Here is a 56,128-nt window from a genome sequence, read left to right on the forward strand (position 1 = left end):
CAAGAATTAGTGCTGCAAGTAAGAAATTTAATGCATCCGAACCCTTACCTCCAGTTTTTTGAGATACAGAACTAACTAACTTGTCAAAACTATTAGCAAGGCGTAATAAATGATTCCCCTTCCCACTTTCGCAAGATATTTTATATGTGTTATTACGTATAACTATTTCTACTACTTGCATATGGTGCTAAAAATTTCTATCGTACAGTATAAACTCAAACCCCTACTTTCATCTTATTTATGGTATAAATTTTTATTCATTTATCAAATCAGATAATTTTTTACTGCTACGAAAATATGTTTTAAAGTATTGATTCTTTGTAAACTTCTGTAACATTAAATGGCTTGTTTCTTTCAAGTTATAACTTCTAACTGAAAAAGAACCAAACCCCCTAATTTCAACTCTATTATGATGTTTTAATGTGCTTGAAAGTATCCCAAAAAATCTATCAACTATAGCTGCTATAACAATCTTATCTAAAAAAGGATGTCTTTTTGCTACCCTCGCTATTATATCAGACTTTGTTGCCATTTACATGAAGCCAAAATAAGTAAACCTTATCACTTAGCAGATAATGCTATGTTATATTCTTCAACACCCAATACTTCAACTTCTATTTTTTCTGATATAGAGAATTTTTTATTCTCTGGTAAATGCTCTTGATCTATTAGAAGGGCTACATCGTTCTCAACTTCAACGACTAGTCCATTATCTTCTCTCTTACCTACAATAACCTGTATTTTATCACCTACCTTAACTTTCTTTATCAGTTCTTCAAGAGGATCATACTCTGTTTGTTTTATTCCAAGATAAATTCTTGCCCGATTCACGTTAGCCCTTATTACTTTTGCTTCTATTTTATCACCTACATTATACTTCTTTATCTCATCTGAACCATTTTTATACCAACTAAAATCTTTCACATATATTGTCCCTTCTACGTTCTCATCTATTTCAGAATCACCGAAAGCAACAGATACATATGAGCCGGTATTATTCTTCACTTCACCAGAAACAATAGAACCAGGAGGATATTTATTGATAAATACTTGCCAAGGGTTGTCTACACACCTTTTCATGCTTAAACTCATCCTACTCTTAGCAATGTCAATACTGAGAATTTTTACATATACTTCTTGTCCCCTTGTTACGAGACTACTAACTGGTAAATTACCCTTAACCCAAGTTATTTCTGACGAGTGCACTAAACCTTCAATTCCAGGTCTAAGCTCAACAAATAATCCATAATCTTCTATGCTTGTTACATAACCCTTATGCACACTATCAACTGGATATTTTGACTCTGCATCTTGCCAAGGGCTATCTTCTAGCTGCTTCACACCCAAGGAAATTTTAGCATTTTCCTTATCTATTTTTATAATTTTAACTTTTATAGTCTGACCACAAGTAAAAACTGCAGACGGATGACTTACCCTACTCCAAGAGATATCTGTAATATGTAACAATCCATCTATAACTCCCACTACATCTGATTCATGAATACCGACAAATACACCGTAATGAGTGATACTTTTTATTTTCCCTTCTATTATATCGCCTTCATTTAAAGATTCTAAAAATTTAATTTTTTCACCAGCGTGCAATTTTTCTAACACCAGCTTTCTTGATACTACAATATTGCCCTGCTTCTTATCCATTTTAAGCACGATGAACTTTTGTTCAGTTTCAATAAGGTGCTTCGCATCTTTTACTTGCTTCAAATCCACATGACTCAGCGGTAAAAAAGCGTTTATTCCGTCACCAAGATCAACAATAAAGCCACATTTAATTGAGCGTTTAATAACTCCGCTTACTTCAGCCCTTGTAACTGTATCTTCTTCCAACTTATTCCATTTTTCGTCTCTAATTGCTTTTTCACGACTAAGAACAACATTACCATGATAATCTTCAATTCTTTCCACATAAACTCTGATTTTCGAGCCAATAATGACCTCATCATTACAACCGAGTTCCTTGATCAGAATTCTCCCGTCAGATTTTAAACCAATATCAACCACAACGTCGTTAGGGTTTATTCTTGTAATTACACCTTCTACCACATCTCCTTCTTTAATTTTGTTAACAAAAGAATCTTCAAACAAGGTATTATCTTGATCCTCAAATTGGCCTTGACATATCTCTTCTATAAATTTGTTTGATGATAGCTTTCTGATAGTAACCGGTAGATTTACGACTGGATTATTATTCATACCTTTAACTTAAACTTTATTAGAACTCATATATTATATAATATTAACAATTATTGACAAGTAATTTTTCATTAACTCATTTCGAGAATTGTTTAAGCTATATAAAATATAGTGAGAAAATTATATATGTATCAAGAATATGCTATTTAAGAATAGCAAGTGGATTAGATCGTTCTCCAGAAGGTCCAGGCTAAAACCTGATGTTGATGAAATATTGGAAAAATATTCTATTCAAAACAGCAAGGAATCTATAGAGAAAATTGTAAATTCACAAAAGAGAATATGGGTAGAAATAGGCTTTGGCAACGGTGAAAATATGCTTTACCAGGTGCTCAATGAACCTGATCTATTATTTATAGGATGTGAGCCCTACTTAAAGGGGGTTTCTCGCTTGCTAACAAACATAGAAATACAGAACATAAAAAATATTTTAATGCGGACAGAAGATGCAAGAGAATTGATTGCAAATTTTCCTGATAACAGTGTTGAAAGATTCTTTATTCTCTTTCCAGATCCATGGCCAAAAAGAAGTCACAATAAAAGACGATTAATTAATACGGAATTTTTAAATTTATTAGCAAAAAAAATACTTATAACAGGGGAAATATTCATTGCAACCGATCATCAGGACTATGCAGAGTGGATAGCATCACATATAAAGCAGTGTAACTCTTTAATCTATAGGGAAGACGATTTCACAAGTTATACTCTTACAAAATACCACAGAAGAGCGCTCAAAGATCAGCGTAAAGTGAGGTTCTTTAAAGTAAGTGTTATTAATAATTTGCAGACTATGGATCAATAGAGTTTTTGCATATCTCTTTTACGTTAACTATAGATTAAAAATAATAAAAAAAGAGGGAGAAATAGAGTAAATTCCTTTAACTACTTCTCCTTATGAAGGAATAGACTTCTTGCATAACCCAAACTAAGTAGAAAAAAGGTATCATCCAAGTAGCCCCTTTCTCGTCATGCCGCTGCGAATCGTCATACCGCCGCGGCGCTAACAAGTAGCGGGATGATGAGGCTTATCGTCATGCCACCGCGAACCGTCATACTGTCACGGTATCTCTTAGCCGCTAACAAGTAGCGGGATGACGGTTGTCAGGTTAGCTGTTATCCCAGTTTTTGACACTGGGATAACAACGAAGGGCTACTTGGATGACAGGGAAGGATGCTGGAATGAAGGTTTTTCAAATTGTCGATAAACCTAAATCTATAGCCTTTCTTATAATAGTCCGAATGCGATAAGATATGTGTTTATGGCTATAGCAGGCCAGTAGCATATTACGGTCTGTTCGGATTATTGTAAAAAGAGCTATATAATAACTATTTGCCTTTTTTCTAGGTTATGCAAGAAGTCTACTGAATAACAGTAAGATTTTTCAATCCTGTTCCACAGCAAATTTTAGTGCCATGTGAGTAGTTATGGTGCTGTTAACAATCAAAATAACAAAAACTAAGATGGTGATTAGTAGTGTATAAATATTCAAGGATAAATTTTCAAATTGAGTTAGCATTTTAAAATACACAAAGGTTGGCATTATCATTGGCAAAACAAGAATTTGCGATACTCCTGATGCTAAGTTGTTTCGACCAATCATCAATGCATTTCCAGTAGCTGAAATATTAATGATTATCAGCGTATTAAATAATAAAGACACTCCAACTGCTATTGAGTGTTCAATACTATTGCCTAGAATTGCAAAGCTGAATATGGAAGAAATTACTGAAATCGGTAACCCAAATAATAACCAGTGAGCGAAAATTTTATAAGCAACTATAAGCCTAGAAGAGAGTGGCTGTACAAAGATTTGCTCTAATATTCCATCATGATAATCAGATGTAAACAAATTATTTGTAGAAATCTGCAAAACAAATGTAGCACATATCCATGTTAATGTTAACATAACTTCTTGTTTATTGTTGTTTTTAAGTGTAAATGAAGATAAACTTAACATTATGATAAAAATACATACTATATAGGTAAAGTTCTTATCATCTGTTACTATTTTTTTTACTGAGTCGATCATACTAGGCTTTTAAATGTTTATTATAAATTATAGTGTTTACTTTGAGGTAGTATAATTTTTTGTTCATAAATTATATAGGTTTTATTATTTTTTTGATAATGCAATTATGGAAAAGTTACCAAAAATAAAGTCACCAGAAGATTACACTCCTTCAGAAGATGAAGAATATATGAGCGTAAAACAACTGGAATACTTCAGCTTAAAGTTACAATCAATACTCGCTGAGTTAGAGAAACAAGAACTAGAAGATAATAGTATTGATACATACTATTCTGATGAAGATAGTGGAAACGAGGAATTAATCAAGCGTCGAAAAGATAGAAAAGAAAAAATTAAGGAGGCGTTAGAAAAAATAAAATTAGGCACTTATGGTTACTGTGATGGAACAGGAGAAGAAATAGGAGTCGAAAGACTTAAAGCTAATCCGCTTGCTATATATTGTATTGAAGAGCAAGAGAGAGTAGAAAAAGAAAAGAACGTGTACAACATTAACGATTAATTTACACATAAGTGTTGAGCCCATTGGACTTCAAGAGGAGCAAGAGGCGCTGAAGTATGTTATGCTATAAAGAAAGTGGAAAATTGGACATTCTCAACTTGACTCCTGCAGATTAAAAATTAAGTTGTATCCGTTCAGGCAATGGCGTCAACTTAAGGAAAAATATCAGCGATAGTGTATAAAATTTCTCTCTAAATTTTTTATCATTAAATTATCCAAAGAGTGCAAGGGACAGCACTTTTGTTTCTATTTTATTGCAACAAAAAAGTTTAAAATGTGTCTTTTTTAGGTGAGGCATGCAAAAAGGAAAAGATCTTATCTTACAAATTAAAAATGCAATATACTCGAAAACTTTTCAGAAAATCCATTGTGTTGAGTTTTACACGAACAAGCTTTTTCGACAGTATTTTCTATGATTTTAAGTTAGTTAAAAAAAGTTTGGGAATAGAATGTGAACTTATGGAGCCATTGACATGTACCCTCAAAGCAAGCTTTTTCTAAAGCAAGGTATAAGATTTGCCATACAGGCTTTCAAGAATTTAAGCATCCAAACAGCCTATCAGGATGAACCTGAGTTGGAGAGGCTATAGACTTATTGCAGCAGATGGTTCTGGTATGAGATTACCCAGCTCTGGGGAAATTGTATCCGAGTTTGAACCAAATGGAACAACAGGCACCATTGGCAATTTGTTTGTTGATTTGTGTACTTCGCTGATTTGTAGTGCTCGTCTTGCAGCTTGGAATATAGGTGAACAAACGTTGGCGGCAGAGCAATTACCCGAAGTTATAGCCTTTCTTATAATAGTCCGAATGCGATAAGATATGTGTTTATGGCTATAGCAGGCCAGTAGCATATTACGGTCTGTTCGGATTATTGTAAAAAGAGCTATATCACTCAAATGCGTTTATTAAATCAAGAGAAATTATTATTTATCTATGATTGTCTTCAGTAAAATTCATTCAGCAGCATTATGATTTGGAAGTAGATTTTATTTTTTGCTTGCAAAAAAGAAATTATAGTAAGCTATGGGAACGCTGGCGAATTAGAATTAGATTTTGATTTTATATTAGAAAATGAAAAGCTAAAAAATAAAATGAAAGGACAGAAAGTAAGAGTTATAGTGCTGACATTAGCCAACTGAGAAACAGAGTTTTTGACCGAGACTTTGGAGCAAAGCTTATGTGTTAAGGTGGCACATAGAGGAAACGACTCAAAGTAGGAGCAGAGTTAGAGAATTTTTCTGGAGAGCCTGTATTACAAGAATTTTGGGCAAACTTGGTCATGTGCAATATATTATCGCTTCATATATGTGATGCACAAGGGCCTTGGAACCCAGATCAAATTACTGAGTATCGTTTAAATTTTTCAGTTTTATTTAGTGTAATGAGACAGAAACTCTATCAGGTACTTATTGCGCCAAAAAACTTTCAAGCCCTTTTTAAGTATACGCGCTAAAGTTATAGCTCTTTTTACAATAATCCGAACAGACCGTAATATGCTACTGGCCTGCTATAGCCATAAACACATATCTTATCGCATTCGGACTATTATAAGAAAGGCTATAAAATCCGACCGGGACAGCCGCAATAAAGTAGATAAGCCTAAACGCCATCATGTCTTTAGGAGAGTTTGCTAATGAAAGTTCTTAAGTTGACGCCATTGGCTGTTCCGATTCGTTATATGACATAAGAGCATCATATATTTCATGCAATGTATTTGAGATGTTTTTTTCCATATGTTGATTAATATGCCCATATATTGTCGTCTCTTCCGAATACTCTGTATCTTTATGTATGTGATTTTGTTGCTTTAATTCTTCTCTATCTACACTCTCTATTTGCTCTGACACTAGCATAACTACCCCGTATTTTACATAACGAAATAAAAAATTCTAACTGTAGTATTCTTATATAATCTACGAAGTCAATAGTTAAATTGAAAAGTTTCGGTTATAATTTACTTCATATAGAACATGCCCTTGAATTATGCTAAAAATCGCCATAGTAGGCCTACCAAATGCTGGAAAATCGACCCTATTCAACAGATTAGTAGGAAGAAAAGCAGCAGTAGTGAGTAACATTCCAGGAGTGACAAGGGATAGGCGAGAGGGAATGGGGAGAATTAGCGATTTGGAGTTTAAAGTTATAGATACAGGAGGATGGAACGACCAAACTAATTTTTCACTACAAGTTATTGAACAAATCGAATTTTCTTTATCCAATTCAAACATAATTTTCTTTCTTGTTGATGCAAAAGTGCAAAATGAGCGAAATGAAGAGTTTGCAAAGTGGCTGAAGAGAAAAATAAATAAACCTGTAATACTAGTAGCAAATAAATGCGAGAGTCATAAATCCGAAAATGTTGATTATTTGCAGTTTTTTGATTTTCTTGGCCCGGTGTATATCTCTGCCGAGCATAATCTTGGCATGGTTGATCTTTATGATGCATTAGCTGGTGTTATTGAAAATTTTAACGAGAACACTGAGTTACCTAACAATGAACTGAGTAGGCTGAGGATCGCGATCATCGGCCGTCCGAATGTTGGAAAATCAACTTTTTTAAATGGTTTACTTGCAGAAAACAGACTAATAACAAGTTCAGAGCCAGGTACCACACGTGATTCTGTGGATATTACATATGATCATGATGGAGAGTTAATTACTCTAATTGACACTGCCGGAATCCGCAGAAAGGCGAATGTTGTAGATGGCTTAGAATCAAGATTTGTTGAGAAAAGCATGGAATCAATCAAGCGCTCTCATGTGGTAGTTTTAATGCTAGACTCCCTAGTTGGTATTGAGCAGCAGGATTTATCAATTGGTGAAGCTGCAATTAAGGGAGGGAAAGGGATTATTGTTGTTTTAAATAAGTGGGATTTAATAGGTAAGGATGACAGAAGCAGGTTAATAAAATTTGTCAAACAACAGGAAGTAACCAGGTTATTCTTGGAAGTGCCAACTATAACAATTTCTGCGTTAAAAGGCATGCGCTGCGGTGATGTGATAGATAAGTGTCTTGAAGTGAGTGAATCCTTGAACAAGAAGATCAGCACTGCAAAACTGAATAAGTGGCTCATAGATGCTGTAGGAAAACATTCTCACCCTCTTGTAAAAGGCAAAGCAGTTAAAATGAAGTATATCGCTCAAATTGGCACTAAACCTCCAGCTTTTTCTTTGATATGTAACATACCTGAAAGTGTTGATGAAAGTTACAAACGCTATTTAATTAACGATCTCAGAAAAAATTTCTTTGCAGACGGTGTGCCAGTTAGATTGCTTTTGAAAAAAAATAAAAATCCCTATGTAAAATGAATACTCTGCTTTATACTTTCAGGGATAATTTACTTAAAGTTATGTGTAATAATTCCAGAATTCCTGCAATCTTTCTGCTGTCGAGTGCCGCTGCTCTAATTTTTGCATATGTGCTAGAATATTTTTTCAACATGCTGCCATGCAAGTTATGTACATACGAGCGAATAGTTTACTATATCGCTGGATTACTTGCAGTGGCGTGCATGCTTAAAGACAACAAAATTCTAATCTATGCAATGTTTTGCAGCTACCTCATAGGTGCAGTAATATCTTTTTATCATATAGGTCTTGAACTCCACTTATTTCATGATGTTTTAGGTTGTACAGAGCAAGCAAGTGGTAACGTTAGTATAGAAGAGCTCAGAAATAATCTACTAAATCCTAATTACTCTCCATCTTGTGACAGATCTCATTACGTTCTAGGTGTTTCCTTAGCAACATGGAATCTAATTTATCTCATAGTAGCTCTGTTCGTATCAGGTAAGGTGTATTGTGGAGAAAGAAAGAAATCTAAATAATTTAAGGTACAGCAACAATCAGTTCTTGCAACAGGCAATTAGAGTAGATCACGCTGGAGAATATGGAGCTATTTGCATTTATTCTGGTCAAAAATTTATTCTTAAGAAATCTTCTATAATCAATGAAATAATTGAAATGGAAGAGCAGGAAAAAAAGCATTTTCACTATTTTAATGAGAAAATCAAAGAGCAAAAAGTTCGTCCTACTGTTTTGTTGCCTGTTTGGCGTGTTTTAGGAGTGTCGCTTGGCGTTGTAACTGCCATTATGGGCAAAAAAGCTGCTATGGCTTGCACTGCTGCAGTTGAAGAAGTTATCGGGGAGCACTACAAAGAGCAAGTTTCACATTTAGAAGATGGGGAATTAAGAGAAACGATAAGTAAATTTCGCGACGAGGAGTTAGAGCACAAAGATATTGCAATTCAGCACAATGCTGAAAGCGCATTTGGCTACAACATTTTATCATCATTCATAAAAACAGGCTGCAAAACTGCTATTTACTTGTCTAAGTTAATTTAACTAAGCAGCTTTCTTAAAGTGTTTTAAATGTTCTGATAACAACAGAAACCAGGAAGGAATTCAAGTGTAACAATTATTTTATAACTATATTTACATATCACCATTATTAATAAATAATTAGTATTTGTAAATTAAATACATCTATAGCTCTTTTTACAATAATCCGAACAGACCGTAATATGCTACTGGCCTGCTATAGCCATAAACACATATCTTATCGCATTCGGACTATTATAAGAAAGGCTATAATTTAGAAGAGGGAAATGCTCTTATGTAATACCTGCCACAGGTTCACAACTGTACGAACATTCATTTTTGAAGGTAAATTGCACAGCAAATGGTGTCATTCCAGTCTGGAATCGAGAAATTTTGCTTATAACTGAGCTGATAAGCTAAAGGTAATTGTCTTACACTAAAACAAACGTTTTTAATTAAGTTGCATAGAACCAGTGTCTGGGCACTGGGATGACACTCCACTGGTGGTCCAAACTACAACGTTCGTACAGTTGTGGATTCCAGACTGGGATGACACCCTACTGATGGGCCCAAATCACAATGTTCGTACAGTTGTGGGTCAGGCTATAGGATGACAGAAGTTGACTTTATTAGCTATAGGTGGTATGACACTTAGTCAATTTAAGTAAGCAGATGATCTTAGCTACAAAAGTATTTTTTACCTCATTTGTTTTTGGGTTTATTCTTTTTCCCTATTTTATAAAGCTTCTAAAAAAAATAAGCAAAGATGGGCAACCAATTAGATCATGTGGACCAGAAAGTCATTTAATAACAAAAAAGAATGTACCACCTATGGGCGGAATAATAATACTGATTTCTTCTTTATTACCAATTTTACTCTGGGCTCAGTTAACACCAGAAATTTTGCTGCTGATATTGATAACTCTATTTTTTGCTCTACTTGGATTTATTGATGATTATTTAAAATTGAAGACAAATCACTATCGAGGTTTAAGTGCAAAAACCAAAATATTTATTCAGTTTATTGTTGCTCTGGTTGGTGTGTTTATACTTAAGCTATACTCTGCTGAATGTTTTACAAAAACGTCCCTATTTAAAGGAGTAATAATAGATTTTGGCTATCTATATGTTCCGTTTGCTGCGTTTGTAATTGTCGGCTCTTCTAATGCTGTGAATCTCACAGATGGTTTGGATGGCCTTGCTGCAACTCAAGTTATCACTTCCTTTGCTTTTTTGGGGCTAATTGCATATATAACTCAGGCAGATATGAATATTACTTTATTCTGCATTGCATTTATAGGAGCTATTCTAAGTTTCTTGTGGTTTAACACACATCCAGCAAAAATATTTATGGGTGATGTTGGTAGCTTGTCGGTAGGTGCGGCTTTAGGGTTAACTAGTGTCCTAATTAAAAGAGAAATGCTTTTTGCCATTATTGAAATAATCTTTGTAATAGAGACTCTATCTGTTATTATTCAGATATCATATTTTAAATATACAAAGTTTAAATATGGAGAAGGAAAAAGAGTTTTTCTTATGGCACCAATACATCATCACTTTGAGAAGAAGGGATGGTCAGAAAATGCAATCGTTATGAAATTTTGGATAATTTCTATTATCTGTTCAGTTTTTACTATAACTTTCTTATTATAAAAACCTATGAAATACCCAGACTTTACATTAGAAAATAAATTATCAGGAGTGATAGCAGGAGTGGATGAAGTTGGAAGAGGTCCGCTAGCTGGTCCAGTAATATCCGCAGCCGTAGTGTTTATTGATAGAAATACAATTATTGATGGAATCAACGACTCGAAAAAGTTGACTCCTCAATGTAGGCAAGTCCTATATGAAAAAATAATATCCGTTGCAAAATTTGGTATAGGAATGGCAAGCGTAGAAGAAATAAATTCATACAATATCTTGCAAGCAACAAAACTTTCAATGAAACGTGCGTTGATAGACTTGGACCTAGAATTAGATTATGTGCTAGTTGATGGTAATCAACCACCTGAAGTGAAATGGCAAGTGAAATCCATAGTAAATGGTGATAATTTGAGTACATCAATTGCAGCAGCTTCAATCGTTGCAAAAGTTACGAGAGATCGGCTTATGCAAGAATTGCACAATAAGCATCCTGAATATAATTGGTATAAAAATAAAGGATATGGGACAAAAGAGCACCTTAACGCTATTGGCCTTTATGGAATTACAGAACATCATAGAAAAATTTTTGCACCCATATCTCGGGCATTATAGCCTTTACCCTTTTTTGAAAGGTATGGTTTCATTAAATAGGCAAACTGTACTCGATCCATTCCTTAAGGTAAACACTGAACTTACCCTTTCGATTATCAGGTAGTTATCAACTGTACGGAAATTTACTAAAGACTCATATCCTGCAGAATCAACCATAAAAACTGCCGGAAAATCAGAGTTTATTTTATTGAATTGTAGATATGTAAATTTTCCGTCATCAAAAACCTTAATTGGTATTATTGACTGACTACCTTTGACGTGCGAGATGGAATAATTAAAATTTAATCCCTTCTTTACAACTTCAATATCATTGATATCAGGAATAATGGTATGACTAGCTTGTTCGAAGATATCACCGTTATTTGTTGTGTAAATCTCATCACTGCTAAATAGTGGATAAAGAAACCTTACTTCATATGCTAATCTTGGATCATCTAGTCCAGTTGCTTCTTCAGCATGAAGTTCAAAGTAATAAACTCTTTTATTGGTAATTATAGTTGCATTAGTATCGGCAATATCATCTATAGGCTTAATAAACAATCTATTACCTTGAGGAAGGAGTTGCCAACCAGTTGAATCACCCATTGAAAGGTTTTGTATTACCTCCCCTGGTTCAAACAATATACTGGACTGATAACCATAAAAACCCGTATACTTATGTATAGCTTGTGGGTTATAATTTATCACCTTTATGTGATTATCTCCAGCTATTGAACGTGGCTCCTGTTTTGCAAGTGCATCACTACCACAGAAGAACAACAGTACGGCAAACAGTAAACCAATCATAATATCAAAATAAATTAATTTTCATTTTATCATTGATAGACATGCACTGCAACTATTAAGGCACTTTCTATACTATAAACCCCAAAGCAAGCGGTAGAAAAGGCAAGAAATAAGGCAAAATCCTTAAATACTTTAGAACTACAGGAGGCTTTACCTGAACGGATATACTTGGAATCCTGCCATTTTCACTTTGTAAACATACCAAGAATTCTGTCCATTATTCCACCCATATTTGCTTCAGCTTGAGTATACTCTATTTTACCACCATGCAAGATTAGTTTAATATCTGATCCAGGTGATATATTAACAAATTTACTACCAACAACTCCACTGCTAGTGATCAGAGCTGAACTATCAATGGGCAATTTTATGTCTTTGCTTATACACATATCGATTCGTGCTACGTAGGTAGCTTTGTCAAGTGATACACCAGTTATGCTTCCAACATCTACACCAGAGATCTTGACACTATCACCAACTACTATACCGTTAGCGTTAGCAAAAAGACCATATATTTTATAGCAATCCTTATAGTTTTTCTTTATGTAAGATAGCTTATCAATAGCAAAGAAAATCAGAAAAATAGTAAAAATTAATACAAATAATCCAGCGGTTATTTCAAGTATATTTGACCTTCGCATCTTTAGTTATCAGGACTCCAGCTTTTATAGTAATTTTTCACTTTTTGGTTTGGATAGTATGCATCTTTTGTACCCGTTAAATTAGGAGTATGTTTTACTTTTCTTTTTTTATTATTAACTGGTACTACATTATCAGTATAGTGAAGCCATATATGCCATTCCGGAGGCACTGTTGTAGGATCAGAAACACTGCTATACATAACCCACCTTTTTCCTTTACTTGATTCATAGTAAGAATTTCCATTTTCATCTCTTCCTACAAATTTATCTTCTCTTCGTAATAGGCGTTTTATTGCATTACAAATTTTAGATAACATAAGGGTATTAAAACAAAAAGTATTATATATACTAATACTTTAACGATATATTAACAACAATTTAATGCAATTACCAATCTTACAAGTTATTATCCCAATAATTGCATCAATGTTTTGCTTTCTTGCCAAGAAACACAAGGTATCTTGGTTTATTTCTTTTATTGCAACAACAATCACTCTTATCATTTCATCAATACTACTCATTAAAACATATAAAGGTGAAATTATAACTTATCACCTTGGAAATTGGGCTCCTCCGTATGGAATAGAGTTAAGAATCGACGTGTTAAATTCCTTAATTCTAACCCTAGTGAATTTTATAGCGCTGATTAGTGTGCTTTATAGCTTTTATATTAACGAAAAAGAGATTAGCAAAAACAAAATCACTGGTTTTTACTCTCTATTTCTACTGTGCTTAAGCGGACTGCTCGGGATTCTAGCAACAAACGACATATTTAACCTTTACGTTTTCTTGGAAATTTCATCTCTTTCTTGTTATGTATTAGTTTCAATGGGAAGGGATAAAAAAGCCTTGGTTGCAGCATTTGAATATCTAATTAGTGGAACAATAGGCGCAACATTTTATTTATTTGGCATCGGGCTCTTGTATTCAATGACTGGAACACTCAATATGTCTGACATGGCTGAAAGAATAGTTCCATTATACGATAACAACATCATAAAACTTGGCACATTGTTCATTTTTGTTGGTCTCTCAATTAAAATGGCACTGTTTCCATTAAGCAGGTGGCTGATTAATGCATATAGTGAGGCGCCAAGTTTCATTAGCATATTCTTTTCAGGCACAGTGACAAAAGTGATGATATATGTTTTCATTAGGATCTTCTATACTGTTTTCCATCAGAATTTCTTCTTATTTAAACCATCACTAAGCAACGTGATAATTATCCTCGCACTTTGCGCTGTTATATTTGGGTCAATATCTGCAATAACTGCAAAAGATATAAGAAGACTGCTTGCTAATTCTAGTGTCAGCCAAATTGGTTATATAATTTTAGCACTGAGTTTTAACTCAAAAACAGGTGTATTTGCAGCAATTCTTCACATAGTAAACCACAGCATAATAAAAACATCTTTATTCATGGCTGCAGGATGTATTTCTTACAAATTTGATACAACAAAAATAGAGAATTTATCGGGACTCAAGAAATCAATGCCTTATACAGCACTTGCGTTCACTCTATTCAGTTTAGCATTAATCGGTGTGCCTTTAACAAATGGCTTTGTAAGCAAGTGGTATATAATGAAAGCAATTATCGAATCTCATGCGTGGATTTCCCTTGTAATATTTGCTGCTGGCTCTTTCCTTGCATTGATATATATGTGGAAGATGGTAGAGAAAATGTATTTTGAAGATGATGCAACGTCACGCACTGGAATGACACCGGACAAAATTAATGATGTGCCATTTCCTATGCTTTTCTGTCTATTGTTTATGGCAGCTTTAACAATAGTGACTGGAATATATAGCACTCCAATTCGGTTAGTAGTTGAGAAGTTGGTTTTTTGATTTTTATCTTTGTTTCATATTTTACTATACTTTAAGGTTATAAGGTCTTTATTGTGGATAGGCTGAAGAATATTCATTGGTTGTTAGTCATTAACGTGATAGCGCTGTTTTGCGTTGGCATTGTTGTTCAATACTCTTCTGCTGGAGGAAACTGGGTGCCATTTGCGATTCACCAACTGGTCATATTTTCCTTCTTTTTCCTAATCGCTATAGCTATGTCATTCATAGAGCTAGATTTTTATTTGAAGCACGCCTACTTTTTTTATGTAGCAGCAGCGATTTCGCTATTAGCAGTAAATTTTTTTGGCTCACACATAATGGGTGCAACAAGGTGGATAAGAATTGGATCAATTAGTTTGCAACCATCAGAATTTGCAAAAGTAGGCTTAATACTTGCGCTTGCTCGCTATTTTGATAAGCAGAGTGTGTATAAAATGATGGAATTTAAAAGATTGCTTAAGGCACTTATAATTATTTTCTTACCCGTGTTCTTGGTGTTAAAGCAACCTAATTTAGGCACAGCTGTAATAATGTTACTTATAGTGATGTCAATTATATTCACAGCAATAATAAAAAGATCTCATTCGGTAATATGTGGAACTCTTGGCATTTTTGCAGTACCGGCTATCTGGACTTTTTTACGTCCTTATCACAAGCGAAGGATATTGTCGTTTTTGGATTCATCAGTGGATCCACTTGGAATAGGTTATAATGCGCAGCAATCTCAAATAGCTATTGGTTCAGGAGGTTTGCTTGGTAAGGGCTTTGTTAACGGAAGTCAAACTCAACTTGGATTTTTGCCGGAAAAGCGTACAGATTTTGCTTTTGCAGTGCTGAGTGAGGAATGGGGCTTTTTAGGTAGCATGGCTTTAATTTTGCTTTATACCTCATTACTTGGCATAATTTTCTCTATCGCTTATAGGTCGAAAAATTATTTTTCTAAGTCGGTATCTATCGGCATTTTCGCCTTTTTTAGCGCTCATTTTTTTGTAAACATTGGAATGTCAGTAGGCCTCTTACCTGTGATAGGCGACCCATTGCCATTTCTTTCCTATGGAGGAAGTACAACTGCTGCAAGCTTGATATGCATAGGATTATTGCTGGCAATAAAAGCAGATGAACAACAAAATGCTTGTATTTTACCTATGCTAAAGTAAAATTAAACTTTACTTAATAGTTTTTATGCTAGATGAAATGCGTGAGGAGTGTGGGGTATTTGGCATAAGTTGCAACCAAAGTGCTGCTTTTAACTCTATACTTGCTCTCCACGCTTTGCAGCATAGAGGTCAAGAGTCTTTTGGCGTAGTAACCAGTAACAACGATAAGCTGCACTCTTATCACTTTCAAGGTCAAGTGAGCAGCGTATTTGATGATATAGATGAAATAAAGAAATCCTTACCTGGAGATTGTGCAATAGGTCATGTTCGATACTCAACAAGTGGTAGTAAATTTGGAGTGCAGCCCATGTTTGGCAAAAGTGGCAAATTTGGGGATTTTGCCATAGCACATAATGGTAATTTAATTAATATTTCTCCGATACGCGAACAATTAATTAAACAAGAGTGTGTTTTTCAGTCAGATATTGACACAGAAGTAGTAGTACATCTGACAGCAAGCGGTGAAAAAGATAGCTTCTTAGAGAGTTTTATATATGCATTAAAGCAAATACAAGGTGCTTATTCTTTTGTGGCAATCAATCAAGAAGTAGTTATTGGAGTACGTGATCCATCTGGAATCAGGCCTCTTGTTTTAGGAAAGTTAAACGGTTCTTACGTTCTTGCATCTGAAACTTGTGCTCTTGATATAGTAAATGCAGAATTTGTTAGAGAAATAGAACCAGGCGAATTAGTTACCATCAGTTCGGATAGTAAGCTAGCCTCAATGTTTCCTTTCCCACAGCAAAAATCAAGTTTTTGTATTTTTGAATACGTTTATTTTTCAAGACCAGACAGCATAATGGAGAATAGGTCCATATATGATATAAGAAAAGAAATAGGAAGAATACTTGCAGAAGAGAGCCCACCAAAAAACAATATGGATATGGTTGTACCAATACCTGATTCTGGAATACCTGCAGCTATTGGATATGCAAAGCATTCAGGGTTACCTATGGAACTGGGAATAATTCGTAATCATTACATAGGAAGAACTTTTATACAACCAACCGCTGAAGTACGTAAAGTTAGAATAAAATTAAAATTCAATGCTAATAAGCACATTTTGAAAGGTAAAAACATAATTTTAATAGATGATAGTATAGTGCGTGGTAGTACGTTAACAAATATAATAGTTATGTTAAAGGATGCAGGAGTAAAAGAGATTCACCTCAAAATTTCAAGCCCACCAATTAAGCATTCTTGTTTTTATGGAATAGATACGCCAGAGTGCAAAGATTTAATTGCTGCAAATAAATCTGTAGAGGAAATTAAGGAAGTTATAGGAGTAGATAGCCTAGCCTTCTTGAGTATTGATGGACTATATCAGGCTGTTAAAGCAGAAAAGCGTAACAATGCTACACCACAATATTGTGATGCTTGTTTCACTGGTGATTATCCGATTGGCAAATAGTCTACGCAAGGTCTTAAGTTTAGAAAATCTTAAACCGCCAAAATTTCTCTTGGCCTTTACTAATTCCGATTCTCGGGGTGCAAATATAATCTGGTTTGAGGTAAGATTCATAAACACAAAATTCGTGGCTTATAGTAAGGTCCTGTTTGTTATGTTGTTTTGTAATATTTAATCTTTTACACAATATTCCTGGCCCACCTAAATTTGCCTCAAGCGGTTCAATGAGCTTTAATCCCCGTATTATAGCCTTTCTTATAATAGTCCGAATGCGATAAGATATGTGTTTATGGCTATAGCAGGCCAGTAGCATATTACGGTCTGTTCGGATTATTGTAAAAAGAGCTATACTTGCAGATGCAAGCAACTTATACTGAATTTTCACTACTTTACCTATTTTGAAGCAGCAGGAGCTTGATGCTTTTGTGATGCGCCGCTCAAGTCTTCTACATTTGTTGAATGCTGCTCCAAAAATTTTACTTCTTCAGAGCTTTGTTGTAATTGTGTTTGTGGCAATTGTGATGCTAACACTTCATGTAAAGGCTTTGCTTTATATTGCCTTCCTACTTTTACTTCTTTATGTGCAGCCAATTGCTCCATAGTAACACCATTACCCTCAATAAGTTCTACGGAGCCATTATCATGAATATTAATTTTAATATTACATTCTTTTCCTTGAGCATTCCACTTTAAAGTCATTTGATATGACCCATTAGCTACTTCATAAATTCTTGTTCCATGTTCATCAACCCGGCAACGTAGCCCCTTGCTTTACTTTGAGGTAGCAATAATGTAATTGCTTTCACGCCATATTGTTTACACAAATCGTTATTTAGAATGTCACTCATGCTTATTTCTTTTGTATTACTACCTATCGCAATTCTTACGGCAGGCTCAATAATATTATCTTCATTTTTGCTTTCTTTAAGTTTTATAAATTCTATATCATTATTTTCTATATTTTTAGATATCTCTTCTTTAATTTGTTCAGCAATTTTGCCTATAATGTTCTTACCACCATATTTATTCTCATCCCGAGCAGTATATGTACATATACCATTACTATCCTTATGAATATAAGGTTTTGGTTTCTTTTTATTAGTGGTATTAGTAGAAGTGTTGTTCTGCATTATAAAGAACTCATTCCATTCTTCTGCATTATTAAGAGTGACGTATTTAGGTACGTTCTCATCTAGTGTTGATTTAGATACATTTTTAGTATCCGAAATCGAATTATAGCTCTTTTTACAATAATCCGAACAGACCGTAATATGCTACTGGCCTGCTATAGCCATAAACACATATCTTATCGCATTCGGACTATTATAAGAAAGGCTATATTATCAGAAGGACTGATATTTAGATTAGAAGAAGTTTCAATTAAAGATACAGTTTCAGTGCTATTAGTTAACATATATGCCTCCATTATTTTTAATATATAAATGTTAGCATATAGATACCATGCCAATTAGTCAATATAAATTATGATGTTTAATGTTGAAAGCTCAAATACTCCTTTGCTTGATCGGTTAGAACGCGCCCTCTTGGTGTGCGCTTTACAAAACTAATTTTGATTAAATAAGGTTCTACTGTTTCTTCAATATTGCCAACATCTTCTGATAGCGCAATAGATATGGTGTCAATTCCAACAGGGCCTGAAGTGTTGAATAAAAATCTTAGATAATTCATATCAAGTTTATTGAGTCCCATTTTATCTACACCCAATTTTAGTAATACAGAATCAGCGACTTCATAAGTAATTTTTTTATCATCTTTCACTTCAACAAAATCCCTTATTCTTCTGAGTAACCTCAAAGCAATTCTTGGAGTGCCGCGCGCACGGCAGGCAATTTCCCGCGCAGCACCCTCTTCAATTTCAGCAGAAAGAACTCTTGCGCCTCTTTTTATAATATCGACTAGCTCCTCAAAAGAATAAAACTCAAGGTGCAAAGGAATGCCAAAACGATCTCTCAGTGGCGCAGAAAGTAATCCAAGCCGTGTTGTTGCTCCAATTAGCGTAAATGGTGGTAGATCTATCCTTAAAGTGCGAGTAGATGGACCTTCACCTACTAATATGTCCAGGCAAAAATCTTCCATAGCAGTATATAAAACTTCTTCGATGCTGCGATTTAATCTATGAATTTCGTCGATAAATAGAACATCTTTTGCATTTAAAGTGGTAAGCACTGCGGCCAAATCTCCAGCTTTACTAAGTAAAGGACCAGAAGTTGCGCGAAAGCTAACTCTTAATTCTTTAGAAACAATTTGTGCTAAAGTTGTTTTGCCAAGCCCTGGAGGACCATACAATAAAACGTGATCTAAAGCTTCAGTTCTCGTCTGTGCAGCGTTTATAAACACTTTTAAATTTTGTATTAAGTCTTTTTGCCCGACAAAATCATCAAGTTGCTCAGGCCTGATGTTAATATTGCGCACATCTTCAGTATATTCTTTACCGCACGATATTGATTTCATAATGTTAAGAGCTCCTTAAGCGCTATGCGAATAATATCCTTAGTGTCCAGATTTGACGATTCGTCTTGTATTTTCTTTATCGTATCATAAGCTTTCATTTTTTCATATCCAAGATTGATCAATGCTGAAAGGGCATCTTCATTAATTGGATTAAAGTTATTGTTATTTATTTCTAGTTTACTCACTTTGCCACTCAATTCAGTGATGATTCGATTTATGAGTTTCAGGCCAAGTCCGCTCATCTTGAGTGCTACTTTATCTTCATTCATAATTGCCAAAAATAGCTGTTCTGGAGTTAATTTGCCCAAAATTGACATTGCAGTTTTATAGCTAACGCCGCTTACTTTAACTAGCAACCTCAAGCACTGCTGTTCTTCTTTGCTTATAAAACCATATAGCTGAGTAGTGTTTTCTCTGTTATTTGCATAGGTTTCGATAAGTAATTTGATTCTACTTCCAATTGCACAAGCACTTAAAGTTTTGGCTGAAAGATACACCATATAGCCAACATCATTCACGTTCAGGATTATGTGATCACTGCGCACTTCATCAACTATTCCGCTTAGATTTCCTATCATTTTTAGCACTGTATAGGGTTCAGTTTAAATACTCCTGGATCTTAGGTCAAGCAAACGAACATTATAACAGGGAAACGTGGCTAAAAAACCACTTGACAAACTCCGCCAGCCCCCTTACCGTAAACACTGAAGCTATTTATTTATCTTCTCTGTACAGATTAAATGACAAAAAAACTCACGTATCTGGCGTATCATGTTTAATTTTTTGCACTATGTGCACCTTATGTCTTGTAAAATTTCTACCTACATAAGCTGAAACGCGCTTATAAAGCGTTTAAAACATAAAAAAACGCCAACTTAAAAAATGGATAGTGAATAACTAGCTACCCTAGGGTTTCTTTTGCCTTTTTTTCTGTTTAGTAAATTTCTTAACGTTTATAATTTAGATTAGTTGCGGTTTAAAAGTAGCTGAATCGCGGTTATTAAACGTTTAGAATAAAAAAACGCCATACTTGCAAGTATAGCCTTTCTTATAATAGTCCGAATGCGATAAGATATGTGTTTATGGCTATAGCAGGCCAGTAGCATATTACGGTCTGTTCGGATTATTGTAAAAAGAGCTATATAATGTAAGTAATTAGCCAATCATGGGGCTTTTTTTGCCTTTTTTTTCGTTTGGTAAATTCCTTAATATTTATAGCTAAGAGAGCCCAAGAGAGGTGTCATTCCAGCGCGTGACGCTGGAATCCCAAAAAAAGGATGATGTCATCCCAGTGTCAAGCACTGGGATGACAAGAAGAGGGTACTTGGATAAGAGGCATTGCCCTCCTGGTAGGCCCAAATTGCAATGTCCGTACAGTTATGGATTCATTCGCGGTATAGATTCCGCTAATGAGTAGCGGAATGACGAATTTGTTGTTTTTCAAATTGTAGGTAAACCTAAGCCACTTTAGCTATATATAATAGAATTTCGCTTTCTACTATCTTTCCAGTTGTAGACCTGCTGCGAATCAAGCGATAAAAAAAAGGAAAGGAGGATGACTAAAATCAAGATTAACTAAAAGGCGTGCTTAAGATTTACAATACCAGAAATAATATTAAATCTCAAGTTGTATTTCTTCTGAAAATTGCGGTAAACATGCGACATAATCTTAAATATCTTTATCTCACGGATCTTATTTGCTACTCTCATTCTGAACGATGCTAGTCTTCTATTATATTCCTTCTGTTCCAGGGTTAATGGCTTCTTACGATACTTCTTGTGTGGAATTACAACATTGCTTTGCAATTTTTGCCAACCTTGATATCCAGAATCGGCATATTTTATGCTGTTCATTGGTAAATATTTTTCTTGTTTCCTTATACGAAAATCATGAATTTTACCGCGATGTGACCTTGACACTGACAAAATTTTTCCATGCTCCTCAACAATAATTTCAGTTTTCATAGTGTTGGTTCTTTTTTTTCCTGAATATGATTTCTTCCGTTTTTTACTATCTTCTGGTCTCTGTATTTGCTGTTCTGTAACATCAGCCAGAATCTTTAGTATTTTTTCTGGTGTCATACTTCTATCTTTTGTTATAGTAACTTTTTTGGCAAGTAATGGCTCTATTTTCTTCAGTAACCTACATACATTTGCGTTGTGCACATTGAACAGGCACCCTAAAAATCTATGTGTTATGTAAGTGCGATAGTACAAAATTACGCAAAATAACTTATCTTCCAGAGTTGGTAGTTGTGATCTTCTGCCATGGCACTTCTTCTGTTTTTCAAGTTTTTCCCACTCAGACCTCACTTTTTCCACCACCTTTTCGAACTCCTCTATAGTTAAACCTGTTATATTACGAAAGTTTCTTGGGTGTTTCTTTATGTTATAGTAATTAAAGCTCATTTTTTTACCTTACTCAATCTGCTTATTCTTCTTTTACCTCTCTCACATCATTTTGTCATCACCTTTTGCAGCGGGTCTTGTTTTATACATAATTCTCGAATTTTGAAAATTTGCTCCATATCTAATTTCTCACTTGTATAAAATTTGTTTTCTTACTTCGAGACCTAATCTACCACAACTTTAATATGGCGCTTCTTTCCTGCAGATAATTTTATAAATGACTGACCTTTGAAGCTCTCGGAATTTATTATATAATTAACGTTGTTTATAATATTATCATTAACTTTGCATCCATTGCCCTGTATTAAACGCTTTGCAGCGCCTTTTGAAGGTTCAAAATCGGTGTCATGTAGTAGGTCTACTAAGGATATGCCGCTTGCAACTTGTTCTTTTTTTATGATGTAATCAGGAAGTAGTGAGCTATCTTCATTCTCAAAAGCAGAAATTGCAGCAAATTGTGCAAGTTCCGCTTCTTTGTCACCATGACATATTTTTGTCACTTCTGTTGCCAAGACCTTTTTTGCTTCATTTATTTCTTGATCCTTTAAAGACTCTAATTTTCTAATCTCATCAATTGGCACATCAGTGAGCAATCTTAAAAAACGTCCAACATCTTGATCATCAACGTTGCGAAAATATTGCCAGTAGTCGTAAGGCTTTAGCATATTATCATCAAGCGACACTGCTCCACTTTCAGTTTTGCCCATTTTTTTTCCTTGTGCATTTAATAAAAGAGGCATGGTAAGGCCAAATAGCTCAGGTAAATTCAACTTTTTTCCAAGTTCAATTCCGTTTACTATATTTCCCCACTGGTCTGACCCTCCAATCTGCAGACGACAATCATATTTTTTGTTTAATTCAATAAAGTCGTAAGCTTGCAATAGCATGTAATTAAATTCCAGAAAGCTTAAGGTTTGCTCTCTATCCAGCCTGGTTTTCACACTATCAAAACTTAGCATACGATTTACAGAAAAATAAGCTCCTATATCACGCAAAAAATCTATGTATTTTATGTTATCCAACCAATCTGCGTTATTTACTATCATTGCACCAGTCTTGCTGTCATTAAAAGACACCATTTTCTCTAATATTCTCCTTATACTGGATGTATTTTGATTGATGTTCTCTACAGGCAAGATGCTTCTTGCTTTATCTTTGAAGGATGGGTCACCAATTTTTGTTGTGCCACCTCCAAGTAAGACTATCGGCTTATAACCAAATTTTTGTAGGTGACAGAGCATCATAATCTGAATTAGGTGACCAGCATGAAGACTTGGTGCTGTGCAATCAAACCCAATGTATGCAACTATATAATTGCTCTGCAATAATAATTGATCTAGTCCTTCAATGTTTGTGCATTGGTATAGGTACCCTCTTTCTTGGATGAAATTTAAAAATTCAGATGCGTGTTTCATTTTATAAACCCCAGTCTATCCTGTCATTAATGCCGAAGGTAACCCTAATAGAGAAGCCAGCGCCCAGACACTGGAACTTAATTATAAACAAGCACACTATACAACGTTTTCGATGAAATTGCATGAAAAACTGGATTCCAGTGTCAGCTACTTTCATGACACCACTACCTGTGCAGGAGTTGCCTTCAAAATTACAACGTTTGTGCAGTTGTGCACCAGCTATCCAGGCAATCAGTTCCATAACTCTTCTATTTTATAATACTCCCTTACTTCCGGCCTGAATATGTGAACCATTATGCCTTGAAAATTCAAAACTACCCAATTGCCTTCATCCATACCTTCTACATCTATTTTATCATGTGGCTTGAGGCTTTTTATTACGTGCTCAGCTAAAGCTTTAACGTGACGGCTTGAATCACCAGATGCAATAATCATATATTTTGCAATAACGGTTTTATTCTGCACATCAAAAGTTACTATATCATGACCTTTATTTTGATCTATTATCTCTTCAATTGTACTTCTTATCGATTCCATATCGCTAAGCATTGTTTACAGGTTATATGATTCATTTATAATTATATACTCAAAATTTCTAAATATGAACTATTTTCAACGCAACTACTTGTTAAAGGTATTACCTGCATCTATTTTATCATCATGTTTTTAGCATGTACAATGTATATACTTTTTATATAATTGAAAATAGCTTTTTACTAGTATTCATTATGGGCAAGACTCTCATCTACTTAATCGGCTTTCCAGGCAGTGGTAAGTTTACTACTGCAAAGGAACTGTGTAAAATCATTGGTGCAGTAATAGTAAGCAATAATCTATTCAATAATATTATATTTGATATTGTTAAATTACAAAACGCTGAAGTTCCAGATGACCTATGGGGAAAAATTTTTGCAGTTAGGGAAAATGTATTAGCAATACTGGAAAAACACTACGTAAAATCAAAACATTATATATTTACAAATGAATTGATAGAGGGTGATCCCTATGACCAAAGATTATATAACTCAGTGGTAAATTTAAGTAAAAAAATGGACATGGAAATTTTTTCTGTAGTATTACATTGTAATAATGAAAAACTAGTAAGACGTGTCCAATCAGAAGAGAGATATCAGGAAAATAAAATTACTGATCCGGATTTTGCTATAAAGAAAATTGAAGGGAAAAGGCTATTTATACCTGAGGGTTCGCTTGAAATTGATAACTCGAACTTGACTGCAAAGGAAGTTGCAAAGAAAATTGTTGAAGAGATGAAGAAAGAAAAAAATGGAAAATTAATTAAAACTTCTGTAACAAATCATTTAAAAACAGAGCGTACTCGTGGTTGAGCAGAAAGATAAGTACCGTCCTTGTGTTGGCATAATGCTATTTAACAGACAAGGACATGCCTTTATTGGAAAACGCTTTGATAGCGATTCTTACTGGCAGATGCCACAAGGAGGTGTTGATGATGGTGAGGAACTGGAACAAGCAGCGTTACGTGAGTTGCTAGAGGAGGTTGGTACTAATAAAGTAAAGGTTATAACTAAAAGCAAGGATTGGATATACTACAACTTGCCTGAAGAAGTTATACCAATATGCTGGAATGGAAAATATTCTGGTCAAAAGCAAAGGTGGTTCTTAATGAAGTTTTGCGGAGAGGATGAGGACATTGATATTAATTATACTGGTCATCCAGAGTTCAAAGAGTGGCGTTGGCAAGGTATAGATAGTTTAGTAGCAAGTGCTATATCATTTAAAAAAGAAGTTTATAAAACAGTGATAGAAGAGTTTTCTTCTATAATAAAAGCCTCAACAATAAGCTCATGATAGTAGATTCTCATTGCCACTTGATTTATTTTTCTGACGATGAAATACCAAAAGTAATTTCAAGGGCAGAGCAAAATGGTGTAAAGGTTTTGCATAACATATGCGTAAGCATTGACGATGTTCCTAAGTTATTAAAAATTTCTTCATCCTATGATCAGGTCTACTCCTCTGTTGGTATACATCCGCTTGATGCTGCTATAGAAAACGGTGAGTGTATACACGTTGATGAATTAGTTGAATTTACCAAGAACCAAAAGGTAATTAGTATCGGTGAAACCGGGTTAGATTTTTATAAATCTGACAACAAAGACAATCAGAAAAAAAGTTTTGCATTACATATAGAAGCGTCAAGAATAACTGGACTACCTTTAGTTATTCACACAAGAAGCGCTGATAATGAGATGATCGATATGTTAAGGTCAGAAATGAAAGCCGGTGCTTTTAGTGGAGTAATGCACTGCTTTGCTTCCTCTAAAGAACTTGCTTATCAATCTATAGATTTGGGGTTATATATTTCATTTTCTGGAATTATTACTTTTAAAAATGCGAGCTTACTCAGAGAAATTGCACAAAATGTACCACGCGAGCGTGTTTTAGTCGAAACTGATGCACCATATCTATCACCTGAGCCTTATAGGGGAAAAAAGAATGAACCAGCAATGGTGAAATACGTTGTTGATTGTTTGGCAGAGTTGTGGAATGAGTCACCAGAACAAGTAGCGAAGGTAACCACAAGCAACTTTTTTAGGCTGTTTGAGCTATAAAGAAGCTCTATAAAACCATTAATTTGCTTATGAACCTAAAGATTTCACCAGCTCTCTCACCGAGTTTACAGACTTATTAAACATTTCTTGTTCACTATCATTCATTTTAACTTCTAGGATCTTTTCAATTCCGTTTTTTCCAATAATTACAGGAACACCAATAAACAACTCTTCTACACCATATTCACCATTAAGGTAAGCAGCACATGGTAATATGCGCCTCTTATCTTTTAAATATGATTCTAACATGCATATAGCTGAAGATGCAGGAGCGTAGTATGCAGATCCAGACTTAAGCAGATCAACTATTTCTTTACCGCCATTGCGAGTGCGTTCAACTATTTCATCGACTTTTTTCTGTGTGATAAGACCCATATCGATAATTTGAGTAAGTGGAACTCCAGCAACTGAAGCACAATTGATTAGTGGTACCATAGTGTCGCCATGTCCTCCAAGCACAAAAGCAGATATATCTTCAACTGAGATATTTAACTCACTTGCAAGAAAGTAACGAAAACGGGAAGAATCAAGCACTCCTGCCATGCCAACAATCATATTAGTTGGAAGGTTTGAAAATTTATGCACCACTGAAACCATGGCATCCAAAGGGTTGGTAACCACTATTACAAACGCGTTTGGAGAATATTTTTTAATATTTTCGCCAACCTCCTTCATTACTTTAGCATTGGTTTGCAGGAGGTCATCCCTGCTCATTCCAGGTTTTCTAGCGATGCCAGCGGTTAGTATAATTGCATCGGAGTTTTTTATATCTTCATACCTATTTGTGCCAGTAATATTGACATTAAATCCATCAATAGGGGATGATTCTGCTATGTCGAGTGTTTTACCTTGTGGTATTCCATCACTAATATCAAGTAAAACAACATCACCGAGTTCCCTTAGTGCAATCATATGGGTGAGAGTTCCACCGATATTTCCTGCACCGATCAAAGATATTTTTTTTCTTTGTACTGTCATTTTCTACTCCTTTGTATTTACTTTTATGGTTTTACCTTCCCAAGGCGATAAGCTATCAAACATACGAAAATCTTGCGGTAAATCTATAGGATTATACACAACCTTTTTTGTCTCTATATCATATTTTACTTCCTCATAACCAGTGAGAGGGAAATCTTTTAACATTGGATGACCTTTGAATCCATAGTCTGTTAGAATCCTACGCAAATCAGGGTGATCAGAAAACTCTATTCCATACATATCAAACACTTCACGCTCAAACCACAAAGCCGTACTAAATATCCTCGCTACACTTGGAGGCATGTCGCTTTCACATAACTGAAGCTTTATGTGTACTCTAATATTATGCACAATGCTGAGCAGATTGTATATTAGCTCGAAACGCTTCTCTCTATTTGGATAGTCAACCCCAAAAATATCAACTAATAGTTCAAACCTACACTTTTCATCATCACGTAGAAAGAATAGGTGCTTTTCAATTTCATCTAAAGTTGAATATATTATAATAATGCCATCATCTTTTTGAATGCACTCGCATTTGGTCTTTTTTTGTATATACTTTGCAGTTTTATCCATTCCGAGTCCGTTTTATTTTGTTTTGTAGGCATAGCATTCCATATAGCAACGCCTCAGCGGTTGGTGGGCATCCAGGGACATACACGTCAACTGGCACAATTCTATCACAGCCTCGGACTACTGAATAAGAGTAATGGTAATAACCACCACCATTTGCACAACTTCCCATGGAAATAACATACTTCGGGTCTGCCATTTGATCATAAACCTTGCGCAATGCTGCTGCCATTTTATTAGTTAGTGTGCCAGCAACAATCATCACATCTGATTGACGTGGGCTTGCACGAAACATTATACCATATCTATCAAGATCATAACGGCTGGATGCAGTATGCATCATCTCAACTGCGCAACATGCAAGACCAAATGTCATTGGCCACAATGAACCAGACCTTGCCCAATTCATTACATAATCTGTTAAATCACCAAATTTAGTGACAAGAAACCCTTCTTTTTTATAACGACCCCAGTCATCATTAGATAGAATTTGATTTGTCATAAACTACTCCCACTCTAATGCACCTTTACACCATTCATAGATAAAACCTATAGTGAGTATTGCAAGAAATACCATCATAGACCAAAATCCACCATAGCTTATCTTAGATAAAGAAACAGCCCAAGGAAAAAGAAAAGCAATTTCTAAGTCAAATATTATAAATAATATTGAAACTAGATAAAATTTAATGTCAAAATTTTTTCTTGCACTGGATAGTGGATTGAAGCCACACTCATATGTGGAAAGCTTTTCACCATCTGGCTTACTCACTGCAAGAAACATAGGCAATATACCTAAAGCAAAAGATACTACAATTGATACGCAGATAAAGATTACTATGGTTAAATATTCGCTCATTTAACAAAACATATAACACTATGAGTTTACATGCTTTCCTAATTTTTTACCACCTAAAATATGCACGTGAAAGTGTGGTACAACCTGCTCTCCATTTTCACCGTAGTTAGTGACTAATCTATATCCTGTTTTTTCTAGATTATATTTGTGTGCTATCTCTCTTACAGTTTTGAAGAAATCCGCTATTTCCTCTTCAGGAGCTTTTAGAATGAAATCATCATATGAAATATATTGATTTTTTGGTATAACTAAAATATGAACTGGTGCGTCGGGGTACTTATCATGAAAAGCTATTACATTTTCATTTTCATGCACCTTCTCACAAGGTAACTCATCCCTTAATATTTGAGCAAAGATGTTATTGCTATCATAAACTTCATTGCTCATATTTTAAGAGCGACCTTTCCCTCTTCCTTCGTTTTTTTCTACATTAGGTGTAGATAGTGGTTTTATCGTTTCACCAGAAGCATCTTCAAGATTTAAAGAGCTTACAAGTTCCCTTACTTGTTCTTTTACCATGTCCTGCTGTTCTTTCAAAGAGGTTTCTATTCCACTTACCCTTTTTCCAGTAATAACTCCTGGTTGTAAGTGATACATATCCCCAGGAACAGTTAGACTATGATGTCTTTCCTCTATTTTTTTAGCTTCACTCATAACACTCCCCTATAACTTATTTTTGCATTCCACAACTTTGCGACTTACCTGCTTTTATAGCTTCTTGCGCCCATTTTTTCTCACCTGAAGCTATAGTTTCTGAAGGCTGACCAACATCAGACTTCACAACTTTGTCTGATGACTGCTTTTGATCATCATATTCCTTATACAATTTTTCTGCAATACCATACAGCAATTTTAAGTCTGTGTGAACTTTAAATTCTCCGCCAGTAATTTTTGCTAGCTTTTTAAGGTTGCCACCAACTCCTTCAGCTCCTTCAGCAATTTTTTCAAGAGCAAGCTCTTTTATTCTTTTCTCATCAATTCCTGGATTGTTCTTTTTGATGTCTTCAATTATTTTTTTAACATCAACTTCAATTACAACTTTGTTTTCTTCTTTAAAGATAGTTACATTTGGCAGGTTTTGCTTTATTTTACCTAATCGTTCTGGCGTCAAATAGGGTATATCCCCTGTCAGAGTCCTTGATGCTAAAAAAGTTACCTTTCCTGTTCCTTTCTTTTGCTCCATTATTTGGACACCAAGATCCTCACTAGCTTGTGTGGCTTCTATAGGTGGATCATATTCTTCAAGTGGGTTGCCAATAATAGAACGTCCGCCATTTTTTATGTCGTGCCGCATTTCATCCCAGGACTTAAACCAATTCTTTGGCCATATAGGGTACACTGCACCCTTGACTAGAACTTTTACACCTCTACCCAGAAAACTTCCTACTCCCGAAGCTGCATTACCAACTTTAGCTAGTATAGAAGTAGATTTTTCATTTTTTCCTGTGAACATACACACCTCCAAGGTACTTTCTACAACTAAATACACTTTAATTATAGACGAAAAAATTTAAACTTCTATATCCATTATGAGATAGAATTATAGGGATTGCAACCATTATTTGCACATTGTCTAAAACATGTAGTATTTTCGCTACTTTTATTGTTCAATTTATTATAAAGAATACTCTAAATTATGTTTAAATGGAACACAAATAATATCATTGATGCAACTGGCGGAAGAGACGTAAATGGTTGTAATTGGATACATAGCTCAAATATTTCAACGGACACAAGAAGCATAAAAAAAGGTGATTTATTTATTGCCCTCAAGGGAAAGAATTTTGATGGCCATAATTTTTTGCATGAAGCGTTTTTAAAAGGGGCTGTCGCTGCAATAGTGAGTGAGGGTAAATATAAAAGTTTCCCTCTCATGATTGTACAAGATACCCTGAAAGCTTTGCACGATATGGCATCATATTACATTAGAAATGTTCTTATTGATGCTAAAGTTATTGCAGTTACAGGCAGTGTCGGGAAAACCACTACAAAGGATATGCTGCATACTGTTTTATCGCAATATGGAGTGTCCCATGCAAACGAAGGTAACTTAAATAATAATATAGGATTGCCTTTGACAATTCTGAAAGCTCCAAAAAACTGCCAGTACTTAATTCTTGAAATGGGAATGAATAAAGCTGGTGAAATAAAAGAATTATCAAAAATTAGTAATCCGAATATTGCAGTTATTACCAACATCGAACCTGCACATACTGAAAATTTTTCATCACTATTTGACGTTGCACAAGCGAAGTTAGAAATTCTGTATGGTATGAAAAATAACGGTACTTTGGTTTTAAGCAGAGATAATAAATATTATGATTATCTCTCATCACACGCCAATAGAAATATAATAAGCTTCGGTAAAGATAAAAATGCTGAAGTTTGTTTACTAAACTTAATAAGAAACGATGAATCTTCTGTCATTTCAGCACTATCTTCTGTCATCCCAGTGCTTGACTACTTGGATCCAGGAAGTTCAATTGCAAATGAGCATATCAGACGGTTGTATAATAAAGACTGGATTCCAGCGTCACGCGCTGGAATGACATCAAACCGAGTTGCTAATAGATTAAGTTTAAAAATCAGGCTGAGTGATAATCAAATTATAAACTGTAATTTACGTGTACAAGGTGAGCATTTTGCTTATTCCCTACTTGCTGTTGCAGCAGTTGTGCAAAGCCTCGGACTTGATTTATCAAAATTACCACTTGCACTTAAGAATTTTAGTGTAGCGAAAGGTAGAGGCAATATTCATAAGGTCAAATGCAATAAAAAATATATACATTTAATTGATGACTCCTATAACGCCAGCCCTGCTTCGATGAAAACTGCAATAAAAACTTTGAGTACATATTCTAATCAGAGAAAAGTAGCTTTGCTTGGTGATATGTTGGAACTTGGTGATGAAAGCATAGAGTTTCATACAGATTTGGTTAAGATTATCACAGAAAATAATATAGATAAAGTTTATACAGTTGGTAAATTTATGTTAGAATTGCATGAGCTTTTGCCAGATAATATAAGAGGCACGCATTTTAATGATTCTAATCAATTGAAAAGTGATTTAGCTAACATTATTCAGAATAATGACGCAATTCTAGTTAAAGGCTCACGAGGAATGAAAATGGATCTTATTGTACGGGAATTCGTAATAAAATATTAAGCGAAATCATTGTATTAATTTACAGTAACAAATTATTAGGAACTTTAATTGTGACAAAACGTGTAATTATTTTTGGTGGAACGGGGTTTATAGGGAAACACATCGTAAGACGCTTGGCAGCAGAAGGATATTTAATAAAGATATTCACTCGTAATCAGGAAAAAGCTGCTTGTTTAAAATTGTGTGGCAATTTAGGACAAATATCAATATTTAAAGGCGATTTTTTTGATGAAAAATCAGTTCTGGATGGTATGGAAGAATGTGATGTAGCTATAAACTTAGTGGGAATATTATATGAAGCAAAAAAGCACGATTTTTACGCTGTTCACGTTAAAATAGCTGAAAGGATAGCAAAAGCTGCAAAAATGAAAAATGTACCTATGATGATACATTTTTCTGCTATGGGAATAGAAAATAGCAAGTTGTCAAAATATGCCAAAAGTAAATTGGAAGGTGAAAAAGCTGTAACTTCAGCATTTCAAAAAGCAATAATAATTAGGCCAAGCCTTGTATTTGGTAAAGAAGACAACTTCTTTAATAAATTTGCAAGACTAGCAACTATTCTTCCTTTTTTACCACTAATTGGCAATGGAACGACTAAATTTCAGCCCATATGTGTAACAGACTTAGCTGAAGTGGTATATCGTATTATCAGTTTTAATAAGCAAGACAAGAAAATTTATAACATGGGTGGACCAAAGGTTTACTCCTTCAAAAGCTTATTGAAGTTTATTCTGAATGTTACTAACAGAAAGTGTTTGTTGATCAATGTATCTTTTCCAATGGCAAAGTTAATAGCTTTCTTTTTAGAAAATAAAATTATTTCTATGCTGCTAAAACCAATAACCGGAGATACGAACCCTATGCTTACTCAAGATCAGGTGAAAGTTATGATGAATAGTTCAATCGAAAAGTCAGTTGACCTTGAAACAATGAAGGTTCGACCATTAGCAATTGAAAATGTGGTGCCAGAGTACTTGAAGATTTATAGAAAGTATTGATAAAAGAGTGTGCCCGGTGGGATTCGAACCTACGACCCACAGCTTAGAAGGCTGTTGCTCTATCCAGCTGAGCTACGGGCACACAACATATATAAAATGCTTCTTAGTACAAGTGAAGTCAAGTACTTCGTGTGAATATGATGTTTATCTTACAAAACCTTGTCATTGCAGTTGTGTGTCGCGCGCTACCGAAATTGGATGCGAGAAGTCTATTTATTTTAGAAAATATTATATAGAAACTTACTTGACACCCTTCGCCAGCGCCCTTACCATGAAACTGAAGCTATTGTATTTGCTTTCGCCAATCTGCAGATTAAAAGGTAAGGATTACTTAATGTATCGGCGTCTTATGTTCAATTTTTTGCAGTATATAGATACTGTATGTCTTTACAAAACTTCATCTACATCTAGATTTTTATCTAAATAAGCTGAACGCGCTTATAAAGCGTTACAAGACATCAAAAAATGCCAATACTCGACAGAGATAGTAAAAGACTAGCTAACTCGGGGATTCTTTGTCTTTTTTTCTGCTTAGTAAATTTCTTAAACGTTTGCAGCGTAAGTTAGTTGCAATTAAAAGCAGCTGAATTTCGCTTGTCAAGCGTTTATAGCTCTTTTTACAATAATCCGAACAGACCGTAATATGCTACTGGCCTGCTATAGCCATAAACACATATCTTATCGCATTCGGACTATTATAAGAAAGGCTATATTTATTCAATCAAAAAGCCAATACCTCCCGTTCCTATCATCCGAGTAGCTCAGCACTGTGCGACCAGGCGATTATATAATAAACCAGCGTCACCTGTAAGGATATTATATTCAAGAGAAGAAGGTCAGTTGTTATATCCCCTCGATGGAGGAAAAGAAGAAGTTGAGATAATAAAAGCTGAACTTGGGAGTTACGCTTTTGCTGCTCAATATCAACAAAACCCTCTGCCGCTTTCAAGTGGTATAATTAAACCAGGGTGGTTGAAACGCTATAAAAAATTTCCTGATAATCTCTCGCATATAACACAAAGTTGGGATACTGCGGTTTCAACAAGTAACATGAGCAACTTTAGTGTCTGCATCACCTGGGCAAAAATAGATAATAAATTCTATTTACTCGACGTATATCGCGCAAAGCTTGAGTATCCAAAGCTTAAAGAACAGGTTTTGTCACTAGCTGCAAGATGAACACCACACGCAATTTTAATCGAAGCAAAAACAAGTGGTCAACAATTGGTGCAAGAGCTAAAGACAAACAGTGATTTACCGATTATTGAAATAGTGCCACATGATGACAAGCTCACTCGATTTCATCAAATTGTTCCGATTATAGAGTCTGGCAAGGTTTTTCTGCCGCACCAAGCAGTATGGCTGAACGATTTTGAGTATGAGATTTTAATGTTCCCAGAAACGCGCCACGACGACCAAGTGGATAGTACCGTGCAATATTTGCAGTGGGTGAGAAACAGTACCTCCAGGGTTGCAGCTATACGAGCATTGTGATTTGAGAGCAATTTCCACAAGGGAGGATGTCATCCCAGCGCTCCTTTTTTTGTCATGCAAGTAGCTGACACTGGAATCTAGCTTCTCGTTGCTGCTGCGATCATATACTATTGTAATGAGCCTTCAAAGTCACTTAAAAATAGCAACGTCCAAGGGTTTTCTGAAAAGGTCCCACAACCAGGTTCGTAAAATTCACAAGAACCATTAAAATATTTTTTTACTTTTCATTGTATATTTCTCAACATATTATCTTTAAGTACTAAAATAATTAACAATATGGCATTATTAATAGTTGAATCACCTGCGAAAGCAAAGACAATAGGTAAATATTTGAGTAAAGAGTTCAAAGTAGCTGCATCCTTTGGACATGTGAGAGATCTTCCAGCAAAAAACGGTTCTGTCGATCCGGATAATGATTTTGCTATAAAGTATGAAACCATTGAAAAAGCAGAAAAGTATATAAAAGAGTTAGTAAAAGCCGCAAGCAAAACATCAGATATATATCTTGCAACAGACCCAGACAGAGAAGGGGAAGCAATGGCTTGGCATGTGATAGAGACATTAAAAGAAAAGAAAGCAATCAGTAATGAAAACAACATTTATAGAGTAGTCTTTAATGAGATAACAAAGAGAGCAGTTCAAGAAGCAATAAAAAATCCACGTGAAATTAATATGGATTTAGTGCGTGCACAACAAGCACGTAGAGCTTTGGATTATCTAGTTGGATTTAGTTTGTCACCACTGCTGTGGACAAAATTGTCGGGAAGCAAGTCTGCAGGGCGAGTGCAGTCTGTTGCATTAAAGATTATATGCGAACGAGAAGATGAAATTAGTAAATTTATAACACAGGAGTATTGGAGTATAAAGGCAGAAATGCAAAATAGCAAAGATGAGGCTTTTTTTGCTATGCTAAGCCACTATGACAATAAAAAGCTAGAAAAATTTGATATTAAGAATGAAGAAGAAGCAAAGAACTTAGTCAGGGAGATTGAATCAAGGCAATATGCTGTAAGCACAGTAGAACGCAAGCAAGTTAAGAGAAACCCGCTTCCTCCGTTTATTACTTCAAGTCTTCAGCAAGATGCAGTGAATAAACTGTATTTTAATGTGAAAAGTGTTATGCGCACAGCGCAAAATTTATATGAAGGTATCGATATTGGTGGTGAAACTGTAGGGTTGATAACTTACATGCGTACAGATGGGTTTCATATTGCAGATGAGGCTATAAACTCAATTAGAGGGTCAATTAAGTCATTATATGGTGATAAATATTTACCGCAGTCTCCTCGTAAATATGTAAAAAAGGTCAAAAATGCTCAAGAAGCACATGAAGCAATTCGTCCAACTGATATAAGTAGAACGCCGGGTAGTATTAAAGACTATCTAACACCAGAGCAATTTAAATTGTACGATTTAATCTGGAAAAGAACCATTGCAAGTCAAATGGAATCGGCGATTCTTGATCAAGTGGTAGTTGAAATTAGTTCTACTGACCAGAAAGTAATTCTGCGAGCAAGTGGATCGAGTATATTCTTTGATGGTTTTTATAGAGTCTATCAAGATAACATGGAAGCCGAAAATGAAGGCCTGCTACCTGCCATGAAGGAAGGGGAAGCATGCAAGCTGATTTCAGTTGAGCCAAAACAACATTTCACTCAACCGCCACCTCGTTATAGTGAAGCAAGTATCGTAAAAAAAATGGAAGAAATCGGTATAGGTCGACCATCAACTTATGCAACAATTATTTCGGTATTACAAGATCGTGAGTACGTTTCATTGGATAGCAAAAGGTTTATTCCAAGCAGTCGTGGTAAAATCGTTACTATATTTTTGGAAACTTTTTTTCAGCGTTGTGTAGAGTATGATTTCACAGCACAAATGGAAGAAAAGCTTGATTTAATTTCAAATGGACATGCAGATTGGAAAAAAGAATTAGGCCACTTTTGGGTGCCATTTTTTGGTCATGTAAACTCTGTCAAGCAAATGACGCATGATGAAGTTTTCAGCGGCATTCACGATTTGGTAATCGATTGGTTTTGTTCAGAAGAAGGAAAAAAAGAGGTGAATACGAAATGTCCTGCTTGCTTAGGTGGCATATTGAAATTGAACTTTGGAAAAGCCGGGGTGTTCCTTGGATGTTCTAACTATCCTGAATGCAACCATACAAAAGAAATTACGGGCAGTAACGACAATTCAGAATATCCAAAAAGTTTAGGTATAGATGATATAACAGGACAAGAGGTAGTAATTAAAAAAGGTCCTTTTGGACTTTATCTGGAGTTTAATAACGAGTTAAAAAAGAAAAAAACGGTTTCCATACCAAAAGATATAAATGTTAATGAGATTGATCTGAGCACCGCTACTCAGTTACTTTCCTTGCCAAAAGTAATCGGAGAACACCCTGAAACCGGAAAGGAAGTAAAAATAGGCCTTGGGCGATTTGGGTACTATATTTTCTATGATGGTAGATACTTTTCTCTTAAGAAAAGCTCCAAAGAGGTGCTGAATACAGAATTGAGCGAAGCTGTACAAATTATTGCAAACAGTCCACGCAAAGAGTTAAAATCTCTCGGGGTTAATGAAAAGGGAAAAGAAGTTTTTATCTGCAACGGTAGGTACGGATTCTATATAAAATGCGGTAAAATAAACGTTGCTTTGGGCAAGAGTGCAGATATTGAGAGTATAGATCTGGAGAAGGCTTTAGAGTTGATTAAGGGTAAGAAGTAGACTTCTTGCATAACCATATGCTCTTTATTGTCATTCCAGCGTGTGACGCTGGAATCTAGAAAAAAAGAACCTGGATGCCAGTGTCTGGGCACTGGCATGACACCCTTTCTGGTAGAGGTTGCTCTCAAATCACAACGTGCATACAACTGCAGCAGTATGATGTTTTATTTATTATATCTATAACACTGAAGTTTACAATCAGAACAAACCACTTGGCCACGTGGAACTGATTTCAGTTTATCAGTTGAAACTTGATTTGAGCAGAATATGCATTTTATTGTGTTGCTTGGAGTAAGTGAGTTATCAACAGCAATTCTATCATCAAAAACAAAACATTCTCCTTTCCAATTACCATTTTTATTATAAGTTTTTTCAAGGTAAGAAAGAATGCCGCCTTTAAGATGGTAAACATCACTAAATCCAAGGCTTTTCATATATGCTGTAGATTTTTCGCATCTAATCCCACCAGTGCAGTACATAGCCACTTTCAGGTCTTTACTCTCAGAAAATGACTCTGTCCACTGAGGAAACTCACGGAAACATTGTGTGTGTGGATTAATTGCATTCTTAAACTTGCCTAATTTCACTTCATACTCGTTTCGTGTATCTATTACTAAAACGTCAGGTTGAGAAGTAAAATCATCCCAATGCTCTGGATCAACATATTTACCCTTAAGGGAAATATCAAGATTGCTTACACCAAGATTCACAATCTCTCTTTTTAATTTTACCTTCATCTTGCTAAATGGTTGATATTCTGCTGCACTCTCTTTCCATGTAAGGTCCCTTAGCCTATAATCAGAACGTAGAAAATCGAATATTTTATCAATTGCGTTTCTTTCACCAGATATTGTTGCATTAACACCCTCTTCTGCAAGGAGTATAGTACCCTTTAATTCAATGTTGTCGCATGCAGATTTTATTTCGTCTTTCATGTCATAATAATTAGAGAGTTTTACAAAGTGATAGAAAGTTGCAATGACGAAGCTCATGATTATTCACTTATCAACTAAAAACATGATATACAAAATTATAAAGATATTCAATAGTACGGCTGTTATAGCTCTTTTTACAATAATCCGAACAGACCGTAATATGCTACTGGCCTGCTATAGCCATAAACACATATCTTATCGCATTCGGACTATTATAAGAAAGGCTATAATTACTGGATATCTTCAGTTTTTACATATAACATTTTAATATAAAATATAGATTCAAATTAATGTTTTTAAGAGTATTTAAAAATATATTCTTATTTTTAGTAAGTATATTATTCGTCTGTCCAATATTATCATTAATATCAATTCTATTTACAGATACAGCAAATTCCGGATGGGTAATCAGCACACTTTTCCCTGAATATATACTGAGTACGTTAATTTTGATGATAGGAGTGGGGGGAATATCTTTCATATTTGGAGTAATTCCAGCTTGGCTCACCACATTTTTTTCATTTCCTGGAAGTAAAATTTTTGAGATTGCTTTGTTCTTTCCGATATCGATTCCTGGATATATAGTAGCGTTCGTCTATGTAAATACGCTAGAGTTTTCAGGTCCGGTGCAGAGCTTATTAAGAGACATTTTAGATTGGAGCAAAGGTGACTATTGGTTTCCTGAAATAAAATCCCTAGGTGGTGGAATATTAGTAATGGGATTCAGCCTATATCCATACGTTTATATGTTAGTCCGCTCAAGTCTAAAGAATGTTAGTAACTCAGTCACTATTGCGTCAACACTTGGGTTCTCCTCATTGAAGAGCCTGTTTTCTGTCATCATACCCTCCATACGCCCATCAATTATAGCTGGGTTGTCTTTGGTACTAATGGAAGTAATTACAGATTTCGGCACACCACAGTTTCTTGCTATCGATACTTTCACAACAGGAATATATCGCACCTGGTTTTTACTGCATGACAAATATTCAACTACTGTTTTAGCAGTTGCAGAGTTGATTTTCGTTGCAACACTAATAGCTATCGAAAAAAAACTACAAAAAAAAGGAATATCCTACTCTTCAATCAATACCAATTCAGATTATCACAATAAACGGAGTATAAGTGGCGCTATAACGTTGATCTTTGCTTATCTTATGTGTGTATTGCCGATATTAATAGGTTTTATTTTGCCAATGATTCCGCTCATATATTGGAGCATAGAGAAGGGGTTTTTCATATACGAAGCAAGATTCTATAACATAATAGCAAATAGCGTTAGTTTATCATTTATCACCGCATTAATCTCAATTAGCATTGCAATAATGATTGGATATACGGCGCGTAAAAATAAGGTAATCAACAATATAGCGCGTCTCATTTCTTTAGGCTACGCAATTCCAAATGCAATTATCGCAATTAGTATAATAATATTTTTAAGCAGAATATCCTCTTTCATTACTCAATATGTTGTGGAAATTAGCTTAGTAGGAACTATTGGCGCATTAGTTTACTCATATTTATTCCGTTTTTTTGCTATATCTTTCAAGGCGGTAGAGTCAGGGCTCAAAAAAACACCAAATGAAATTGAGTGGACTGCATATACCATGGGTCATGGAACTATTTCCACATGTTTGAATGTTCATATCCCTCTCATCAAGAAGAGTATATTATCGGGATTTTTGCTCGTATTTATGGATACTATCAAAGAGCTCACAGCAACACTTATTATAAGACCATTTAATTTTGAAACTATATCAACTAGAATATATGAACTTGTAAGCGATGAGCGCTATAGAGAAGCTGCCCCATTTTCGTTAATAATAGTTATAATAGGCTTAATCTCTACAATAACCTTATTTACACTTGATGATAAGGATAAAAAATAAACGTAACCGTTCACAGATTTCCACTTAATTCTTCAATCTCACTAATAGAAAGGCCAGTAAACTTAACAATAGTGTTGACATCAACATTATTAGCCAGCATTGCTTTTGCGACTTCAATTTTCCCTTTCTCTATACCTTTTTGTATACCTTTCTCTTCAGCAAGATCAAGTCTGTATTCAAGAATAGCTTCTTCTTTGCGTAGATCCATTATCCTTTCTTCATAGGCTACTAAATCTTTTTCGTTCCAACGAAACTTGTCTAATTCATCATATGTTAGCTTTATTATTGGCGCTTTTTCTGCTATCTCTTTTAAGTCCTCTTCTGTTGTTTCTTCTGCGTATTTAAAAAAGAAACACCACCTTTCTACTATACTTTCTAACTGCTCTACTTTATTTTTTGCGAATTTAGGCAACTCAATAAAGACAAACTGAAAATCTTTTGAGTAATGGCCGTTAGTTTTTATATCACGTATATTGTGAGTAGAAATATAATCAACTTCTTCAGGAAGTAAGTTACAATTTGATATAGCAATAAAGAAGACTTTCTTTAAATCAATGTAGTTGCCAGATTTATCTAATTGTCTTGAGTAGGCTTTAGCGGCATATAATTGAGCGCGTTTTTCGAAGCCCTTGTCTCTAGCGAGCTGCATTTCTGCTATATATCTATTTCCGTGAGAATCCTTGCAGAGAACATCAACAATACTTTGTTTATCAGAGGCAACTTCGGGATCCATAATAGTGCTAAGAAACTCAACTTCTTGTATTGCATTTATCTCAGTAAACCCTAAAATATCGTTCAAAAAGTGGATCAGGATATTCTTATTTTTTTCCGTTCCAAAGATTTTTTTGAAACACAAATCATTGCGAGGATCGAGAAATTTTGAAAGAGCCATGGCAAAAATGCTTGAAAATATTAATAATTATACACTATTATTAACAATTATTTAACCATATTTTTGAAGATAGCTAGTTTCTGTATTTATTTTAAATTGAAGAAAGCTCAAATGAAAGATCATGTTTTGCTAAAAATTACAGAATGCAGTCTGGTTACAAATAAACTATTTTGATAGTTAATGGGGTCTAGTTTTGACGTATGGACTATCCAAAGAAAAGGGTGGTATCATAACCTCAAAAATTTTTATGCTTTCTTCATTCAGAAATTCATACTTACCCTGCATTATTCCTGACGGTGCATTTAAGTATGTTCCACTTGTGTATTTGAATACCTCTCCAGATTTTATCACAGGTTGTTCTCCGATAACACCAACTCCGGCAATTTCATTTACTTTTCCCTTATAATCTATTATTTGCCAATGACGACTGAACAATTGAATAGTTGATTGGCTTTTGTTTTTTATCTTAACGTTATACATCCATACATAGCAATTTTCATAAGGAATGGATTGCTCTTCAATATAAATTGGTAAAACTGTAACTTCAACAAAGTTGGTAGTTAGTGTGTATTCTAGAATCATTATAGAATATTCATGATAAAAAGATAACATTCTAATTATATACTTTTTTCATAGATTTTTCAAGTATACTTTAATTAGGAAACATCAATTTATAGTATGAATGAACCAGATGCGCTGAGCAAAAAAGTAATAGGAATAATAGGTGGTGGACAATTAGGTAAAATGACTGCTATCGCTGCAACAAAACTTGGACAAAAAATACATGTTTTTGCCAGTGCTAAAGACGATCCAGCTTGTTCTATTGCTGATGATTTCACAATAGCAGATTTCTCTGATAAGAAAGCGCTTGAATCTTTTGCACAGAGTGTGGATTTGGTCACTATTGAGTCTGAAAATATTCCATGTAGTGCAATTGATATCGATGTAAATTTTTATCCGGGTAAAAAAGCGTTACACATTGCGCAAAATAGGCTTAGAGAGAAAGATTTCATTAGAAGCTTGAGTATAAAAACTGCTAAATACAAAAGTATACAAAATTATAATGAGCTACTGAAAAGCAGTAGAGCTTTTGGCTATCCAACAAGGCTGAAAACAACAGAAATGGGTTATGATGGAAAAGGGCAATATGTGCTTGAGAATGATTCTGAAGTGAAGCAATTTGCTTCCTTTGATTGGAATACAGAGTACATTCTTGAAGCAAGTGTTGATTTACTGAAAGAGGTTTCAATAGTCGTTGCAAGAGATAAAAACGGTAAAGTAGCTTTTTTTCCTATAGCAGAAAATTACCACGTTGATGGAATACTTGATACTTCAACAGTGCCAGCTAAAATAGATAGCAAATTAACTCAAGAGGTACAACGAGCTGCAAAGAAAATAGCAAATGCGCTTGATGTAATAGGAATTCTGGCTATTGAATTTTTTGTTACTAAAGATAACGAATTGTTAGTTAATGAACTAGCTCCCAGACCTCACAATTCTTGCCACTGGAGCTTGGATGCATGTAACGTTAGTCAATTTGAACAGCTAGTTAGGATAATATGCGGGTTACCTATGCAGGAAGTAGTATTACGCTTTCCTTGTATGACGAAAAATATAATAGGTAATGATATATATGATTCTCATAAGTATTTGAGCAACGAAAAAGCTAGTTTAACCATATATGGGAAAAAAGAGGTTAGGGATAAGCGTAAAATGGGACATGTCAATATAGATTTAAGTTAACAGTTTTTCTACGTCATACCGCCACAACTGTACGAACATTGTGATATGATGAGATGTTACATAGTAAACGGTGTCATTCTAGCACCTCTTTTCCCGTCATCCCGCTGCTTGTTAGCGGGATCTCATTTCACTTTGTGAAGGTGTCATCCCAGCACCTCTTTTCCCGTCATTCCGCTGCTTGTTAGCGGGATCTCATTTCACTTTATGAAGGTGTCATCCGAGTAGCCTGACTACTTGGATCCAGGAATTTTATTAAGTTGGTAAGCATAAAAGTGGCTGATCTTATGTTAAAACACAACGTTCTTGATGAGATTACAGCAAGGCTGGATTCCAGCGTCAGCTACTTGAATGACAGCAGTCCTACGTCATGCCGCCGCGGTATCTCTAGATCCCGCTAACAAGTAGCGGGATGACGGTTGTTGTTTAGCTATAAATGTTAAAAAATTTGCCAAACGAAAAAAAAGGCAAAAGAAGCCCCGTGGTTGGCTAATTACTTACATTATACTTTCAAGTATGGCGTTTTTTTATTCTAAACGTTTAATAACCGCGATTCAGTTGCTTTTAAGCCGCAACTAATCTAAATTATAAACATCAAGAAATTTACTAAACAGAAAAAAAGGCAAAAGAAACCCTAGGGTAGCTAATTACTCACTATCCATCTTTTAAGTTGGCGTTTTTTGATGTTTTAAATAGCGCATTTTAGCTTTTATAGCTAGAAATTTGATAAAGACATAAGGTGCACATAGTGCAAAAAATTAAACATGAGACGCCAAATACGTTGAGTTTTTTTGTCATTTAATCTGTACAGAGAAGATAAATAAATAGCTTCAGTTTCATGATAAGGGGGCTGGCGAAGGGTGTCAAGTAAGTTTTTTCGTTTCTATTTCCAATAAAAGTTTGTATGCAATAACACAGAAGCATGCACTGCTATTCCTTCATTTCTTCCAATATAACCTAATTTCTCTGCAGTGGTTGCTTTGATATTTACAAATTCATCATCAATTTCTAATGCTTTTGATATGAATTTCTTCATTTCTACTTTGTAAGGCGATATTTTAGGCTCTTCACAAACTATAGTAATATCTAAATTAGACACGCTGTACCCTTTTTCTTTTGCTTTTTTAGCAGCAAAGTCAAGAAAGTGAGATGAATTGCAATCTTTCCATTCAGAGGAACTAGGAGGAAAGTGCTCTCCTATGTCGCCACATCCCAGTGCTCCGAGTATTGCATCAACGATTGCATGTATTGCAACATCACCATCAGAGTGCGCTTCTATTGCCATGTTGTGTTCAATTTTCACACCGCAAATTTTTATAAAGCTTTCAGCACCATTTTGAACTTTAATGAACTTATGTATATCATAACCGGCTCCGACACGAAATTTTGGCTCTTCAAAAAGAAGCTTTGCCATATTGATATCCTCTTTTGTGGTTAACTTAAAATTGCTTTTCTCACCTTTAATAATCGCAACATGTTTTTTGTGCTCTACCATTAGTGATGAATCGTCAGTAAATTCTTTGACTGATTGATGGCATGATAATAATTCTTTGAAATTAAAAATTTGAGGGGTTTGTATGGCTCTGAGCTTTCCTCTTGAAATCGTAGATTCAATAAAACTATTACTCACCAATGACATAGTGTCTTCAACTTCTATTGCTGGAACTACTCCTGTATATTGATCATTAATCATAGATTCAACCAAGTTATCTATCAGAACATCTGACACAAAAGGCCTACAAGCATCGTGTATAACTACAAAATCTGGGTTAACTTTTTGTAAGCTTTCAAGCCCTAGTTTAACTGAACTTTGCCTGTTTTCTCCTCCGTATACAGGGCTTAGTAATTTAGTGTCTGTAATTAGTGATATAGCTTTCTCATAGAAACTTTCATGGTCTCTATTAATTGCTATTCTTATGTAATCTATATATTGGTTAGCCAGAAATCTTTTAATTGTATGAAATAAAACAGATTTACCTGCCAGTTTTATATATTGCTTAGGAATCGTAGAATTGCATCTACTGCCTACTCCCGCTGCAACTATTAATGCTGCTATTTTGTATTTCTTAGCGCACATATTTCTTTTTGTAGAAGCTTTCCTCTCTATCCAAGATTCTTTCCGAAAAATAAAATTTCTGACATCATATAAAAGTTACTTCCCCTATTAACTAGCATAATTATAATAGCAAAAGAGATATTTAGAGAGCTCAAAATCTATCTTTGCCTGCGGATTAAACAACTAAATTTTAGTAAAAAACGATAGTATTACAAATCGTAAAATACTTTCAACATAGGAAAAATAAATTGCATATTTTTCAGTAAATTAGCTATGCTAAACACATGCAAAAACGTCATATAACTATTTGTTTCATACTGCTTTTTATAATAGGGATGTTATTCCTGATGCGTCCTATGATTTTTCCATGTTTAATATCTATTATTATTGCATATTTGTTTAATCCGCTAGTAGTCAAGTTTGAAAAGTATAGAATACCACGTTCATGTTCTGTAATTTTTATAATACTTATTTTATTAATAGCTTTTATACTAGTCATAACATTTGTTTTACCTATTATATATGTTCAAATTACTTCAATATTAAATTTCTTAGTGAGTAAAGTGCCTTCATTAAAGCTTAAAGTAATCCCCTCTGTATTAGAATTTCTTAATATGAAAATCGAGGATAGCTTATTTGATCATTTATCTAAAAATCTAGCAGAAAATTACAGCAACTATGTATCTTATTTCATGAATGCTCTTGATATTGCTAGTAACTTTATAATCCAAGTGTTAAGTTCAAGCTTTAACACGGTATCATTAATGGTGATTACTCCTGTAGTGTTTTTCTATATATTACGTGATTGGCCTTTAATTATAGAAAAAGCTAGTAAATTAATCCCTATTCCTTACAGAGGAAAAATTGCAGATTATTTTTCCAAAGTGGATTTCATTATATCTAATTATCTAAAGGGGCAGGTAAATGTATGTATTGTCATGATGGTCTTTTACTCTGTGAGTCTGAGCATAATTGGATTGGAACACTCTATTGTTATTGGAATTTTATCAGGAATGTTAACGTTCATACCTTACGTAGGGCCATTATTATATACCATTATTGGGTTTTTGAGCGCTATCACTAAATTTAGTGGATGGTTTGAAAGTGCTGCTGTTTTGCTATTATTTGGTGTTGGACAATTAATAGATTCAAATATATTAGTTCCTTTATTAATAGGAAAAAAAGTTCATATACATCCAACTGTAATTATTCTGGGAATTACTATATGCGCTTCATATTTTGGATTTACAGGTATATTACTTTTTATTCCAATAATAGCAATGTTCAATTTATCAGTAGAATATGCAATCAATAAATATTTTAAAAGTGAGCTTTATAAAAACGGCTAACAGACCTTTTGCATAATCAATTTATGGTAAGAGGAGAAATGAGCCCAGAATACCTGACACATTTGAGGAGCGTAAGTAAATTTCTGCGCAAAAATTACTACCAGAAAGAGGTTACGTAAGAGGTTCAACGTGCAATTAAATTTATTTAACAACAATCAAGCTGATTATAGCCGGCAAAATTACATCATCTTAGATGAAAATAAGCACGTATATAATTCGGTAGTTAATGATTTATCTTGGAAATGTCTGATTCTTTTTGGACCTAAAAGCTCCGGTAAAACTCATCTCGCTCATATTTGGCAATCAATAAACGATGCAATCTTTATCAATGTGAATAACTTCGTAAGCGAGATTAGGTATAGCGATGCTTTTATTTTAGAAGACGTACAAAACATTAAAGATGAAGCAATGTTATTACATTGTTACAATTACATGAAAGAAAACGACAAGAGGCTGCTAATCACTTCTTCAATTTCACCAAAAAAGCTTAACTTCAAACTAAGAGATTTAAGTTCTCGAATATTATCAACTATCAGCGTAAAAATTTTGCCTGCAAGCGAGGAATTATTAAGAATTATGCTAATAAAACGATTTTCAGATAAACAGTTAAAAATTGATTTAAAAGTGATTAATTATATTTTAGCAAGAATAGAACGTTCTTTCTATAGCATTGATAAAATTATAGAAAAGATAGATAATGAATCTATAGGGTCAAATGTGACCGTTCCTTTTATTAGCACTTTATTAAAAAAAGATGCCATTTGATTTCTTCTTTTGTAAAGGTGTATATTAAAAATTTATTAACACCCATAACACTAACGTAATTGGAATCTCTATCTGTCCATGTTAGAATTATAGCCTTTCTTATAATAGTCCGAATGCGATAAGATATGTATTTATGGCTATAGCAGGCCAGTAGCATATTACGGTCTGTTCGGATTATTGTAAAAAGAGCTATATAATCAATGTTATGTTATAATAAATATAGATAGATACAGCTAAGAAGTATTCTATATTTATAGTAGAGCTCACTTTATAAGGTGTTTTTTATAGATTTAACGTTATAATTTAACTATGATAAGAGTAAGATTAAATTTAAGAGAAAGGTTAAAGCAAAAGTTTGTGATGTTCACTCTATTGATAAATGCTTTATTTGTCTCATATTTTCTCATAAGAAACACAGGGAACACTTCTAATCAAATTATAGCCAAAGAAATAGATATAGGAACTGATAATGAAAAATAAACAGTCGCAAAATAAAAAAGAAAATCTTTACATAACATATTACATAGATGCTTTAGCTTCAGAGAGGTCCGCTGCACAAAATACTCTGGAAAGTTATCGTTCGGATTTACACCAGTTTGAAGAATTTTTATTGGAAAGCGGCACTACCTTGGTTGGTGTAAACAAAACCAATATTAAAGATTATGTGAAATCTTTATGTACACAAAAAAAATATAAAAGTAGCTCTATATCAAGAAAAATATCTGCTATGAAAAATTTTTACAAGTGTCTATTTAATGACGGAATAATAGATTTTAATCCAGCGCCGGCTAATGATGCTGAATTAAAGAATCCAAAAGTTTCTCGTCCTTTGCCTAAGTATTTAAGTGTCGAAGAAATATTTTTGCTAATGGACACAGTGAGAAAATCAGCAAGCGAATCGAATAAAGAGATAAGCAGTAAAAGGCTATGTGCGATTTTAGATATCCTTTACTCTTCTGGAATGCGTGTTTCTGAACTAATTAGTATGAAATTATGTGAAGTGTCACATTTAATAAACAGTAATAACAAAGAATGCTATATAATAATAAAAGGAAAAAGTGGTAGAGAGAGGCAAATTCTTTTTAATGAACAAGCATTGCAGAGCCTTAGAAATTATTTATCAGTTCGTGATAATCTGATCTCTAAAGAAAAGGAATCCGATTGGCTATTCCCAGGTGATAAACCTAATAAACCAATTACAAGGCAGAGGGTCGGTCAATTAATGAAGGAGTTGGCAAGAAAATGCAATATTGATGAAAATAAGATCTCTCCACACGTGATTAGGCATTCTTTTGCTACCCATCTACTAAATAGCGGAGCAAATATTGTGTTGATACAGAAAGTTCTTGGCCATACTAACCTTTCTACAACACAAATATATACTCATATTGCTAACGAAAAGTTAAAGGACAAATTAGCTGATTCGCATCCTATTACTCAGATGATCAATAATTAAATTTATTGTTTTTAATTTGTAATAAAGTTAAATTTAAATAAATTTATGTGAGTTTGTGGTTTCAAGTTTATTGTTTAATTTCTTTCTTATATTATGGGAGGTATTCTATACTTTCATTACTCTCCCTGTAATTTTCTTTTCTGAGTGTGTAATAACCATTTTCCTCGTCTGTTCGGTGAGAGTTGTATTATTCATGCTGCGTTTATTATGTGGCATTAAATATGAAGTGAGGGGAATGGAAAACATCCCTAAGCAACCTTTTATCATTGCATCTAAACACCAATCTCCATTTGAAACATTTATTTTTATACTACTATTTAGAAAAGCGGTTTTTATTTTAAAACGTGAATTGAAATGGATTCCATTCATTGGTTTGCATCTTATAGCGCTGAAAATGATTTTTATTAACCGTTCAGATGGTATCAGTTCTATACGCCATATAATCAAACTAGCAAAAATGCGTATAAAAGAAAATAGAAGCATAATAATATTTCCTGAAGGTACAAGAACAACTATAAACCAAAATATAAAATATCAACCAGGTATTGCTGCTTTATATAGCGTATTATCTGTTCCTGTGTTACCGGTTGCTTTAAACACTGGTTTGTTTTGGCCAAAAAGCATACTTTCTCTGAGAAAGAATCCCGGAAAGGCAGTAATAGAAATATTGCCCCCAATATATCCTGGGTTAAACAAAAATGAATTCTTGCAAAGTTTAGAAAAAATTATTGAAGAGAGAAGCAGTAGATTAACCATAGGAAAAACTGATATTGCAAATTAACAAAAAAACTTTATAATTAAAAGAAAAGTACAGTATTTTAGGTATTAATATATGGCAAATCATAAGAGTGCTAAAAAAATGATAAAGGTAATAGCAAAGCGCACTTTAATAAATAAGATGCGGAAAAGTAAAACTCGCACCTCTATTAGAAAATTGGTTGATATAATCAAGTCTGGCGACAAAGAAAATGTTGTTCTGGCATTTCGGAATGCTGAATCTAATTTACACAAGTGTGTGAATAAAGGTGTTATTCATAGGAATACTGCTGCGCGTAAAATAAGTCGCTTAAATGCAAAAGTAAAAGCATTGATGACCGCTTAATACGGTTAATGTAAAGTTATAGCTCTTTTTACAATAATCCGAACAGACCGTAATATGCTACTGGCCTGCTATAGCCATAAACACATATCTTATCGCATTCGGACTATTATAAGAAAGGCTATAACTGTATTAATATATACTCCTCAGTTTGTATATTCTGTATAAAATTTAAGTAGCTTAAGTGATGGATAAAAAAGTGCTATTAGAACTAAGTAATGGATTAAAAATCGAGCTACCTGTATTAAGCGGAACAACAGGTCCTGATGTGTTAAATATCAAGGATTTATATAAGATGACAGGATTATTCACTTACGATCCAGGGTTTGTTTCTACAGCTTCATGCTCTTCTACAATTACATTCATTGATGGAGATGAAGGAGTTCTTAAATATAGGGGACATAATATAGCTGATTTGGCAGAGAATAATAATTTTACTGCTGTGATTTATTTATTGCTCTATGGTGAATTACCCAGTTCAGAGCAACACAAAAAATTTCTTCTCAAAATACAAAAATTATCCAAAGTATCAGAGCAAGTTACAAATGTAATCAAAGCATTTCCAAAGACTGCTCACCCTATGTCGATTTTAATTGCATGTTTTGCAAGTTTGTCAGCATCTTACCATGAAAAGCATGGCAACAATGTCAATGGTGAAGATCTAGACTTTGGAATTTCTGCAATAGCGCAAGTTCCTGCAATTGTTGCAATGATTTATAGGCATATCAACAATCAGGAATTCATAAATGCTAACAATGAATTAAGTTACAGTGAAAATTTCTTAAAGATGATATTTGGCGATGCTGTTGATAATGATAAAAGCGCCCTTTTTGCAAAAGCTCTGGATAAAATATTTACTCTCCATGCTGATCATGAACAGAATGCTTCTACGGCGGCTGTCAGATTGGTGGGATCGGCTGGTTCTAATCTGTTTGCAAGCCTCTCTGCAGGAGTTGCTACACTTTGGGGACCAGCACATGGTGGAGCTAATGAGGCAGTTATAAATATGCTAAAAGAGATAGAGCAAAGAGGAGATATAGATAAATTCATCGAAAAAGCTAAAGATGATAAAGATCCATTTAAATTGATGGGATTTGGACATCGTGTTTATAAAAATTATGATCCGCGCGCGCGTATATTGAAAGGCGCTTGCCATGAGGTTCTAAGTAAACTAGAACAAAATGAGGTTCTAAGTAAACTAGAACAAAATAATGAACTGCTTAAAATTGCAAAAAAACTTGAAGAAATAGCTTTAAAGGATGAATATTTTATTGTGCGTAAGTTATGTCCAAATGTTGATTTTTACTCAGGTATAATAATGAATGCTATCGATATTCCCTCAAATATGTTCACACCTATTTTTGCACTTGCAAGAACCACTGGTTGGGTTACTCAGTGGTATGAAATGATAAATGATAAAGAAACTAAGATCTGTAGACCAAGGCAACTCTATTTTGGTAAATAAATTTATTTTCACTTCATTAGACTTCTTGCATAACCCAAACTAAGTAGAAAAAAGGTGTCATCCGAGTAGCTGACACTGGTTCCTTTACGACGGAAGTGTCCAGAGGTGTCATTCCAGTCTGGAATCCAGAAAAAAGGATGGTGTCATTCCGTATCCGTTCAGCCAATGGCGTCAACTTAAGAACTTTCATTAGCAAACTCTCCTAAAGACATGATGGCGTTTAGGCTTATCTACTTTATTGCGGCTGTCCCGGTCGGATTTTATAGCCTTTCTTATAATAGTCCGAATGCGATAAGATATGTGTTTATGGCTATAGCAGGCCAGTAGCATATTACGGTCTGTTCGGATTATTGTAAAAAGAGCTATAACTTTAGCGCGTATACTTAAAAAGGGCTTGAAAGTTTTTTGGCGCAATAAGTACCTGATAGAGTTTCTGTCTCATTACACTAAATAAAACTGAAAAATTTAAACGATACTCAGTAATTTGATCTGGGTTCCAAGGCCCTTGTGCATCACATATATGAAGCGATAATATATTGCACATGACCAAGTTTGCCCAAAATTCTTGTAATACAGGCTCTCCAGAAAAATTCTCTAACTCTGCTCCTACTTTGAGTCGTTTCCTCTATGTGCCACCTTAACACATAAGCTTTGCTCCAAAGTCTCGGTCAAAAACTCTGTTTCTCAGTTGGCTAATGTCAGCACTATAACTCTTACTTTCTGTCCTTTCATTTTATTTTTTAGCTTTTCATTTTCTAATATAAAATCAAAATCTAATTCTAATTCGCTAGCGTTCCCATAGCTTACTATAATTTCTTTTTTGCAAGCAAAAAATAAAATCTACTTCCAAATCATAATGCTGCTGAATGAATTTTACTGAAGACAATCATAGATAAATAATAATTTCTCTTGATTTAATAAACGCATTTGAGTGATATAGCTCTTTTTACAATAATCCGAACAGACCGTAATATGCTACTGGCCTGCTATAGCCATAAACACATATCTTATCGCATTCGGACTATTATAAGAAAGGCTATAACTTCGGGTAATTGCTCTGCCGCCAACGTTTGTTCACCTATATTCCAAGCTGCAAGACGAGCACTACAAATCAGCGAAGTACACAAATCAACAAACAAATTGCCAATGGTGCCTGTTGTTCCATTTGGTTCAAACTCGGATACAATTTCCCCAGAGCTGGGTAATCTCATACCAGAACCATCTGCTGCAATAAGTCTATAGCCTCTCCAACTCAGGTTCATCCTGATAGGCTGTTTGGATGCTTAAATTCTTGAAAGCCTGTATGGCAAATCTTATACCTTGCTTTAGAAAAAGCTTGCTTTGAGGGTACATGTCAATGGCTCCATAAGTTCACATTCTATTCCCAAACTTTTTTTAACTAACTTAAAATCATAGAAAATACTGTCGAAAAAGCTTGTTCGTGTAAAACTCAACACAATGGATTTTCTGAAAAGTTTTCGAGTATATTGCATTTTTAATTTGTAAGATAAGATCTTTTCCTTTTTGCATGCCTCACCTAAAAAAGACACATTTTAAACTTTTTTGTTGCAATAAAATAGAAACAAAAGTGCTGTCCCTTGCACTCTTTGGATAATTTAATGATAAAAAATTTAGAGAGAAATTTTATACACTATCGCTGATATTTTTCCTTAAGTTGACGCCATTGTGTGAACACTTACCTAATGATGAAGCTATCGAAAACATAGCAAAGAGACTTCAAAAATCTATAGACGATGCAAAAAACACAAGGTCATGTTTAGTGTTGATGTATTCCAAGGAGAAAAAAGTCATCAATAATAGATTATTCGATACTGATCTTATACCACCTCATGGAGCAAGATAAAAATGTTACTGAGACTGGAAAAGAAAAACTACGGCCTCTTATGTTAGAAATGTTTAATCTAGTTTGAACAGGCACTGATGTGAGCCAAGAAGTTCGGAGATTATTGCCAGAAGATATACTGAAAGAACGCGGCGAATATTTGTCACGTCTAAAACAAATTGTAAGTGATAGTATTGAAAATGACAAAAAAAAAGGAATTGTAGTAGAAAGGGATAATAAATTTTATTATGTACAGTGTCCAGAAAAAAGTGTGATCACTCCTGCAAAATTTATGAACTCCCCGGAATTTAAGGACTTAGAATATGGTGCATTGCGAATAGGAGAAGGAGATAATCTAATCTGAATAAAAAGCTGGCAATATCATGATATGCAAGGCAAAGTAAAAATGACCTTTAGGGTAGGCGATGAAAAGATCGAAATGATTTTATCTTCTGAAAAAGCTGAAAGTTTTGGTAAAATAATGGTACATATGGATGACAAAAGTTGTGAAATCTTCTCAAAGTACCTAAAAGAGCTAGAAAAAGAACCTCGTATAAGCAAGGTTGTTGAAGCTGCTAAAAGTTTTGCACAAACAAAAAGCAGTGCAGTTAGTCCACCTCTTTCTAATATGAAAAGTGTTGACACATCGCAACATTTTCAAAGTAGTGACCATGAATCACCAGAGCATTAACAATTATCATACATACATTGTTGCATATAGCAATAGTGTATGTGTATAGTCAGTAGGGTTTGTAAGCTTAATAAAGTCTACAACTAATTTGAAAACTACTTTATTGTATGCAAGACTTTAAAATACTAGAAAATCTAAAAACCAAAGCACTAGAAGCTGAAAAAGGAGGCGGTTCTGACAGGATTACCAAACAACATGAAAAAGGGAAATTAACTGCTAGAGAAAGGCTCAGTATATTGCTCGATGAAAGTTCTTTTGCAGAATACGATAAATTCGTAAAACATCATGCAAATGATTTTGGCATGCAAAATGCTAATTTTTTAGGTGATGGGGTAGTGATTGGTCATGGTACTATTTATGGCAGAAAAGTTTTTGTTTATTCTCAGGATTTTACTGTCTTTGGTGGTTCACTTGGTGCGTCACATGCAAAAAAAATATGCAAAATTATGGATATGGCAATTAATGCCAGAGTTCCAATTATCGGACTAAATGATTCTGGTGGAGCCAGAATTCAGGAAGGAGTAAATTCTCTTGCTGGTTATGGAGAAATTTTTCAAAGAAACGTAAATGCATCGGGTGTTATACCACAAATTTCTTTAATTATGGGCCCATGTGCAGGAGGTGCAGTTTATTCCCCAGCATTAACTGACTTTACTTTCATGGTGAAAAACAGTTCATATATGTTTATAACCGGGCCAGATGTAGTAAAAAAGGTTACCTACGAAGATGTAAGTTTCGAAGACCTCGGTGGAGCAAAAATTCATACAAGCAAAACAGGAGTAGCGGATTTTGCATTCAATAATGATGTTGAAATGCTGCTAAAAATGCGTGAATTCTTTACTTTCTTACCAGCAAATAATCAAGAATCACCGAAACCTAAATCAACCTGTGATTCAGTTAATGATATTGATGAATCTTTAAATACTCTGATTCCTAGCAATCCTAATACTCCTTATGATATGTATGAACTTATTGAAAAAGTTTGTGATGGAAGGAAATTTTTTGAGTTAAAACCTGATTTTGCTCGTAATATCATAATTGGTTTTGGTAGAATTGGAGGAAACACTGTTGGTATTGTTGCAAATCAACCTATGCACCTTGCAGGATGTTTGGATATTGATTCTTCAAGAAAAGCTGCGAGGTTTGTAAGATTCTGTGACGCATTTAACATTCCCATCATCACACTTATTGATGTTCCAGGATTTCTGCCGGGTACAAATCAAGAATACAATAATATAATACAACACGGAGCGAAACTGCTTTACGCTTACGCTGAAGTGACCGTGCCGAAAATTAGCCTTATCACTAGAAAAGCGTATGGTGGTGCATACATTGTTATGAATTCGAAACATCTAAAAGGTGATATAAATTATGCCTGGCCAACTGCTGAAATAGCTGTGATGGGCCCTGAAAGTGCAGTTGAGATTATATTTCGACACGAAAAAGATCAGCAAACGTTAATCAAAGAATACAAAGAAAAGTTCGCTAATCCATTTTTTGCTGCATCACATGGATACATTGATGACATTATAGTGCCAAGTAAAACAAGGTATCACTTTTATAAAGCATTAGAGCTACTCAAAAACAAGAAGGTAGAAAGGATATGGAAAAAGCATGACAACTTACCTCTGTAACTTTCTTCTAAGCCTTGCTTGCAAGTTATGCAATATTATAAGTATAATCAGTGTGCCGTTACCAAGACTCGAACTTGGGACCTCGTCATTACCAATGACGTACTCTACCACCTGAGCTACAACGGCAAGTTTATATATTATGATAATGAATAACACAAAAAAGAATAAGGAAAAAGAAGAGGAGAAAAAAAGATTAGCGAAAGCTTTAAAGCAAAATATTTTGAAAAGAAAAAAGCAGCAACAGAGTAGACAGAGAACCCTTTCAAAACTCGTTTGTGGTGAGGAATTTTTAGGAGAAAGCACCGCAGAATACTCGAATGTATTTGAGAACGACAAAATTACCATCAGAAACTTAAGTTTTGAAGGAGGTATCATGCCAGAACTACCGGAAGTGGAAGTAATCTCTAATTTTTTGCTTGATAAAATTAAAAACAAGCAAATCAGTAATGTTATAGTGAATAATTGGAATTTACGTGCCCCAATAACAAAAAATATTGATGATATGCTAAAGGGCAAAGTCATACGCAACATCAAGCGTAGAGGTAAGTATACCATCTGGAATACAGACGGTAGTGTGGCTGTAATCATACATCTTGGCATGAGCGGAAAGCTTATATATGCTGACCACGATCAAATGCGGAATAAGCATGATCACGTGGTATTTTTATTTTCTGACAATACTTCAATAATTTTTAATGACCCAAGAAGATTTGGATTAGTTATCGTTTTAAATAAAGAACAAGAAACGGATTTTTTTAGCGATTTTGGAATAGAGCCCCTCACGGATGAATTCAGTGGAGACTATTTACAGGAGTTGCTGAAAAACAAAAAAGTGAATATCAAATCAGCGTTAATGGACAATAAATCAATAGTTGGCGTAGGCAACATATATGCTTCTGAGAGCTTGTTTAGAGCCCGTATATCACCACTCAGGTCAGCAAAAAACTTGACCTATAGAGAGTGCGAAAAACTTGCTGCTGAAATAAAAAATACTCTGAGTGATGCAATTGCTGCAGGTGGTTCAACACTGAAAGATTATGCACAGCCATCTGGATCTGCTGGATACTTTCAAAATAACTTTTACGTATATGGTAAAGTTCAAAAACCTTGCAAGATTTGCAATAATATCATAACACTTATACGACAAAATGGCCGTAGCACTTATTTTTGCAACGCGTGCCAGAATTAAGATTTTATTTTTTGATATGATATTTTCACTTGAAAAAGATCCATTTGATTTGTTTTCAAAGTGGTACAAAGCAGTACTTAATTCTCCGTGTGAACAACCAACTGCAATGACGCTAGCAACTTGTAGCAAAGACTGTATTCCATCTGCAAGAGTGGTATTACTAAAGGAATATAGCAAAGAAGGTTTTGTGTTTTTCACTAACGTAAACAGTAAAAAAGGGAAAGAATTGACTGAGAACCCCAAAGCTGCGTTAGTGTTTCATTGGATAGAATTTGCTA

General features: G+C 34.5%; 64 protein-coding genes, 2 tRNA genes and 7 pseudogenes (2 of these 73 only partly in view). 39 read left to right on the forward strand and 34 right to left on the reverse strand.

The genetic code is table 11. The features are described from left to right. From OPR46_RS00305 to OPR46_RS00315, 3 genes are all read right to left on the reverse strand, one after another. On the reverse strand, positions 1 to 181 hold the 5' portion of the coding sequence (locus OPR46_RS00305) for a cell division protein ZapA (protein WP_010082086.1). The gene continues 146 nt to the left of window position 1, outside the view; 181 of the gene's 327 nt are visible here — the first part of the coding sequence; it begins with the start codon at positions 179 to 181; the stop codon falls past the left edge of the window. 72 nt (positions 182 to 253) lie between these two features. After that, positions 254 to 532, reverse strand: a complete 279-nt coding sequence (locus tag OPR46_RS00310) for an HU family DNA-binding protein (RefSeq protein WP_010963035.1) — start codon at positions 530 to 532, stop codon at positions 254 to 256. Positions 533 to 561: 29 nt separating this feature from the next. Then, entirely contained in the window at positions 562 to 2,211 is a 1,650-nt protein-coding gene (locus OPR46_RS00315) for a 30S ribosomal protein S1 (RefSeq protein WP_265043412.1), read from the reverse strand. Between the two features lie 139 nt (positions 2,212 to 2,350). Here OPR46_RS00315 and trmB point away from each other — a divergent pair, with 139 nt between their 5' ends. Further along, positions 2,351 to 3,016: a tRNA (guanosine(46)-N7)-methyltransferase TrmB gene (gene trmB / locus OPR46_RS00320; RefSeq protein WP_265043413.1), complete on the forward strand. Its 666-nt coding sequence runs from the start codon at positions 2,351 to 2,353 to the stop codon at positions 3,014 to 3,016. 580 nt (positions 3,017 to 3,596) lie between these two features. Here the strand turns inward: trmB and OPR46_RS00325 are convergent. Beyond that, the gene (locus tag OPR46_RS00325; RefSeq protein ID WP_265043414.1) at positions 3,597 to 4,244 is read right to left on the reverse strand and encodes a heme exporter protein CcmB; all 648 of its coding nucleotides are present in this window, start codon (positions 4,242 to 4,244) and stop codon (positions 3,597 to 3,599) included. A 106-nt stretch (positions 4,245 to 4,350) separates the two neighbouring features. On the opposite strand from OPR46_RS00325, the gene OPR46_RS00330 reads away from it, so the two are divergent. The 3 genes and pseudogenes from OPR46_RS00330 to OPR46_RS00340 form a co-directional block, all read left to right on the forward strand. After that, on the forward strand, positions 4,351 to 4,743 hold the full coding sequence (locus OPR46_RS00330; RefSeq protein WP_010963040.1) for a TraR/DksA family transcriptional regulator: 393 nt from the start codon (positions 4,351 to 4,353) through the stop codon (positions 4,741 to 4,743). Positions 4,744 to 5,039: 296 nt separating this feature from the next. After that, positions 5,040 to 5,529, forward strand: a pseudogene (locus OPR46_RS00335) (IS4-like element ISWosp8 family transposase); the annotation flags it as partial. Between the two features lie 104 nt (positions 5,530 to 5,633). Further along, a pseudogene (locus tag OPR46_RS00340) lies at positions 5,634 to 6,380 on the forward strand (transposase); the annotation flags it as partial. A 9-nt stretch (positions 6,381 to 6,389) separates the two neighbouring features. On the opposite strand, the gene OPR46_RS00345 reads toward OPR46_RS00340, so the two are convergent. After that, entirely contained in the window at positions 6,390 to 6,599 is a 210-nt protein-coding gene (locus OPR46_RS00345; protein WP_010081834.1) for a hypothetical protein, read from the reverse strand. Between the two features lie 130 nt (positions 6,600 to 6,729). On the opposite strand from OPR46_RS00345, the gene der reads away from it, so the two are divergent. From der to OPR46_RS00370, 5 genes are all read left to right on the forward strand, one after another. Further along, the gene (gene der / locus OPR46_RS00350) at positions 6,730 to 8,055 is read left to right on the forward strand and encodes a ribosome biogenesis GTPase Der (RefSeq protein ID WP_010963041.1); all 1,326 of its coding nucleotides are present in this window, start codon (positions 6,730 to 6,732) and stop codon (positions 8,053 to 8,055) included. Further along, positions 8,052 to 8,573: a disulfide bond formation protein B gene (locus OPR46_RS00355; RefSeq protein WP_265043415.1), complete on the forward strand. Its 522-nt coding sequence runs from the start codon at positions 8,052 to 8,054 to the stop codon at positions 8,571 to 8,573. The genes der and OPR46_RS00355 overlap by 4 nt, the downstream gene beginning before the upstream one ends. After that, positions 8,548 to 9,090, forward strand: coding sequence for a demethoxyubiquinone hydroxylase family protein (locus tag OPR46_RS00360; RefSeq protein ID WP_265043416.1), 543 nt, complete (start codon positions 8,548 to 8,550; stop codon positions 9,088 to 9,090). Before OPR46_RS00355 ends, OPR46_RS00360 begins: the two co-directional genes overlap by 26 nt. A 648-nt stretch (positions 9,091 to 9,738) precedes the next feature. Further along, positions 9,739 to 10,719 carry a phospho-N-acetylmuramoyl-pentapeptide-transferase gene (gene mraY / locus OPR46_RS00365; RefSeq protein WP_265043417.1) on the forward strand — a complete coding sequence of 327 codons (981 nt, stop codon included), beginning with the start codon at positions 9,739 to 9,741 and terminating at the stop codon, positions 10,717 to 10,719. 6 nt (positions 10,720 to 10,725) lie between these two features. Next, a complete protein-coding gene (locus OPR46_RS00370) occupies positions 10,726 to 11,322 on the forward strand; it encodes a ribonuclease HII (RefSeq protein WP_265043418.1) in 597 nt (198 codons plus the stop codon). Positions 11,323 to 11,325: 3 nt separating this feature from the next. Here OPR46_RS00370 and virB9 read toward each other — a convergent pair whose 3' ends face one another. The 3 genes from virB9 to OPR46_RS00385 all read right to left on the reverse strand — a co-directional run bounded on the left by virB9 (position 11,326) and on the right by OPR46_RS00385 (position 13,066). Then, positions 11,326 to 12,108 (reverse strand): P-type conjugative transfer protein VirB9, encoded by a 783-nt coding sequence (virB9, locus tag OPR46_RS00375; RefSeq protein ID WP_265043419.1) that lies wholly within the window; start codon positions 12,106 to 12,108, stop codon positions 11,326 to 11,328. A gap of 185 nt (positions 12,109 to 12,293) precedes the next feature. Further along, positions 12,294 to 12,749, reverse strand: coding sequence for an outer membrane lipid asymmetry maintenance protein MlaD (gene mlaD / locus OPR46_RS00380; protein ID WP_265043420.1), 456 nt, complete (start codon positions 12,747 to 12,749; stop codon positions 12,294 to 12,296). Between the two features lie 2 nt (positions 12,750 to 12,751). Beyond that, positions 12,752 to 13,066, reverse strand: coding sequence for an NADH-ubiquinone oxidoreductase subunit NDUFA12 family protein (locus OPR46_RS00385; protein WP_265043421.1), 315 nt, complete (start codon positions 13,064 to 13,066; stop codon positions 12,752 to 12,754). A 64-nt stretch (positions 13,067 to 13,130) separates the two neighbouring features. Between OPR46_RS00385 and OPR46_RS00390 the strand changes: the two genes are divergently transcribed. The 3 genes from OPR46_RS00390 to purF are packed head-to-tail and all read left to right on the forward strand — an operon-like array spanning position 13,131 to position 17,165. Further along, a complete protein-coding gene (locus OPR46_RS00390; protein ID WP_265043422.1) occupies positions 13,131 to 14,597 on the forward strand; it encodes a proton-conducting transporter transmembrane domain-containing protein in 1,467 nt (488 codons plus the stop codon). Positions 14,598 to 14,650: 53 nt separating this feature from the next. Continuing rightward, positions 14,651 to 15,754, forward strand: a complete 1,104-nt coding sequence (gene rodA / locus OPR46_RS00395; RefSeq protein WP_265043423.1) for a rod shape-determining protein RodA — start codon at positions 14,651 to 14,653, stop codon at positions 15,752 to 15,754. 25 nt (positions 15,755 to 15,779) lie between these two features. Then, positions 15,780 to 17,165 (forward strand): amidophosphoribosyltransferase, encoded by a 1,386-nt coding sequence (gene purF / locus OPR46_RS00400; RefSeq protein WP_265043424.1) that lies wholly within the window; start codon positions 15,780 to 15,782, stop codon positions 17,163 to 17,165. Here purF and OPR46_RS00405 read toward each other — a convergent pair. From OPR46_RS00405 to OPR46_RS00415, 3 genes and pseudogenes are all read right to left on the reverse strand, one after another. After that, a pseudogene (locus OPR46_RS00405) lies at positions 17,147 to 17,409 on the reverse strand (DNA-3-methyladenine glycosylase); the annotation flags it as partial. The gene purF and the pseudogene OPR46_RS00405 sit on opposite strands and share 19 nt — an antisense overlap. Positions 17,410 to 17,555: 146 nt before the next feature. Then, positions 17,556 to 17,861 carry a hypothetical protein gene (locus OPR46_RS00410; protein WP_265043425.1) on the reverse strand — a complete coding sequence of 102 codons (306 nt, stop codon included), beginning with the start codon at positions 17,859 to 17,861 and terminating at the stop codon, positions 17,556 to 17,558. A 17-nt stretch (positions 17,862 to 17,878) separates the two neighbouring features. Further along, the gene (locus tag OPR46_RS00415; RefSeq protein ID WP_265043426.1) at positions 17,879 to 18,292 is read right to left on the reverse strand and encodes a hypothetical protein; all 414 of its coding nucleotides are present in this window, start codon (positions 18,290 to 18,292) and stop codon (positions 17,879 to 17,881) included. Between the two features lie 141 nt (positions 18,293 to 18,433). Between OPR46_RS00415 and OPR46_RS00420 the strand changes: the two genes are divergently transcribed. Beyond that, the gene (locus OPR46_RS00420) at positions 18,434 to 18,604 is read left to right on the forward strand and encodes a hypothetical protein (RefSeq protein ID WP_265043427.1); all 171 of its coding nucleotides are present in this window, start codon (positions 18,434 to 18,436) and stop codon (positions 18,602 to 18,604) included. Positions 18,605 to 18,653: 49 nt separating this feature from the next. Here the strand turns inward: OPR46_RS00420 and ruvB are convergent, their stop codons facing one another. The 3 genes from ruvB to OPR46_RS00435 form a co-directional block, all read right to left on the reverse strand. After that, positions 18,654 to 19,634, reverse strand: coding sequence for a Holliday junction branch migration DNA helicase RuvB (ruvB, locus tag OPR46_RS00425; protein ID WP_015589389.1), 981 nt, complete (start codon positions 19,632 to 19,634; stop codon positions 18,654 to 18,656). After that, positions 19,631 to 20,212, reverse strand: coding sequence for a Holliday junction branch migration protein RuvA (gene ruvA, locus OPR46_RS00430; protein ID WP_265044033.1), 582 nt, complete (start codon positions 20,210 to 20,212; stop codon positions 19,631 to 19,633). Before ruvA ends, ruvB begins: the two co-directional genes overlap by 4 nt. A gap of 387 nt (positions 20,213 to 20,599) precedes the next feature. Next, positions 20,600 to 20,797, reverse strand: coding sequence for a hypothetical protein (locus tag OPR46_RS00435; RefSeq protein WP_265043428.1), 198 nt, complete (start codon positions 20,795 to 20,797; stop codon positions 20,600 to 20,602). Between the two features lie 89 nt (positions 20,798 to 20,886). Between OPR46_RS00435 and OPR46_RS00440 the strand changes: the two genes are divergently transcribed. Next, entirely contained in the window at positions 20,887 to 21,051 is a 165-nt protein-coding gene (locus OPR46_RS00440; RefSeq protein ID WP_265043429.1) for a hypothetical protein, read from the forward strand. Between the two features lie 158 nt (positions 21,052 to 21,209). Here OPR46_RS00440 and OPR46_RS00445 read toward each other — a convergent pair whose 3' ends face one another. The 4 genes from OPR46_RS00445 to rsfS form a co-directional block, all read right to left on the reverse strand. Then, positions 21,210 to 22,043: a transposase family protein gene (locus tag OPR46_RS00445; RefSeq protein ID WP_265043430.1), complete on the reverse strand. Its 834-nt coding sequence runs from the start codon at positions 22,041 to 22,043 to the stop codon at positions 21,210 to 21,212. 164 nt (positions 22,044 to 22,207) lie between these two features. Beyond that, a complete protein-coding gene (gene tyrS, locus OPR46_RS00450; RefSeq protein WP_265043431.1) occupies positions 22,208 to 23,458 on the reverse strand; it encodes a tyrosine--tRNA ligase in 1,251 nt (416 codons plus the stop codon). A gap of 1 nt (position 23,459) precedes the next feature. Continuing rightward, positions 23,460 to 23,699, reverse strand: coding sequence for a hypothetical protein (locus OPR46_RS00455; RefSeq protein WP_265043432.1), 240 nt, complete (start codon positions 23,697 to 23,699; stop codon positions 23,460 to 23,462). Beyond that, complete coding sequence (gene rsfS / locus OPR46_RS00460) at positions 23,690 to 24,007, reverse strand: ribosome silencing factor (protein ID WP_006279567.1); 318 nt, start codon at positions 24,005 to 24,007, stop codon at positions 23,690 to 23,692. The genes OPR46_RS00455 and rsfS overlap by 10 nt, the downstream gene beginning before the upstream one ends. A 179-nt stretch (positions 24,008 to 24,186) precedes the next feature. Between rsfS and OPR46_RS00465 the strand changes: the two genes are divergently transcribed. Genes OPR46_RS00465 through OPR46_RS00475 form a run of 3 tightly spaced genes read left to right on the forward strand, consistent with a single transcriptional unit; the run spans position 24,187 to position 26,049 of the window. Continuing rightward, positions 24,187 to 24,804, forward strand: a complete 618-nt coding sequence (locus tag OPR46_RS00465; protein WP_265043433.1) for an AAA family ATPase — start codon at positions 24,187 to 24,189, stop codon at positions 24,802 to 24,804. Next, a complete protein-coding gene (locus OPR46_RS00470; RefSeq protein ID WP_006279569.1) occupies positions 24,797 to 25,285 on the forward strand; it encodes an RNA pyrophosphohydrolase in 489 nt (162 codons plus the stop codon). Before OPR46_RS00465 ends, OPR46_RS00470 begins: the two co-directional genes overlap by 8 nt. Next, positions 25,282 to 26,049, forward strand: coding sequence for a TatD family hydrolase (locus tag OPR46_RS00475; RefSeq protein ID WP_010082353.1), 768 nt, complete (start codon positions 25,282 to 25,284; stop codon positions 26,047 to 26,049). Before OPR46_RS00470 ends, OPR46_RS00475 begins: the two co-directional genes overlap by 4 nt. 27 nt (positions 26,050 to 26,076) lie before the next feature. Here OPR46_RS00475 and mdh read toward each other — a convergent pair whose 3' ends face one another. Genes mdh through OPR46_RS00510 form a run of 7 tightly spaced genes read right to left on the reverse strand, consistent with a single transcriptional unit; the run spans position 26,077 to position 29,912 of the window. Next, positions 26,077 to 27,027 (reverse strand): malate dehydrogenase, encoded by a 951-nt coding sequence (gene mdh / locus OPR46_RS00480; protein WP_265043434.1) that lies wholly within the window; start codon positions 27,025 to 27,027, stop codon positions 26,077 to 26,079. A gap of 3 nt (positions 27,028 to 27,030) precedes the next feature. Continuing rightward, entirely contained in the window at positions 27,031 to 27,603 is a 573-nt protein-coding gene (locus OPR46_RS00485) for an NADH-quinone oxidoreductase subunit C (protein WP_265043436.1), read from the reverse strand. Next, entirely contained in the window at positions 27,596 to 28,102 is a 507-nt protein-coding gene (locus OPR46_RS00490; RefSeq protein ID WP_006279574.1) for a NuoB/complex I 20 kDa subunit family protein, read from the reverse strand. Before OPR46_RS00490 ends, OPR46_RS00485 begins: the two co-directional genes overlap by 8 nt. A gap of 3 nt (positions 28,103 to 28,105) precedes the next feature. Further along, complete coding sequence (locus OPR46_RS00495; RefSeq protein WP_006279576.1) at positions 28,106 to 28,459, reverse strand: NADH-quinone oxidoreductase subunit A; 354 nt, start codon at positions 28,457 to 28,459, stop codon at positions 28,106 to 28,108. An 18-nt stretch (positions 28,460 to 28,477) separates the two neighbouring features. After that, the gene (locus tag OPR46_RS00500; protein WP_265043438.1) at positions 28,478 to 28,846 is read right to left on the reverse strand and encodes an HIT domain-containing protein; all 369 of its coding nucleotides are present in this window, start codon (positions 28,844 to 28,846) and stop codon (positions 28,478 to 28,480) included. Between the two features lie 3 nt (positions 28,847 to 28,849). Further along, on the reverse strand, positions 28,850 to 29,113 hold the full coding sequence (locus OPR46_RS00505; protein ID WP_265043440.1) for a hypothetical protein: 264 nt from the start codon (positions 29,111 to 29,113) through the stop codon (positions 28,850 to 28,852). 16 nt (positions 29,114 to 29,129) lie between these two features. Then, positions 29,130 to 29,912 (reverse strand): hypothetical protein, encoded by a 783-nt coding sequence (locus OPR46_RS00510; protein WP_265043441.1) that lies wholly within the window; start codon positions 29,910 to 29,912, stop codon positions 29,130 to 29,132. A 183-nt stretch (positions 29,913 to 30,095) separates the two neighbouring features. On the opposite strand from OPR46_RS00510, the gene OPR46_RS00515 reads away from it, so the two are divergent. After that, positions 30,096 to 31,625: a UDP-N-acetylmuramoyl-tripeptide--D-alanyl-D-alanine ligase gene (locus OPR46_RS00515; RefSeq protein ID WP_265043442.1), complete on the forward strand. Its 1,530-nt coding sequence runs from the start codon at positions 30,096 to 30,098 to the stop codon at positions 31,623 to 31,625. A 50-nt stretch (positions 31,626 to 31,675) separates the two neighbouring features. After that, positions 31,676 to 32,626, forward strand: coding sequence for a complex I NDUFA9 subunit family protein (locus tag OPR46_RS00520; RefSeq protein ID WP_010082395.1), 951 nt, complete (start codon positions 31,676 to 31,678; stop codon positions 32,624 to 32,626). 8 nt (positions 32,627 to 32,634) lie between these two features. Here OPR46_RS00520 and OPR46_RS00525 read toward each other — a convergent pair. Then, positions 32,635 to 32,708 (reverse strand) — tRNA-Arg (locus OPR46_RS00525). 620 nt (positions 32,709 to 33,328) lie between these two features. On the opposite strand from OPR46_RS00525, the pseudogene terL reads away from it, so the two are divergent. The 4 genes and pseudogenes from terL to OPR46_RS00545 form a co-directional block, all read left to right on the forward strand. After that, a pseudogene (gene terL / locus OPR46_RS06515) lies at positions 33,329 to 34,120 on the forward strand (phage terminase large subunit); the annotation flags it as partial. Between the two features lie 90 nt (positions 34,121 to 34,210). Then, positions 34,211 to 34,309 (forward strand): annotated as a pseudogene (locus tag OPR46_RS06920) (TomO hydrophobic C-terminal domain-containing protein); the annotation flags it as partial. A gap of 87 nt (positions 34,310 to 34,396) precedes the next feature. After that, positions 34,397 to 36,847: a type I DNA topoisomerase gene (topA, locus tag OPR46_RS00540; RefSeq protein WP_265043443.1), complete on the forward strand. Its 2,451-nt coding sequence runs from the start codon at positions 34,397 to 34,399 to the stop codon at positions 36,845 to 36,847. A 42-nt stretch (positions 36,848 to 36,889) separates the two neighbouring features. After that, complete coding sequence (locus OPR46_RS00545) at positions 36,890 to 37,030, forward strand: hypothetical protein (RefSeq protein WP_265043445.1); 141 nt, start codon at positions 36,890 to 36,892, stop codon at positions 37,028 to 37,030. On the opposite strand, the gene trhO is transcribed toward OPR46_RS00545, so the two are convergent. Beyond that, positions 37,012 to 37,839, reverse strand: a complete 828-nt coding sequence (trhO, locus tag OPR46_RS00550; protein ID WP_265043447.1) for an oxygen-dependent tRNA uridine(34) hydroxylase TrhO — start codon at positions 37,837 to 37,839, stop codon at positions 37,012 to 37,014. The two genes, OPR46_RS00545 and trhO, sit on opposite strands and share 19 nt — an antisense overlap. Between trhO and OPR46_RS00555 the strand changes: the two genes are divergently transcribed. Both OPR46_RS00555 and OPR46_RS00560 read left to right on the forward strand, forming a co-directional pair. After that, entirely contained in the window at positions 37,826 to 38,050 is a 225-nt protein-coding gene (locus OPR46_RS00555) for a hypothetical protein (protein WP_265043448.1), read from the forward strand. The genes trhO and OPR46_RS00555 overlap by 14 nt on opposite strands. Positions 38,051 to 38,072: 22 nt before the next feature. Next, positions 38,073 to 39,671 (forward strand): ABC transporter permease, encoded by a 1,599-nt coding sequence (locus tag OPR46_RS00560; RefSeq protein ID WP_265043449.1) that lies wholly within the window; start codon positions 38,073 to 38,075, stop codon positions 39,669 to 39,671. Between the two features lie 10 nt (positions 39,672 to 39,681). Here the strand turns inward: OPR46_RS00560 and OPR46_RS00565 are convergent, their stop codons facing one another. Both OPR46_RS00565 and apaG read right to left on the reverse strand, forming a co-directional pair. Next, positions 39,682 to 40,563, reverse strand: coding sequence for an Rpn family recombination-promoting nuclease/putative transposase (locus OPR46_RS00565; RefSeq protein ID WP_265043450.1), 882 nt, complete (start codon positions 40,561 to 40,563; stop codon positions 39,682 to 39,684). 177 nt (positions 40,564 to 40,740) lie between these two features. Next, positions 40,741 to 41,142 carry a Co2+/Mg2+ efflux protein ApaG gene (gene apaG, locus OPR46_RS00570; RefSeq protein ID WP_265044035.1) on the reverse strand — a complete coding sequence of 134 codons (402 nt, stop codon included), beginning with the start codon at positions 41,140 to 41,142 and terminating at the stop codon, positions 40,741 to 40,743. A gap of 99 nt (positions 41,143 to 41,241) precedes the next feature. Between apaG and OPR46_RS00575 the strand changes: the two genes are divergently transcribed. Then, on the forward strand, positions 41,242 to 42,306 hold the full coding sequence (locus OPR46_RS00575; RefSeq protein ID WP_265043451.1) for a 5-(carboxyamino)imidazole ribonucleotide synthase: 1,065 nt from the start codon (positions 41,242 to 41,244) through the stop codon (positions 42,304 to 42,306). An 880-nt stretch (positions 42,307 to 43,186) separates the two neighbouring features. On the opposite strand, the gene OPR46_RS00580 is transcribed toward OPR46_RS00575, so the two are convergent. Further along, positions 43,187 to 44,380, reverse strand: a complete 1,194-nt coding sequence (locus OPR46_RS00580) for a bifunctional 2-C-methyl-D-erythritol 4-phosphate cytidylyltransferase/2-C-methyl-D-erythritol 2,4-cyclodiphosphate synthase (RefSeq protein WP_155969285.1) — start codon at positions 44,378 to 44,380, stop codon at positions 43,187 to 43,189. A gap of 263 nt (positions 44,381 to 44,643) precedes the next feature. On the opposite strand from OPR46_RS00580, the gene OPR46_RS00585 reads away from it, so the two are divergent. Both OPR46_RS00585 and OPR46_RS00590 read left to right on the forward strand, forming a co-directional pair. Continuing rightward, a complete protein-coding gene (locus tag OPR46_RS00585; RefSeq protein WP_265043452.1) occupies positions 44,644 to 45,708 on the forward strand; it encodes an AI-2E family transporter in 1,065 nt (354 codons plus the stop codon). Positions 45,709 to 45,837: 129 nt separating this feature from the next. After that, a complete protein-coding gene (locus OPR46_RS00590) occupies positions 45,838 to 46,473 on the forward strand; it encodes a DnaA ATPase domain-containing protein (protein ID WP_006280257.1) in 636 nt (211 codons plus the stop codon). On the opposite strand, the gene OPR46_RS00595 is transcribed toward OPR46_RS00590, so the two are convergent. Continuing rightward, complete coding sequence (locus OPR46_RS00595) at positions 46,442 to 46,630, reverse strand: hypothetical protein (protein ID WP_265043453.1); 189 nt, start codon at positions 46,628 to 46,630, stop codon at positions 46,442 to 46,444. The two genes, OPR46_RS00590 and OPR46_RS00595, sit on opposite strands and share 32 nt — an antisense overlap. A gap of 152 nt (positions 46,631 to 46,782) precedes the next feature. On the opposite strand from OPR46_RS00595, the gene OPR46_RS00600 reads away from it, so the two are divergent. From OPR46_RS00600 to OPR46_RS00620, 5 genes are all read left to right on the forward strand, one after another. Continuing rightward, a complete protein-coding gene (locus OPR46_RS00600; RefSeq protein WP_265043454.1) occupies positions 46,783 to 46,953 on the forward strand; it encodes a hypothetical protein in 171 nt (56 codons plus the stop codon). Next, entirely contained in the window at positions 46,943 to 47,929 is a 987-nt protein-coding gene (locus tag OPR46_RS00605; RefSeq protein ID WP_151808093.1) for a tyrosine recombinase, read from the forward strand. The genes OPR46_RS00600 and OPR46_RS00605 overlap by 11 nt, the downstream gene beginning before the upstream one ends. A 55-nt stretch (positions 47,930 to 47,984) precedes the next feature. Beyond that, complete coding sequence (locus OPR46_RS00610) at positions 47,985 to 48,710, forward strand: lysophospholipid acyltransferase family protein (protein WP_320109355.1); 726 nt, start codon at positions 47,985 to 47,987, stop codon at positions 48,708 to 48,710. Between the two features lie 51 nt (positions 48,711 to 48,761). After that, positions 48,762 to 49,031: a 30S ribosomal protein S20 gene (gene rpsT / locus OPR46_RS00615; RefSeq protein WP_012673338.1), complete on the forward strand. Its 270-nt coding sequence runs from the start codon at positions 48,762 to 48,764 to the stop codon at positions 49,029 to 49,031. 184 nt (positions 49,032 to 49,215) lie between these two features. Continuing rightward, on the forward strand, positions 49,216 to 50,493 hold the full coding sequence (locus OPR46_RS00620; RefSeq protein WP_265043455.1) for a citrate synthase: 1,278 nt from the start codon (positions 49,216 to 49,218) through the stop codon (positions 50,491 to 50,493). A 189-nt stretch (positions 50,494 to 50,682) separates the two neighbouring features. Here the strand turns inward: OPR46_RS00620 and OPR46_RS00625 are convergent. Beyond that, positions 50,683 to 51,429 (reverse strand): annotated as a pseudogene (locus OPR46_RS00625) (transposase); the annotation flags it as partial. Between the two features lie 104 nt (positions 51,430 to 51,533). Continuing rightward, positions 51,534 to 52,023 (reverse strand): annotated as a pseudogene (locus tag OPR46_RS00630) (IS4-like element ISWosp8 family transposase); the annotation flags it as partial. A gap of 154 nt (positions 52,024 to 52,177) precedes the next feature. Between OPR46_RS00630 and OPR46_RS00635 the strand changes: the two are divergent. The 4 genes from OPR46_RS00635 (at position 52,178) to OPR46_RS00650 (ending at position 54,661) form a co-directional block, all read left to right on the forward strand. Beyond that, on the forward strand, positions 52,178 to 52,357 hold the full coding sequence (locus OPR46_RS00635) for a hypothetical protein (RefSeq protein WP_265043456.1): 180 nt from the start codon (positions 52,178 to 52,180) through the stop codon (positions 52,355 to 52,357). 79 nt (positions 52,358 to 52,436) lie between these two features. After that, positions 52,437 to 52,700, forward strand: a complete 264-nt coding sequence (locus tag OPR46_RS00640; RefSeq protein WP_265043457.1) for a hypothetical protein — start codon at positions 52,437 to 52,439, stop codon at positions 52,698 to 52,700. Positions 52,701 to 52,724: 24 nt separating this feature from the next. Beyond that, positions 52,725 to 53,027, forward strand: coding sequence for a hypothetical protein (locus OPR46_RS00645; protein ID WP_231115838.1), 303 nt, complete (start codon positions 52,725 to 52,727; stop codon positions 53,025 to 53,027). A gap of 107 nt (positions 53,028 to 53,134) precedes the next feature. Continuing rightward, on the forward strand, positions 53,135 to 54,661 hold the full coding sequence (locus tag OPR46_RS00650) for an acyl-CoA carboxylase subunit beta (RefSeq protein ID WP_265043458.1): 1,527 nt from the start codon (positions 53,135 to 53,137) through the stop codon (positions 54,659 to 54,661). A 53-nt stretch (positions 54,662 to 54,714) separates the two neighbouring features. Here OPR46_RS00650 and OPR46_RS00655 read toward each other — a convergent pair. Further along, positions 54,715 to 54,787: transfer RNA gene (locus tag OPR46_RS00655), tRNA-Thr, on the reverse strand. 247 nt (positions 54,788 to 55,034) lie between these two features. On the opposite strand from OPR46_RS00655, the gene mutM reads away from it, so the two are divergent. Both mutM and pdxH read left to right on the forward strand, forming a co-directional pair. Next, a complete protein-coding gene (gene mutM, locus OPR46_RS00660; protein ID WP_010963068.1) occupies positions 55,035 to 55,850 on the forward strand; it encodes a bifunctional DNA-formamidopyrimidine glycosylase/DNA-(apurinic or apyrimidinic site) lyase in 816 nt (271 codons plus the stop codon). Between the two features lie 16 nt (positions 55,851 to 55,866). Continuing rightward, a protein-coding gene (gene pdxH / locus OPR46_RS00665; protein ID WP_022626142.1) for a pyridoxamine 5'-phosphate oxidase crosses the window boundary here: on the forward strand, positions 55,867 to 56,128 show its beginning. It continues 332 nt past the right edge of the window; 262 of the gene's 594 nt are visible here — the first part of the coding sequence; it begins with the start codon at positions 55,867 to 55,869; its stop codon lies off the right edge, out of view.

Source organism: Wolbachia endosymbiont (group A) of Scambus nigricans (assembly GCF_947251485.1).
GTDB lineage: Bacteria > Pseudomonadota > Alphaproteobacteria > Rickettsiales > Anaplasmataceae > Wolbachia > Wolbachia pipientis.

Bases quoted from the DNA above. Each gene is read 5' to 3' on its own strand.
- virB9 (WP_265043419.1), bottom strand. From the start codon at position 12,108: ATGATTGGTTTACTGTTTGCCGTACTGTTGTTCTTCTGTGGTAGTGAT.
- topA (WP_265043443.1), top strand. From the start codon at position 34,397: ATGGCATTATTAATAGTTGAATCACCTGCGAAAGCAAAGACAATAGGT.
- OPR46_RS00580 (WP_155969285.1), bottom strand. From the start codon at position 44,380: ATGTGCGCTAAGAAATACAAAATAGCAGCATTAATAGTTGCAGCGGGA.
- OPR46_RS00645 (WP_231115838.1), top strand. From the start codon at position 52,725: ATGCAAGGCAAAGTAAAAATGACCTTTAGGGTAGGCGATGAAAAGATC.
- mutM (WP_010963068.1), top strand. From the start codon at position 55,035: ATGCCAGAACTACCGGAAGTGGAAGTAATCTCTAATTTTTTGCTTGAT.
- tyrS (WP_265043431.1), bottom strand. From the start codon at position 23,458: ATGAAACACGCATCTGAATTTTTAAATTTCATCCAAGAAAGAGGGTAC.
- OPR46_RS00495 (WP_006279576.1), bottom strand. From the start codon at position 28,459: ATGAGCGAATATTTAACCATAGTAATCTTTATCTGCGTATCAATTGTA.
- OPR46_RS00420 (WP_265043427.1), top strand. From the start codon at position 18,434: ATGCTACTGGCCTGCTATAGCCATAAACACATATCTTATCGCATTCGG.
- OPR46_RS00510 (WP_265043441.1), bottom strand. From the start codon at position 29,912: ATGTTCACAGGAAAAAATGAAAAATCTACTTCTATACTAGCTAAAGTT.
- ruvB (WP_015589389.1), bottom strand. From the start codon at position 19,634: ATGAAATCAATATCGTGCGGTAAAGAATATACTGAAGATGTGCGCAAT.
- OPR46_RS00605 (WP_151808093.1), top strand. From the start codon at position 46,943: ATGAAAAATAAACAGTCGCAAAATAAAAAAGAAAATCTTTACATAACA.
- OPR46_RS00500 (WP_265043438.1), bottom strand. From the start codon at position 28,846: ATGAGCAATGAAGTTTATGATAGCAATAACATCTTTGCTCAAATATTA.
- OPR46_RS00315 (WP_265043412.1), bottom strand. From the start codon at position 2,211: ATGAATAATAATCCAGTCGTAAATCTACCGGTTACTATCAGAAAGCTA.
- OPR46_RS00325 (WP_265043414.1), bottom strand. From the start codon at position 4,244: ATGATCGACTCAGTAAAAAAAATAGTAACAGATGATAAGAACTTTACC.
- OPR46_RS00575 (WP_265043451.1), top strand. From the start codon at position 41,242: ATGAATGAACCAGATGCGCTGAGCAAAAAAGTAATAGGAATAATAGGT.
- mdh (WP_265043434.1), bottom strand. From the start codon at position 27,027: ATGACAGTACAAAGAAAAAAAATATCTTTGATCGGTGCAGGAAATATC.
- ruvA (WP_265044033.1), bottom strand. From the start codon at position 20,212: ATGATAGGAAATCTAAGCGGAATAGTTGATGAAGTGCGCAGTGATCAC.
- OPR46_RS00490 (WP_006279574.1), bottom strand. From the start codon at position 28,102: ATGACAAATCAAATTCTATCTAATGATGACTGGGGTCGTTATAAAAAA.
- mraY (WP_265043417.1), top strand. From the start codon at position 9,739: ATGATCTTAGCTACAAAAGTATTTTTTACCTCATTTGTTTTTGGGTTT.
- OPR46_RS00355 (WP_265043415.1), top strand. From the start codon at position 8,052: ATGAATACTCTGCTTTATACTTTCAGGGATAATTTACTTAAAGTTATG.
- rpsT (WP_012673338.1), top strand. From the start codon at position 48,762: ATGGCAAATCATAAGAGTGCTAAAAAAATGATAAAGGTAATAGCAAAG.
- OPR46_RS00445 (WP_265043430.1), bottom strand. From the start codon at position 22,043: ATGAGCTTTAATTACTATAACATAAAGAAACACCCAAGAAACTTTCGT.
- OPR46_RS00410 (WP_265043425.1), bottom strand. From the start codon at position 17,861: ATGACTTTAAAGTGGAATGCTCAAGGAAAAGAATGTAATATTAAAATT.
- OPR46_RS00475 (WP_010082353.1), top strand. From the start codon at position 25,282: ATGATAGTAGATTCTCATTGCCACTTGATTTATTTTTCTGACGATGAA.
- OPR46_RS00455 (WP_265043432.1), bottom strand. From the start codon at position 23,699: ATGGAACTGATTGCCTGGATAGCTGGTGCACAACTGCACAAACGTTGT.
- OPR46_RS00600 (WP_265043454.1), top strand. From the start codon at position 46,783: ATGATAAGAGTAAGATTAAATTTAAGAGAAAGGTTAAAGCAAAAGTTT.
- OPR46_RS00515 (WP_265043442.1), top strand. From the start codon at position 30,096: ATGTTTAAATGGAACACAAATAATATCATTGATGCAACTGGCGGAAGA.
- OPR46_RS00595 (WP_265043453.1), bottom strand. From the start codon at position 46,630: ATGCTACTGGCCTGCTATAGCCATAAATACATATCTTATCGCATTCGG.
- OPR46_RS00385 (WP_265043421.1), bottom strand. From the start codon at position 13,066: ATGTTATCTAAAATTTGTAATGCAATAAAACGCCTATTACGAAGAGAA.
- OPR46_RS00370 (WP_265043418.1), top strand. From the start codon at position 10,726: ATGAAATACCCAGACTTTACATTAGAAAATAAATTATCAGGAGTGATA.
- OPR46_RS00650 (WP_265043458.1), top strand. From the start codon at position 53,135: ATGCAAGACTTTAAAATACTAGAAAATCTAAAAACCAAAGCACTAGAA.
- OPR46_RS00565 (WP_265043450.1), bottom strand. From the start codon at position 40,563: ATGGCTCTTTCAAAATTTCTCGATCCTCGCAATGATTTGTGTTTCAAA.
- OPR46_RS00620 (WP_265043455.1), top strand. From the start codon at position 49,216: ATGGATAAAAAAGTGCTATTAGAACTAAGTAATGGATTAAAAATCGAG.
- OPR46_RS00390 (WP_265043422.1), top strand. From the start codon at position 13,131: ATGCAATTACCAATCTTACAAGTTATTATCCCAATAATTGCATCAATG.
- OPR46_RS00465 (WP_265043433.1), top strand. From the start codon at position 24,187: ATGGGCAAGACTCTCATCTACTTAATCGGCTTTCCAGGCAGTGGTAAG.
- mlaD (WP_265043420.1), bottom strand. From the start codon at position 12,749: ATGCGAAGGTCAAATATACTTGAAATAACCGCTGGATTATTTGTATTA.
- OPR46_RS00310 (WP_010963035.1), bottom strand. From the start codon at position 532: ATGGCAACAAAGTCTGATATAATAGCGAGGGTAGCAAAAAGACATCCT.
- trhO (WP_265043447.1), bottom strand. From the start codon at position 37,839: ATGAGCTTCGTCATTGCAACTTTCTATCACTTTGTAAAACTCTCTAAT.
- OPR46_RS00555 (WP_265043448.1), top strand. From the start codon at position 37,826: ATGACGAAGCTCATGATTATTCACTTATCAACTAAAAACATGATATAC.
- OPR46_RS00560 (WP_265043449.1), top strand. From the start codon at position 38,073: ATGTTTTTAAGAGTATTTAAAAATATATTCTTATTTTTAGTAAGTATA.
- rsfS (WP_006279567.1), bottom strand. From the start codon at position 24,007: ATGCTTAGCGATATGGAATCGATAAGAAGTACAATTGAAGAGATAATA.
- trmB (WP_265043413.1), top strand. From the start codon at position 2,351: ATGCTATTTAAGAATAGCAAGTGGATTAGATCGTTCTCCAGAAGGTCC.
- OPR46_RS00415 (WP_265043426.1), bottom strand. From the start codon at position 18,292: ATGCAGAACAACACTTCTACTAATACCACTAATAAAAAGAAACCAAAA.
- der (WP_010963041.1), top strand. From the start codon at position 6,730: ATGCTAAAAATCGCCATAGTAGGCCTACCAAATGCTGGAAAATCGACC.
- OPR46_RS00330 (WP_010963040.1), top strand. From the start codon at position 4,351: ATGGAAAAGTTACCAAAAATAAAGTCACCAGAAGATTACACTCCTTCA.
- OPR46_RS00345 (WP_010081834.1), bottom strand. From the start codon at position 6,599: ATGCTAGTGTCAGAGCAAATAGAGAGTGTAGATAGAGAAGAATTAAAG.
- OPR46_RS00505 (WP_265043440.1), bottom strand. From the start codon at position 29,113: ATGAGTGAAGCTAAAAAAATAGAGGAAAGACATCATAGTCTAACTGTT.
- OPR46_RS00485 (WP_265043436.1), bottom strand. From the start codon at position 27,603: ATGGATAAAACTGCAAAGTATATACAAAAAAAGACCAAATGCGAGTGC.
- purF (WP_265043424.1), top strand. From the start codon at position 15,780: ATGCTAGATGAAATGCGTGAGGAGTGTGGGGTATTTGGCATAAGTTGC.
- OPR46_RS00585 (WP_265043452.1), top strand. From the start codon at position 44,644: ATGCAAAAACGTCATATAACTATTTGTTTCATACTGCTTTTTATAATA.